We start from the raw sequence: 56,105 nt of genomic DNA on the forward strand, positions 1-56,105 counted from the left end.
TGCCACAAGTTCGACAACGCGCTCTGCGGCGTCCGCTTCGACAGCGGGACGACGGGGGTGGCGGTCAACATCGGCCAGTTCCTGTCCACGGGCACCTTCTGGGCCACCGAGAAGTGCGCGGGTCCCCAGCACGACAACCCGATCGGTCTCGCCGCCGCGCCCGCCGCGATGGCCGAGAAGCTGCCGGCCGGGGTGAGCGTCCCCTCGTACGCCTCGGACGCCAAGTGCAACACCCGCGGGCTCACGCGGCTCGGGGAGTACGCCCTGAAGGGAATGATCCAGCACGGCATGATGCTGGAGCTCGACCACATGAGCGTCAAGGCCGCCGGGCGCGCCCTCGACATCCTGGAGGCCGAGGAGTACCCCGGCGTCCTGTCCAGCCACAGCTGGATGGACCTGGACTGGACCGAGCGGCTCTACCGTCTCGGCGGTTTCGCCGCCTCGTACATGCACAGCGCCCAGGGCTTCGTCGGCGAGGCGGCGCAGAAGGCGGAGCTGCGGAGGAAGTACGGGGTCGGGTTCGGCTACGGCACGGACATGAACGGGGTCGGCGGCTGGCCGGGCCCGGTCGGGGCGGACGCGCCGAACGCGGTGAAGTACCCCTTCCGCAGCTTCGACGGGGGCTCGGTCCTGGACCGCCAGGTCACCGGCGAGCGCACCTGGGACCTGAACGTCGACGGCGCCGCGCACAACGGCCTCGTGCCGGACTGGATCGAGCAGATCCGGCTCACCCCCGGCGGTCAGGGCGTCGTGGACGAGCTGTCGCGGGGAGCGGAGTCGTACCTGACCACCTGGAAGCGGACCGAGGACCACGAGCCGGGCGTGAACCTCGCGGCCGGGCAGCCGGTGTCGGCCTCCACCACCCAGTGGTGGAACCCCTTCGTGAACTTCTCGCCGGGACTCGCGGTCGACGGCGACACGGGGACCCGCTGGGCCAGCGAGTGGTCGGACGACCAGTGGCTCCAGGTGGACCTGGGCTCGGCGCGCCGGGTCGGGCGGGTCACGCTCGACTGGGAACGGGCCTACGCGCGCGCGTACCGGATCGAGCTGTCGGACGACGGGACGACCTGGCGGAACGTGTGGTCGACGGACGCGGGTGACGGCGGCTACGACACGGCCGAGTTCGCCTCGCAGTCGGCCCGTTACGTGCGGGTCCACGGGGTGAAGCGGGCCACCGACTGGGGCTACTCGCTCTACGAGGTGGCCGTCAACAGGTCCTGAGCGTACGGAGAGGGGGCCTGCCGGAACGGATCCGGCAGGCCCCCTCCCGCTTGCCCGCGGCGCTGTCCGGCAGGCCCCCTCTCGCGCGTCCGGGGGCCTACAGGACGCGGCAGAGCAGGGCGTCCGGGGTCTTGCCCTTGGCCCAGGCGCCGGTGAAGGCGATCCCGGCCGCGTACTCCCCGGTCGCGCACTGGCCCTTGTAGTTCCCCTGGGCGAACTCGCCGCCGGGGTCCCCGGCGGGGCGGTCGTCGCCGCGGTCGAACCAGACCGTGCGGCCCGTCACCGGCAGGGCGCGGGAGGCGGCGGCGCACAGGACGGCGGAGACGGCCTGGCCGCGGACGCTGTAGCCGGTCATGAACCGGTCGCGGGGGCACTGGAGTTTGGTGTAGCCGCCCGCCCAGTCGCCTTCCTTGACGTACCGCTCGTCGGTCACGACGGTGGATCCGCCCGCCGGGTCGGCGAGCCGGGCGGCTCCCGCGTCCGTGCACAGACCGCGTCCGTCACGGTGGGCGAGGCCGACGAGCCGCTGCCCGTCGGGGCAGACGCCCTTGCGGGCGCCCGGGTCCCAGTCGCCCCGGGCACGGGTGCGCAGGGACTGCACCGCGTCGGCGTGGTCGAGGTTCAGCATGTCCCAGGTCTCGGCGGCCGGCACGGGGCCGGTGAGGGCGGGGGCGGTGACGAGCCGCCGCCAGTCGGCCGCGCGCCAGTCGTCGCCGTCGAGGATGCCGGAGCGGCGGCCCTCGGTGTCGTAGTCGAGGAGCTTCCACCGTCCGTGGCCGGTGAAGCCGACGAGCGGCCAGTAGGCGAAGTCGGTGTCGTTCGCGACGAGGTAGTCGACGAAGTTGCCGAACCAGGCGCGTGCCTGGGGGTTCGTCTCGTCGGCGCCGATGCCGAACTCACTGATCCACACGGGCGCGGTGTAGTGCTCGCCGGTGTCGGCGGCGACGAAGAAGGCCTGGCGGCGCAGGGTCGCGAAGAGTTCGTCGCGGGAGAGTTCCTGGTAGCGCCGGTCATGGGTCTCGCCGGTGCCGGTCGCGCCGGTGTGGTTCGGGCCCGTGTAGCCGTAGAAGTGGGCCGAGTAGACGAGTTTGTCCGAGGCGACGAGGGTGTGGGAGAGGGTACGGGCGGGTTCCAGGGTCGGCCGCCAGTGGGGCGTGATGTCCGTGGGGATGCCCTGCCAGTTGATGCCCTCGACGATGACGAGGAGGTCGGGGTTCGCCTCGGTGAGGATCCGGTCGCCGAGGCGCTGGGTGGCCGTCCACCAGTCGTGGGAGTCGCCCCAGCCCCAGTTGGCGTCGTCGGTGACCGTGCGCCGGACCTCGTTGTAGAGGTCGGCGCCGACGACCCGCTTGTTGGCGCGGTACCGCCCGGCCATGAAGAGCCAGTCGTCCTCCCACTGCGCGGTGGTCTGGCTGGTGTTCCAGCGCTCGTTGCCGTCGAGGCCGCAGCACCAGCGGGAGGTGTTGGTGTGGTTGTTCAGGACGACGGCGAAGCCCTCGGCGGTGGTGGCGTCGATCACCGCGTCGAAGACCTGGAGCGGGGTCTTGCCGCGCAGCTGCGGGTTGGCGGCGACGGCGGCGTCGGGGACGGGCCGCTGGTCGTGGAGCATCTCGTCGGAGAACGGCAGGCGGACGCTGTTGATGCCGAGGGCGTGGAAGTCGGCGAGGATCGTCGCGACCGGCGCGCGGTCGAGGCCGAGGGGCATCTGGTCGGACTTCTCGCCGTCGTGGTGGTTCGCGGGGTCGGCCCGGTCGCCCGCCCCGGTCCACGAGCCCTGTGCGCCGTGCCAGTTGGCGGACTTGAGTTTGAAGCGGTCGCCGTTCGCGTCGACGACGTAGCGGCCCTGGGTACGGAGCGGGGGCTGCCAGCTGTCGGCGAGGGCGGGTCCCGCCGGGGCGGGTCCGGTCGCGGAAGCGGGTGCGGCCGGCGTTCCGGCGGCCAGGAGGGCCGCGGCGAGCGCGACCCCCAGGAGCGTTCTCTTCACGGTGTCCTTCGGGGGTGGGAGGTCTCGGCGGGCGTTCAGCCGGCGGTGGGGCCGGTCCAGTCGGCGGGGACGCGGGCGAGGCGTACGCGCTGGGGGTGGTCGCCGACGTCCACGCTCGCCACCCGCTGCCCGGTGGCGAAGTCGATCGCGGTGACCCGGTCGGCGCCGCTCTCGGAGACGACACAGGACCGGCCGTCGCCGCTCACGGTCGCCCAGTAGGGCTTGGAGGCCGGGACGAGCGGGCCCTCCCGGAGGGTGTCGCGGTCGACCACGGTGGCGTAGTCGTCCATCGTCCCGGCGACGCAGAGCTTGCCGCCGTCCGGACTGATCGAGAGGCCGTGGTGGCGCGAGTCGTTGACCCAGGTGGTGCGGTCGGGGTCGGTCGCCGGGTTGCCGGGGAGGTTCTTGAGGCGGGTGATGCGGTCGGAGTCGACGTCGTACTCCAGGAAGCCGTTGAAGAAGGAGACCTGGAAGTAGATCTTCTTCTCGTCCGGCGTGAAGACGAGCGGGCGGACGGCGTCGGAGAGGTCGCCGCGCCCGAAGGCGTCCAGGCGGGTGCGCATGTCGATGGTGCGGACGGTCTCGAAGGTGTCGGCGTCGACGACGGTGATCTTCCGGTCGCCCTTGCTCCAGTCGAGCCAGGAGGCGTCGAGCGCGGTGGTGACCTCGCCGATGGACATGTTCCAGAGGAGGCCGTCGGAGGTGAAGACGTTCTCGTGGGGCTTGTCGCCGGTCTTGAACGAGCCCAGTCGGCGTCCCGTCGCGATGTCCAGGACGTGCACGGTGTTCGCGGTGGAGGCGGAGACCGCGACGCGGGTGCCGTCGGGCGAGACGGCCATGTGATCGGCGCGGTGACCGGCCACGGGGAAGCGCCAGTTGATCCGTCCGGTGCGCAGGTCGAGGGAGACGACGTCGGCGAAGCTGGGGCGGGAGACGACCATGGCGGAACCGTCGGGGGTCGCGTACATGTCGTCGACGAACTGGTCGTGCCCCTCGCCCGGCCCGCTGCGGACGCCGAGGAAGAAGGCGAGCGCGACGGGGTTCAGATAGATCTCGCGGAGGCGCTCCTCCTTGTCGGGGATCACGTTCACGCGGCCGACGCGGTGGAAGTCGCCGTGGGAGGCGATGACGTCGGCGGTGCCGTCCCAGTTGTTGCCGACGAACATCACCTCCTTGAGCCCGGCGGGGGCGGCCGGTCCCGGAACGGAGGCGGATCCGGCGCCCGCGGACGTGGCGACGAGGGCGAGGGAGGCCGCGAGGGCCCCGAGGAAACGGCGGGTCCCGGACGTGCGGGGAGAGGGCATGGGGGTCCTTCTTCCGTGGCGCGACGACGACTTACCGGAGGTAACCACGGTCGTGTCATGCTCACAAGCCCCTGTCGCACCCTGTTTCCCTCCGCTTTTCCGGCCCTCCCCCGGCCCCGTCGCGCCGCGGGGAGCCGCGGTGCGGGATCATGGAATCCGGAACGCCGAAGGGACGGAACGGACGATGAGGCACCGCAGTGTCGCGGACCTGATGACGCCCACCGCGGTCGCGGTGCAGCGCGGGACGTCGTTCAAGGAGATCGCGCGGCTCCTCGACGAGTACGGCATCACCGCGGTCCCGGTGGTCGACGAGGAGAACCGGCCGGTGGGCGTCGTCTCCGAGGCGGACCTGCTGCGACGGCACACCGCCAAGGACGGACCGAGCACGGCCGAGGCCATGATGTCGAGCCCGGCCGTGACGGCCCGGCCCTCCTGGACGGCGGTCGAGGCCGCCCGCCTGATGGAACGGCACCGGGTGAAGCGGCTCCCCGTCGTGGACCCGGACGGCCGGCTGATCGGGGTGCTCAGCCGCAGCGATCTGCTCCAGCTGTTCCTGCGGAGGGACCGCTCGATCCAGGAGGAGATCCGCGAGGACGTGATCGTCCGCATCCTGCGCCTCTCCCCCGCGGCCGTCCACATCGACGTCGAGGAGGGCCGGGTGACGCTCAGCGGCACCCTGGAGCGCCTCAGCCTCGGCCCGATCCTGGTCCGCCTGTGCGAGGCGGTCGACGGGGTGGTGGAGGTCGTGGACCGGATGACGTACGAGGAGGGCCGGAGCGCACCCTAGGAAGGCCGGGACTCGCCCCGGGAGCGGGCGGGGGCGGGCGCGCCGGGCGGGGCCGGCAGGAAGCCCGGCGAAGCCGCTCGGGCCCGCCGGGCTCCCGGCGCGGGTGGCGGTTCCGTCAGGAGACCGCCTCCGGCCAGCCGTACCCGGGGCCGGTGTGCTGCGGCACGGTCCCGGCGCCCACCGCCTCCATCTCCCGGTTGGCCTCCCGCATGAGTTTGCCCGCCAGGTCCTTCATCGCCCGGCTCGCGGCGAGTTCGTCGCCGATCGCCGGCACGTCCACGTCCGCCGGGTTGCAGCGCGCGGAGCCGTGGCCCGTGAGGGTCGAGGTGCCGGTGCTCAGCCTGGCCTCGGCCTTCGTCCTGCCGCTCTCCTCGGTCAGTTCCAGGCCGACCGTCCATTCCAGCGTGCGGCTCATGGTCCGCCTCCTCGCATCGCCGGGCCGCGTGCAATCGAGGTGCGGCCCCTTCCGATACCTCCAGGATCCATCGGCCCGGACGGGAACGCGCGGGGACGGGTCAGGGCGCGCGGAACAGGCGGGGGAAACGGGGCGCCAGCCACGGCTTGCGGCCCCGGCCGAGCGCCTTGCCGCGCGCGATCACCGGCCAGGGGTCGAGCCGCCCGAGACCGAGGAGCAGGAAGGCGACCGGCTCGGTGAGGATCGTGCAGTCGGGGCGGGCCGGTGGCCCGTGGCCGGCCCGGACCGTGCCGTCCGTGACGGTGACGCCGAAGCCCGGCCCGTTCCGGAGCCGTACGGCGAAGCTCGCGGTCAGGCCCGCCACGGCGTCCGGGTCGGCGACCCGGGGCATCGCCTCGATCATGAACGGCAGGGCGAGCTCGACCCGGCGCGCGTCGAGCATGGGGGGCCGGTCCAGGGCCAGGGCGAGGTCGTAGCCGTGGCCGAGCATGTGGGTCAGCAGGTACGAACCGAGGACGGCCGGGCGCATGGGGCCGAGCGGCGTGGAGAGCCGCTCGCCCGGGTCGCGCTCCTCGACGCCCGCGAGGAACGCGGCGGCCCGCGCCGTGATCATCTCGGCGAGCGGGCCGGGCGACCGCTCGCCGAATCCGGCGAGGGCGCGTTCGTCGGCCTCGGCCAGGCTGCCGGGGGTGCCGTCGCCGTGGGGGCGCTCGTGCCCGGCGGCCAGGTCGGCCATGAGGGCGTTGGCCTGTGCCAGGTGGGCGGCGGCCTCGCCGACCGTCCAGGTGGAGCGGGGGACGGGGAGCCGGGCGACGTCCCCGGCGCGGGCCGGCGCCCCGGTGCGCAGGACCGCCGCGATGTCGTCGGCGGTGCCCCGTATCGCCTCGCCCGGCCCTTCGGGAAGCACCCCGCCCGTCCGTCGCGTCATGGCTCCGCCCCTCCCCGGTTCCGGCGGCTCCCCGTGGAGCCCCGGTAGGCCGGGGACCGCACCAGCGAGTAGGCCTTTCGTCGCCGGCCGTGCCGGACGGGTCCCGGCCCTCGGCCGTGACGGCCACGGGGTCCTGGAACCGGGGGCGGCCGACGAGGTCGTCATGGGTGCGGCCGAGCGCGCACCCGACCAGGTCGGGGCGGGCCCGCGCCTCCGCGCGGCGATCGGCGTCTCCCGGCTCGCGTACCGCCGCACGCTCCGGGGAGGAACCGTCCTTCCACGGCCCGGCCGATAGGCTGGGGCGGTGAGACAGGGGGATTCCGATGGCGTGGCGCAGCCGGTGACCGACCTGAACCTGCTGCGGACGTTCCTCGCCGTCCACCGTTCCGGTTCGTTCACCGCGGCGGCGGGGCTGCTCGGCCTGTCGCAGCCGACGGTGACCACCCAGATCCGCGCCCTGGAGCGGCAGACGGGCCGCGAGCTCTTCGAGCGACTGCCGCGCGGTGTCGCCCCGACCGCCGTCGCCGACGACCTCGCCGCGCGGGTCGCCGGGCCCCTCGACGCGCTGGCGGCGGTGACCGGGCACGAGGCCGCGCCCCACGCGCGGGCCGCCCCCGTCCACCTGGCGGGCCCCGCCGAACTGCTCTGCGCGCGCGTGCTGCCCGCCCTCGCCCCGCTGGCGGCCGAAGGCGTACGGCTGAGGGTGAGCCCGGGGCTGACCGAGCCGCTCCTCGACGAGCTGCGCGCGGGCCGGCACGACCTGGTGATCGCCACCTTCCGGCCGCGCGGGCGGACCTTGACCGCCGTACCGCTCACCGACGAGGAGTTCGTCCTCGTCGCGGCCCCCGTGTGGGCCGACCGCCTCGAGGAGCGGCCGGCCCTGACGGGGCCGGCGGCGCTGCACCCCGTCCCCCTGGTCGCGTACGCCGAGGATCTGCCCATAGCCCGCCGCTACTGGCGCCACGTGTTCGGGGCGCGGCTGTCCCGCCCCGCCGCCGTGACCGTCCCGGATCTGCGCGGGGTGCTCGCCGCCGTCGTCGCCGGAGCGGGCTTCAGCGTCCTGCCGCGCTACCTCTGCCACGCCGAACTGGCCTCCGGCGCGCTGGTGGCCCTGCACGAACCGGAGGACCCGCCCTTCAACACCGGCTATCTCGTCCAGCGTCCGGGCCGGCCCGACAACCCCGACGTCACCCGGGTCCGGGACCTGCTGATCGAGGCCGGGCCCACCTGGTGACCGGCTCCCGAGGGGTGCCGGGCGCCCCTGCTATAACCGGAACATGATCTACCACGTGGTGACGCCCGCCGAATGGTCCGCCCGTCCGGAGGAGCCGTACGCCCCCGCCTCCCTCGCGGAGGAGGGTTTCGTCCACTGCTCCCCCGACGAGCCGACCACGCTCGCCGTCGTCGACGCCCACTTCGGCGGCGCCTCCGGGCCGCTCCTGGTGCTCCTCCTCGACGAGAACCGGCTCACCGCCAGGACGGAGTGGGAGGCCGCCGCGCCGACCCCGCCGCCCGGCGTCCCCGAAGGGACCCTCTTCCCGCACGTGTTCGGGCCGATCGACCGCGCCGCCGTGGACGAGGTCCTGGAGGTCGTCCGGGACGCGGACGGCCGGGCGGCGGGCCTGGCGAAGACCGGCTGACCCGGTCCGGGCGGGCCTCTCGGGACTCCTTGTCCAGGCGGACCGGGACGGCGGGACACGGCGGTCGCCGGTGCCGTCGTCGACGATGCCGAGCACCTCGAAAAGCCCCCGGCCACCCGCACGGGCCACGTCCGCGGCCCCGCCGTGTGCGGTTCCCCCCGCTCTCGGTTAGACCTGGATCACAAGGTGTCGGCCGGCCTGCCGGAAGCCACTCGTCCGGCGTCACGTGCCGCCCACCTCCGGGAGGAAGCCGATGATCACCCGTCGCAGCGTGCTCGGCGGGGCCCTCGCCGCCGCGGGCCTGCCGCTCCTCGCCCCCGGCGCCGCCGCCGGGGGCGAGGCGTGCGCGGCGGGGGCCCCGCGCCGCGCACCCGACCCCGTGCCGCCCGCCTTCACCACGGCCATGCCGGTCCCGCCCGTGCTGCGCCCCCTCTCCTCGACGGGGGGCGTGGACGTCTACGAGCTGACCATCCGCAAGGCCGAGGCCCGGATCCTCCCCGGCTTCGCCACCGACGTCCTGACCTACGACGGGCACTTCCCCGGCCCCGTCATCCGCGCCCGCTCCGGGCGGCGCGTCCTCGTGCGCCACCACAACGGCCTCCACATGCCCGTCTCCGTCCACCTGCACGGCGGGAACGTCGCGCCCCCCTCCGACGGCAACCCGATGGACGTCTTCGCCCCCGGCACCGCGCGGACGTACGCGTACACCAACCGGCAGCCCCACGCCTCGCTCTGGTTCCACGACCACGCCCACCACATGGAGGCCGAGCACGTCTACCGCGGCCTGTCCGGCGGCTATCTGCTCACGGACGACCTCGAACAGGGCCTTCCGCTGCCCAAGGGCCGGTACGACGTGCCCGTCACGATCCGCGACGCCCGCTTCGACGAGCGCGGGCAGCTGGCGTACACGATGGGCGACCGGAACCGCACCACCCTCCTCGCCAACGGCAGGCCCACCCCGTACTTCCAGGTCGCGGCCCGCAAGTACCGTTTCCGGCTGCTCAACGGCTCCAACCTGCGGCTCTTCTCGCTGAGCCTGTCCGACGGCACCCCGCTCACCCAGATCGGTTCGGACGGCGGCCTGCTCGAACGCCCCGTCGCCGTGCCCGTCCTCCCCCTGTCGCCCGGGGAACGCGCCGACGTGGTCATCGACTTCTCCCGTCATCCCGTCGGCACCCGGCTGGTCCTCGTCAACACCGGACCGGGCCGGCCCGAGCAGGTCGGCAAGGTGCTCCGCTTCGACGTCGTGCGCACCGCCGACGACCCCAGCCGCGTCCCCCGGGTCCTGCGGACGCTGCCGCCCGCCGCCGCCCTGCCCGAGGCCGCCGTCACCCGTCACATCGAGCTCAGCATGGACGAGGACGGGCGCCCCGACCCCCGGGGGTTCGTCAACGGGCGGATGTTCGACCCCGATCGCGTCGACACCACCGTGGCGTTCGGTTCCTCCGAGATCTGGAACGTCACCAACGCCAACAAGCGCGCCCCGCACAACTTCCACGTGCACCTGGTCCAGTTCCGGGTCCTCGAACGCGGCGGACGGCCCGCGGGCCCGACCGAGGCGGGCCTGAAGGACACGGTGCGGGTCATGCCTGGCGAGACGGTGAAACTGCACATGACGTTCGGCGGCTTCCGCGGCGACTACGTGTACCACTGCCACATGCTCGACCACTCGGCCATGGGCATGATGGCCACCTTCCGGGTCCGGTGAGCCGGCCGCCGCACACCCCTGTTCTCTCCCGGCGCCGGTGGCCGGGGCCGGTGCCTCAGTCGCCGTCCCGGGGGAACTCCATGGCCCGCACGGCCTCCCCGGCGCGCTTCTCCATCTCCTCCGGGGAGACGTCCTCGACGTGCGTGGAGAGGTTCCAGCGGTGTCCGAAGGGGTCCTCGAACTGCCCGGTGCGGTCGCCGTAGAACTCGTTCTTCACCGGTGACAGCTCCGTGGCACCCCGGGCGAGGGCCTCGGCGAAGACCGCGTCGACGTCCTCGACGTACACGTGCAGGGTGACGGGCGTGCCGCCCACCGTCGTCGGCGAGCGGAAGCCCATGCTCGGGAACTCGTCCGCCAGCATGATGAGCGCGTTCCCGAGTTCCAGCTCGGCATGGCCGATCGTGCCGTCGGGCGCCGGCATCCTCATCCGTTCGGTCGCTCCGAGCACGGAGACGTAGAAGTCGATCGCCGCCGCGGCCCCGTCGACGCAGAGGTAAGGCGTGACGCGCGGATATCCCTCGGGGATGGCCTTGACGGTCACGGAGTTCCCGCCTTTCCGGACAGGGCGGTCACCGCCGACCGCCGCCTGCGACCACTGATATCCCGAACCCGTCGGCCCGCTCCGGCGCCGCGCGGCGGCCCTGCGCCGAATGCCCTGAAGGAGCGACCGCCCCTCCGCACCGCCTCCCCCGCACCGCCCCTCCGGCCCGGCGGCCCGGCGGCCCGGCGGTCCGGCGGTCCGGCGGTCCGGCGGTCCGGCGTAGAGTGGGCGCGGGCGCGGCGTGATCACGAGGAGCACCCATGACCGTGGCCCGCCTTGAACACACCACCGTCCCCGCCGACACCGGCGAGGTGACCCTTCTGATAGCCCGCCGGGTGGAGCCCGGGTACGAAGCCGCCTTCGAGCGGTGGGCGAGGGGCATCCTCGACACGGCGGCCGGCTTCCCCGGCCACCTCGGACACGGACTCTTCCGCTCCTCCGGCGGCGACGCCCCCTGGTTCCTCGTCCACCGCTTCCGGGACGCGGAGGCCTGCCGGGCCTGGCAGGAGTCCCCCGAGCGGGCCGCCTGGTTCGCCGACTGCGAGGGCCACCACCACACCGAGGTCGCCCGACGCGAACTCACCGGCATGGAGACCTGGTTCGCCGAGCCGGGATCGACCCGGCCCGCGCCTCCCCGGTGGAAGATGGCGATCAGCGCGACCCTGGCGATCTACCCGATCTCCGTGTTCGGCAGCCTCTTCCTCGTCCCCCGCCTCGCCGCGCTCCCCCTCCTGGTCAGCAGCGCGGTCGTCGCCTGCGTCTTCAACGTGCTGATGACCTACGTGGCGATGCCCGCCGTGAGCAGGCTCCTGCGCGGCTGGCTGGCCCCGTAGGCCCGCTCCCCTCACCCCTTGCGGCCGACGCCCGCGTACATCGCGACGTCCGGCGCCGGCGTCCGCGGCCGCCACGCGGAGCAGGACACCACTCCGGGCTCCAGCAGTTCCAGGCCGTCGAAGTAGCGGGCGATCGCCCGGGGCGTGCGCTGGGTGAGCTTCGGGGTGCCGTGCTCGTTCCAGAACGCCACCGCCGCGTCGACGTCCGGCATGTCGGGGTGGGCGACCGTGTGGGACAGGACGAGGTGGCTGCCGGGGGCGAGCGCGTCCATCAGGCGACGGACGATCGCGTACGACTCCTCGTCGTCCTCGACGAAGATGACGACTCCGAGCAGCATCAGCGCGACCGGCCGCGAGAGGTCGAGGGTCTTCGCCGCGGCGGCCAGGATCGTGTCGACGTCCCGCAGGTCGGCGTCCAGGTAGTCGGTGCGGCCCTCGGGCGTGCCGACCAGCAGGGCGCGGGCGTGCGCGAGCACGAGCGGGTCGTTGTCGACGTACACGACCCGCGCGTCGGGGGCGACCCGCTGGGCGACCTCGTGCGTGTTGTCGGCGCTCGGCAGCCCCGTGCCGATGTCCAGGAACTGCCGGATGCCCTCCTGCTCGGCCAGGTGCCGCACCGCCCGCCCCAGGAACAGCCGGTCCGCCTTCGCGTACTCCCCGATCCCGGGGTGCAGCTCGCGGATCCGGTCACCGGCCTCCCGGTCGACCGGGTAGTTGTCCTTGCCGCCGGTCCAGTAGTTCCATATCCGGGCGGTGTGCGGCCGGGAGGCGTCGATGCGCGATTCGATGTCGGTCACGCCGTCAACGTATCGCAGCGCTCCGGCAACTCCCTTGTACCGATGCCCCTTTGACCGCTGTTGTTCACGTCCCCGGTGTCCGGCGGGGCCGGAAGGCCGCGCGGTGGGCGCTCGGCGGGTGACCCGTGTGGCGGGTGAAGAGGGCGGTGAAGGTGCCGGGGTCGCGGTAGCCGACGGAGGCGGCGATGGCGGCGACGGTGCGGTCGGTGGTCTCCAGGAGGTGGCGGGCGCGGCGGACGCGGGAGGACTGGAGGTGGGCGAGGGGGGTGCGGCCGGTCTCGGCGGCGAAGCGGCGCAGCAGGGTCCGGGTGCTGACGCCGAAGACGGCGGCGAGGCCCGCGAGGTCGTAGCGGGCGGCGAGGTGCTGGTCGAGGTGGCGCATGACCCGCTCGGAGAACCCGTGGCCGGGCCGCGGGAGGAGCCGGGCGTCCACGTAGGGGGTCTGTGAGGTGCGCGCGTCGTCGACGAGGGCGAGGCGGGCGGTGACGCGGGCCACGCGGGGCCCGCCGTGCCGGCGGATCAGGTCCAGGGCGAAGTCGTACATGGCGCTGAAGGCGGCCGTCGTCGTCACCCCCGTGTCGGTGACGACGAGTTCTTCGGGCCGGACGTCGGCGGCCGGGCGGCGACGGGCCAGCGCGTCCGCGTGGAGCCAGGAGGTCGTGGCGCGGCGCCCGTCGAGCAGCCCGGCGTCGGCCAGCAGGAAGGCGCCGACGCAGAGGGAGACGACGGCGGCGCCGGTGGAGAAGTGCGCGCGGATCGCCGCGGTCTCGGGGGCGAGGGCGCCGAGCCGCTCGTCGAGGTCCGCGTCGAGGAGCAGTTCGAAGCCCGGTACGACGAGGACGTCGACCTCGCGCAGCGGGCCGACGTCGAGGCGCGCGCCGCCGGAGGCGGCGACCCGGCGGCGCGGCGAGACGATCGACACCCGGTAGCCGGGCCCGTCCGGCCCCGCGACGTGCCCGGCCATCGTCAACAGGTCCGGCACGCCGAAGACCTCGGACGCGAAGCAGCCCGGATAGGCCAGGACACCGACACGCAGCGCGCTCATGGTGGCGAGATTACCGGTGGAGTCGGCGATCTCGCCCCTCACCCGGCGCCCGGTCGGCGGGGCACGCTGGGCCCATGACTCCTCCTCCCACGGCTCCTCCCGCCGACGATCCGATCGACGACTTCGACCACCGCCTCGTCGACGTGGACGGCGTGGTGAAGACGGTCCACACGGCCGGTTCCGGGCCCGCCGTCGTCGTCCTGCCCGAGATGCCCGGCATCAGCCCCGACGTGCTGCGCCTCGCCCGCTGGGTGCGGGACGCCGGCTTCACCGTCCACGTGCCCTCCCTCTTCGGGACCGACGGCGCCTTCCCCACCCTCGAAGGGGGCCGGGAGGTGGTCCGGCGGGCGTGCGTCAGCGCGGAGTTCCGGGCGTTCGCCGGAGGCGGCACGAGTCCGGTGACGGTCTGGCTGCGCGGTCTGGCGCGCCGGGCGCACGCCGAGTGCGGCGGCCCGGGCGTCGGCGCGATCGGCCTCTGCTTCACCGGCAACTTCGCCCTCACCATGACCCTGGAGCCGGCCGTGATCGCGCCCGTGGTCAACCACCCCTCCCTGCCCCTCGACGACCCCGGCGGCCTCGAACTCGACGAAGCGGACGCGCGCGCGATCCGGGAGCGGGTGACCCGCGACGGACTGACCGTCCTCTCCTACCGGTTCGAGGGCGACCGCTGGTGCACGGGCCGCCGCTTCGCCGCGTACCGCGCGCTGCTCGGGGACGCCTTCGACGGCCGTGTCCTGCCGGACGGCGCGGCGAACCCCGCTCCCCCGCCGTTCTTCGCCGAGCAGGTCGGCACGCCGCACAGCGTCGTCACCGCCCACCTGGTGGACGAGGCCGGCCACCCCACCGTCCGGGCCCGGGACGAGATCCTGGCCTTCCTGGGCGACCGCCTGCGCCCCGGGGACGCGGCTCGCCGCTGAGGGACCGGGCGGCCCTCAGCGCAGATCGAGCAGCATCACGTCGTGGAGGTCCGCGGCTCCGCCTCCCGGCCGCGCCTCGCCCACCTTGCGGTAGCCCCACGCCCGGTAGGCGGCCGTCGCCGCCCGGTTCGCCGGGTGGACGTTCAACAGCACCCGCTCGGCGCCGGTCCCGTCGAGCAGTGCCGTGTGCAGGCCCCGCGCGACGCCCCGTCCGCGCCACGGCCCGCGCACCGCGAGTTCCATGAGCCCGAAGGTGCGGCGCCCGTCCTCGCGCCGCATGTCGTCGGGCACGGGCTCGGTGAGTTCGTCCCACCACACCGCGTCGGGCGGCAGCGGTCCGCCGTACGCCATGCCGACCGGCTCGCCTTCCTCGGCACGGGCCAGGGCGGCGCGGAAGCCGCCGTCGCGCGCCTGTGCGGGGAAGCGGCGGAAGGCGGCGGCGACCCCCTCCTCGGTCTCGTGGTGGGGAGGTTCCGCGAAGGCCTCGGCGTAGACCAGCCGGAACGCGTCCTCGGCCCGCACCGCGGCCGGGCCGTCCATGGGCTCGATCGTGATGGCCCCTCGCCGCGTCATGCGGTCCCTCCTCCGACGGTCACGCCCCGAACCGGTCACGCGCGTGCGTCCGCCGCGCACCCGCGGCCGCCGGAGCCCCGGAATCGTACCCGGCCCCGTCCGCTCCGCCCCCCGTTCCGGCGCACGCGGGAGCACACTGGCAGAAGGGGCGGAAGGTCTGTCCCGGCCCGGGCCCGGCCGGTCCCGCCCCCTCGTGGAAGAGGGTGCGCGGATGTCCGGAAGCCGGTCCTCGTCCCGCTCGCGCTACGCCCCCGACCGGGGGCTCGCGACCCGCATGGCGACGACCATGTTCCTCATCGGCCTGTTGTACGTGGTCTTCGTCGGCGTCCTGCTGGTGCTGCTGCGCGGTTCCTGGCCCGTCATCCTGCTGATCACGGGCGCGCTGTTCGTCGGGCAGTTCTGGTTCAGCGACCGGATCGCCGCACTGGGCATGGGGGCCCGCGAGGTGACCCGCGAACAGGCGCCCGGCCTGCACGGCACCGTGGACCGGATCTGCGCGCTGGCCGACATGCCGAAGCCGAAGGTGGCGATCGCCGAGAGCGACGTGCCGAACGCCTTCGCCACCGGGCGGGGCGAGAGGACCGCGCTCGTCTGCGTCACGACCGGCCTGCTGCGGCGCCTGGAACCGGAGGAGCTGGAGGGGGTCCTCGCGCACGAGATGTCGCACGTGGCGCACCGGGACGTCGCGGTCATGACCGTCGCGTCCTTCCTCGGCGTCCTCGCCGGGATGATGACGCGGGTCGCGCTCTACAGCGGTCTCGGCCGCAGCCGGGACAGCACCGCGGGCATCGCCCTGATCCTCGTCCCCGTGGTCAGCGCCGCCGTCTACGTCGTCAGCTTCCTGCTGACCCGGGTGCTGTCCCGCTACCGTGAACTGGCCGCCGACCGTGCCGCCGCGCTGCTCACCGGCCGCCCCTCGGCACTGGCCTCCGCGCTGACCAAGGTGAGCGGCGAGATGGCCCGGATCCCGACGCAGGACCTGCGCAAGGCGGAGCCGTACAACGCCTTCTGGTTCGCGCCCGCCTTCTCCTCCCGGGAGAGCCTGAGCCGGCTGCTCTCCACCCACCCCACCCTGGAACAGCGGCTCGAACAGCTCGCGCGGATCTCGGCGCGGCTCGGTGAGGCGTGACGGCGGTGGGCTTCCTCGACGGCATCCTCGGACGCGACCGGCCGGTGCGACCGGACCTGGACCGCCTCTTCGGACTGCCGGCCGCCGCGCTCACCCTCCAGGCGGGCACGGGCTTCGTGCCCGCCGGCGTCGGATCGGTGTGCTTCGCGACGGTGGAGGGCGGCGCGTTCGCGCGCCTGAAGGAGGAGGTGCGGGACCTCCTCGACATCGGGGTGGCGGACGCGGCCGGTCGGGGCGGGGCGGAGGGCGCCGGGCCGGAGGCGTACCCCGTGACGTACGCCTCGGACGCGTACGGCTACACCTGGCTCACCGTCCGGCGTTCCGCCGAGGACCTGATCACGCTGGTCAACGACCTGCACGCGGTCAACGCGCTCCTGGAGGAGGCCGGCTTCGGCCCGAACCTGCTCTGCTCGCTGACCGCCTTCCGTCCTCCGGGCACGGAGGACGGGCGGGCGGGCGGGCAGGAGGAGGACGGGCGGGCGGAGGCCCCGGCGGACGGCCCGCGCCGGGTCCGGGACCTCGCCCTCGTGTACCTCTACAAGCGCGGCACCTTCTATCCCTTCGCGCCGCGCGCGGGGCGTGCCGAGACCCGCGACAACGCCCTCGAACTCCAGGTCGGAGGGCTGCTCGCGGGCGACCTCCTGATGGAGCCCGACAGGGAGCGGTGGTTCCCGGTCTGGGGCGCTCCGGGACTCGGCGGGGCCTGAGGGGGTGACGGGGGAGCCCGACCGCCCCGCGAGCCGGCCGGTCGGGCCGCCCGGTGGGCACGGGTTCAGTCGAGGCGGATGGCGAGCATGCAGGCGTCGTCCTCGTGGCCGGCCTGGTCGGGGTCGGCGAGGACGGCGTCGATCAGGTCCTGGGGTGCCGCGTCCGGCGAGCGGCCGACGAGGTCGGCGAGGCGGTCGATGCCCTTGGTGACGTCCTCTCCCCTGCGTTCGACCATGCCGTCGGTGTAGAGGAGCAGGAGGTCGCCCCGGCGCAGGGGGGTCGTGGCGGTCTCGTACGCGTAGCCGGGCAGCGCTCCGAGCAGGGGGCCGCGTTTGCCCGTGTGGAGGGGCTCGGCGTGGCCGTCGCGGAGGAGGAGGGGCGCGGGATGGCCGGCGTCGGCCCAGTGGAAGTTGCGGGCGTCGTCGATGTGACCGGTGACGGCGGTGGCGGTCTGTTCCGAGGGATCGCTGCAGACCAGTTCGTTGAGCCAGGTCATGATCTCGCCGGCGGACGCTCCGGTCTGGGCGAGACCGGCGAGGGCGTGGCGCTGCTGGGACATGCGGGCCACCGCGTCCAGGCCGTGGCCGGCGGCGTCGCCGATGGCGACCAGGACCCGGCCGTCGGGCAGGAGGCGGCACTTGTACCAGTCGCCCCCGACGGCCGCGTCCGGCTCGGCCGGCCCGTACGAGGCCGCCACGGTCAGACCGACCGCCGCCAGCGCCTCGGAGTGGGTCGGCAGCAGGGCCTCGCGCAGCGCGTCGGCCACCCGGCGCTCCGCCCGCGTCTGGCGCCGGAGCCGGTCGGACTCGCGTTCCGTCTCGGCGAGCCTGCGGCGGCTGCGGATCTGCGGGGTGAGGTCACGGGCCACGAGGTTCACCGCCCACGGCCGTCCGTCGGTGCCGACCACCGGCCGACCGAGCAGGTCGAGCGTCCGCACCTCCCCGAGGACCAGGAAGCGGATCCGGGTCCAGGCGGGTTCCTCGCCGGCCAGGACGGAGGTGAGGAACTCGGCGAAGGCGGTGAGGTCGTCGGGGAGCAGCGTGTCGCAGAGTTCCTCCAGCGACCAGGGCATCCCGACATCGGCGTGGAAGATCCGGCACAGCCCCTCCGACCAGGTCACCTTCCCCGACAGCAGGTCCCAGTTGCCCCAGCCGAGGGAGGCGAGGTACTGGGCGTCGATCGTCAGGAGTTCGGTCTGGCTCTGCAGGGGCCGCCAGGTCGCGAGGACCTGTTCGCCGCAGAGCGCCGCCGAGTAGAGGAGCGGGGCGCGGTGGAGCCGGCCCAGGCGCTGCTCGGTGTAGTCGACGACCCGGCCTTCGAGCGGGCCGCCGCCGGCGACGACGTCGGTGAGCGCCGCGAGGAAGCCGCTCGCGGCCGCTCCGGGCCGGGCCTCCAGGAACCGCTGTCCGACCTGGTGGTCGGGGGCCTCCAGCCATTCGGCGGAGCGGATGCGGTTGCCGGCGACGATGCGGAAGTCCCGTACCGCCCCGGTCTCGTCGTGGACCGGTTCGAGGAGGACGGCGGAGGCGGGGATGGCGCCGAGGACGGAGCAGGTGCCGGTGGCGCCGCGGTCGTGGGTGCTGCAGAGACAGTCGGTCCCGGTGTCGTTGTGCGCCGGCAGGGCGGGGCCGGGGACGAGCGTCTGGACGGGGGCGGTGACCTCGTCCCCGGGGGTGGGGGCGGAGGTCCGGTCCGCGGTGCGGCGGACGGCGGAACGCAGGGCGGAGACCTCGCCTCCGATGAGGTCCTTGAGCTCCTCGACGGTGTCGGGCAGCGGAAATCCCATGATCGCCTCCCGGGGCCGGTGGCACGTCGCGGGGCCGGCGGTTCCGGCCCTGCCCCCACCGGTCCGTCCTCCCGGCCCCCTGCCCGCTCGTCCCGGAAGCATGCCCGGAAACGGGCGGCGGCTGCGCAGGCCGGACGAGACCTCGCCGCGCCGGAGCCGCGCGCAGCCCGCGACGGGGGTCCGCCGTCGAGGGACGACGGGCGCCGGGCGGACGTCCGCCCCGTCCGCCGCGGCTCCGCGCGCCGTCAGAGGCCGTCCAGGGCGGAGACGAGGCTGGCCACCGTGACGGTGTTGAAGACGAAGGCGATGGCCGCGTTGGCCGTCACGGTCCGGCGCATCTCGCGGGACGTCACGTCGACGTCCGTCGTGCCGAACGTCGTCATGACCGAGAGGGCGAAGTAGACGTGGTCGGCCCAGACCGGAGGCTCCTCCCCCGGGAACTCGAGGGCCCGTCCGTCCTCCACGAGGTTGTCCGCCTGGAAGGCGACCGCGAAGGACACCGCCACGCAGGTCCAGGCGACGGCGACCAGAACGAGCGCCGTCGCCGCACGCGGAAGGGGTCCGAGTCCGGAGCCCATGTGCCCGGGGCGCCACACCACCGCCACCACGAGCGCGGCGACCGCGATGAAGATCGAGACCCCCGGCCCGGGCGCCGTGCCCCACACGTACCGCTGGAGCACCGTGCCCCGCGTCTCCCGGCGGGCCCAGGCGCGGACCCGTTCCGGAGACGCGGTCGAGAAGGCGATCACCGTGATCACGAGGTACGGGAAGAGCTGGGCGAGCAGCATCAGCACGCACACGTCCGCCGTCGAGACCCGTGTCCGGGTGCCGTCCGAACCGAGGAGGAACGCCGCCGTGACGACGGCGATGCACGTGCTCACCGCCGATCTCCGGCGCTCGGAGAGCCACTGGTTCCGGCGGCGTGGAGCACGCGGGCGGCTCACCGGGGAGCGGCCCGCTCGGCGCGGTGCGCGGTCGCGGCGGTCGCGGCGGTCGCGGCGGTCGCGGCGGTCGCGGCGGTCGCGAGGAGCGTCCCGGTCCCGGCGAGCACGGCGTGACGCGCGCACGGCCTCGTGGTTCCGCCGCCGGAGGCCGTCCCGTGCTTCCCGCCCATGGGTCCCCCTCTCCGTCTTCTCGGCCACGCGCCCGGTCGCGGGGCACCAGCCTGCCCACTCACGCACCGGGCGGCACCCCGACAGGGCCACGAGGATGAGGTCGCGGCTCCGGACGGTGTCCGGGCGGTCGGCCCTGATGCCGCCCGGGTCCCGCCGGACCGGCGGCGTGGTCCTGCTCGTCGGTCGAGGCGCCTTCGATCTCCCGTCGTTGACAGCCGTCGGCCGTGGTCGGTCTAATGCGGACGCGTAGCCATCGGGCCCGTCCGGTCCGGTCACGAGGGAGGGGCGCAGTCGTGGGCGTGCACATCGGCGTGCCGGATGACGCACCGGCCGGGATCGCTGAGCTGTACGAGCGGGACCGCACGTGCCGGACCCTGGGCATCGCCCTGGAGGAGGTCGCGCCGGGCCGGGCGTTGATGCGCATGCGGGTGGGCGAGGACATGGTGAACGGCCACGGCACGGCCCACGGGGGGTTCCTCTTCCTCTTCGCCGACGCGGCGTTCGCGTACGCCTGCAACGGCTACGGTCCGGTCACCGTGGCGCAGTCCGCCCAGGTCGCCTTCCTGCTGCCGGCGGCGGTGGACGACGAACTGCTCGCCGAGGCCGTGGAGCGGACGCGTTCGGGTCGCAACGGGATCTACGACGTGACGGTCCGCCGGACGGACGGAACGGTCGTGGCGGAGTTCCGCGGACAGAGCGTGATGCTCGCCGGCGGGGCACGGCCGCAGCCCGGGTGACGGGCGCCCGGCGCGGGGCCCGGCGGACGCCGTCGGGACGCGCGGCCCCGTCGACGGGACGCGCGGCCGACGGTGCCGCACGTCCCGACCGGCCGACGGTGCCGCACGTCCCGACGGCCGACCGGCACCTGCCCGCCTCGGCGCGGGTGCCGGGCGGCCGCCCGGATCAGTCGGCCGGGCGCTCGTCCACCACCTGCCTGAGCTTGCCCGTGCGCGGGTTGGTGGCCAGCTCGGAACGCGGCACCCACTCGATGCCCAGCTCGTGGATGGCGCCGTCCGCGACCTCCGCGGGGAAGAGCGGCCTGGCCGCGTAGACCGCCTCGACGAGGCGGGCGCTCAGGTCCGCCGGGGGCTCTTCGACGTACCCCAGGCGCAGGATCAGACCGTCCCGTCCGTCCCAGCGGCGCTGCACCATCTGCATGCCGGCGATGTACCGGTCCGGGTCCGCCTCCACGAGCACCGCGCGGACGTCCTCGATCGGCATCGCGACCGTGCCGACCCGTCCGCCCTCCATGGACCGGCCGAGGAGACGGAACCGCCGGCACTGCGGGTCGGCCCACTCGCCGCGGTCGCCCGTCGGGAACCTGATGACCGGCATGAGGGTGCGGAACAGGTTGGTGACCATGACGCGGCCCGGCACCCCGGGCGTGGTGATCGGTTCGCCGGTGGCGTCGTCCACGAGTTCCACCACCGTCCGGTGCGGGAACGCCTCGTGCACCCGTACGTCCTCCCCGGGTACGGGCCGCCCGACGAGTCCCGCGTCGATGGAGGCGTAGCCGACGGAGGCGACGGCCGCCTTGGGGAAGGCCCGCAGCAGGATGGGGCGCAGATCGGTGAAGAGGAGGTCGCCGCCGAAGAGCAGCAGTTCCACCGAGTCGGCGGTCCGGCCCCGGCGGACGAGGCATTCCGCCACGGCGGCCAGCTTCATCGGGACGCCGGCGAGGACGTTCACGCCGAAGTCGTCGATGAGGTCGGCGACGAACTCGTTGGGGGCGCCGGCACCGACGGGCAGGCGGACGTTCTCCACGGGGGCCGCGTGCAGGGCGTGTTCGATGTAGAGCATCCCGCCGTACAGTTCGCCGGCCCAGAAGAGGTTGGCCACCCGGTGCCCCGGTTTCAGCCCGGCCCGCACGATGCCGGCGCCGAACGCGGTGACCGAGTCGGCGTGCTCCGACCGCGACCAGACGGACAGCTTGGGCGTGCCGGTGGTGCCGCCGGTCCGGTAGACCCCGGCGTCGGTCAGCGGGCCGGTCAGCACTTGATTGTCCGGCCAGGTGTTCGCCGCCCAGAACTCCGTGTGGTCGACGAGGGGGAGCTGGGTGAGGTGCGAGACCGTCCGCGGCACGTCGCGGTACGCCTCCGCGTAGAAGGGCGAGTGGGCGCGGACGAAGTCGACCAGTTCCTGAAGGGATTTGGCGGGCACTACCTCTCCTGCTCTGTGTCGTCGGATTCCGGCCGGCGCCCGATCCACGTGCGTGCGAGTTCCTGCACGACGGAGCCGTCGCGGTCGGTCAGCTTGTTCTCCAGGTAGGCGGCCGCCCAGGGGGTGGTGGGGACGCGGAAGGCCGGCCGCTCCGCCCGCAGCGTCCGCACCACGACGTCCGCCACCTCGGACGCGTCCTGCCCGGCGCCCTCCCACCCGTGGTGGACGACCCAGTCGACGTAGTCGGCGAAGGTCGGGCCGTAGGGTCCGGAGGCGGCCTCGATGGTCTTGCGGTTGACGTCGGGGAAGATCCCGAACGAGGTGCCCCTGACGAAGCCGGGGACCACGACGGAGACCTTCACCCCGTGCGCCTCCGCCACCGGGGCCAGGCTCTCCATGAACCCCTCGACGGCGAACTTGGCGGCGCAGTAGGCCTCGTTGAAGGGCTGCCCGACGATTCCGTGGACGCTGCCGATGGTGACGAGACGCCCCCGGGCGGCCCGGAGCAGCGGCATCGCGGCCCGGCTGACCTCGACCACCCCGAAGAAGTTCACCTCCAGGTTGGTCCGCAGCGCTTCCGTGGTGGACATCTCCAGGGTCGGGTCGGAGTTGGAGACGCCGGCGTTGTTGACCACGGCGTCCAGTCGTCCGTACGCCTGTCGCACGCCGTCGACGCAGCGGGCCACGGAGTCGGCGTCGGTGACGTCGAGGACGCGGATGTCCAGGGGGACGCCGGCCCGGGCCGCCTCCTCCCGCAGCGCCCCGGCCCGGTCGGGCTCGCGCAGGGTGGCGACCGTGGCGAAGCCGGCCCGGGCCGCGGCGATCGCCGTGGCCTTGCCGATGCCCGAGGACGTTCCGGTGATCAGCACGACCCGGGGTTCCCGGCCCGCCGCGGTCACGAGGTGCCCTCGGCCAGGGCCGGTTCGGCGTTCCCGCCGTCCGCCTCCGGCGTCCGTCCCCGTTCGGCCGCGTCCAGCAGGCGCTGGATCCGCAGTGCGGGAAGGAAGGAGCAGGCCGCGAGCAGCGTGCCCCCGGCCATGGTGGCCCGGGCCGCGTCCAGGATGCCGAGCGGGCCGGTGAGCAGGCTGACCGCCAGGCCCCCGGCCAGGGCGGCCAGGGGGATCACGCCCCAGGTCGCGGTACGGAAGGCCGCGTGCATCACCCCTTGGTTCCGTGCGGACATCCGGGACTGCCGGATGGGCGCGCTGCTCACGTTGATGAAGGACATGAAGAAGCCGTAGCAGCCCATGGTCACGGCGATCACGACGCCGGCCGGGAGGGCGGGTGCCGCGAGCACGCCGAGGCCCACCAGACAGTGCAGGAGCAGCGCCCAGGCCAGCATCCGTCCCGTCCCCAGCCGTTCGCCGGCCTTCGGCGCGAGGGCCGCGCCGGCCAGGGCACCCACCGCCGCCACGGACATGGCGGCGCCGAAGACCCCGACGGAGACGCCGAGTCCCTGGTAGGCGAGGATCGGGAGCACGGTGACGAAGACGGGGCCGCCGCAGTTGAGCGTCACGGCCGCCACCACCACCCGGCGCAGCACCGGGTCGGACCAGTTCAGCCGGAAGCCCGCCGTCAGCCGCTGCCACACCGTTCCCTCGGCGGCGGTCCGCTCGCCCCAGGGCCGCATGGAGCGGATGCAGAGGGCGGAGGCCAGGTAGCTGGCGGCGTCGACGAGCAGGGCGGCCACGCCGAGGGCGCCGTAGAGGCCGGCGGCCAGGGAGGGGCCGGAGACCTCGGCGACCGAGCGGCTGCCCTCCAGCCGGGAGTAGGCGCGTACCAGGTGGTCCTTCGGCACCACGGCGGGGACGGCGACGAGGTAGCCGACGGTGAAGAAGATCGTGGCGCCGCTGATGACCGCCACGCAGGCGAACAGCAGGGGGGTGGAGAGCCGTCCCTGCCAGTACGCGAGGGGGATGACGGCCACCGCCGCCAGCCGGGCGAGGTCGCAGACGAGCAGGGTGCGGCGGTTGTCCCACCGGTCCACCAGGACTCCGGCCAGCGGACCGAGGAGGGGTATGCCCAGGTACTGCGCCATGGCGACGATGCCCACCTGGAGCGCGGAGGCGTCCAGGGCGAAGATCATCACGGTCGGCACCACGAAGACGGTGACGCGGTCGCCGACGGTGCTCACCGACTGGCCGATCCAGAAGCGGTTGAACTCGGCGCCCAGGGACACCGGCCGCGAGGGCCTCACCGCTCCTCCAGCACCACGAGGCCGGAGGTCTTGCCGGTCCGGTCGTTGCCGATCAGGTCCGCGACGGGCCGCACGCGGAAGTTCTCCGGATCGTGCTGGAAGGCGGTGCTCAGGGTGAAGGTCTCGGTCAGGAGTTCCTTGCGGAGCCGTTCGGCGTCCACGGTCGCTCCCGGGGCGGTGAGCAGCAGCACCTCCACGGACCCGGCACGTCCTCCGGTCTCGGAGATCACCACCTGGGCGCGCGAGACGCCCGTCTCCCGCTCCGCGCGCGCGATCACCTCGTCGACGTGCAGGCCCAGGCCCCGGACCTGGACCACGCTGTCGCGGCGGCCGAGCACCCGCAGGGCCCGTCCGGGGCGGCCGCACGGGCACTCCACCAGTCGTCCGGCGTCCCCGGTGCGGTAGCGCAGCACCGGGTTGAGCATCTCGGGGTCGAGGGCGGTGAAGTCCAGGAGCCGGTCCTCTCCCACGTGGACCAGTTGGTGGGGCAGGGTGTGGAACGTGTCGGCGGGGCAGTGGGGCGTGTTGGTGCCGACCACCCAGGTCTCGGTGCTCCCGAACATGCCCCAGCGCCGGGCCTCGGGCGCGACCGCGGCCATGTCCTCCTCCAGCTGCGGCTGCCACGCCTCGCCGAGCCAGAGCACCTTGCGCAGGTCCGGCAGTTCCAGGCCGGCGGCCCGGGCGCGGGCGAACCAGAGCCCCAGCACGCTCGGGGTGCCGCCGATCGCCGTGACCTCGCGCGCCGCGAAGAAGGCCAGCCACTCGGCGTACTCGTCCTTGGTGACCGAGCCCAGCGCGATCACCTGGCAGCCGGAGAGGTCGGCCAGGGCGGCGGCCAGGAAGTGCGCGCCCCACATGCGGCCGGCGCCCCAGGCGTTGACGAAGACGTCGTCGCGGTCCAGCGGCTGCCAGTGGGCGTGGACCCCTGCCATGTAGAAGCCGGTGGGCGCGTGGCCCAGTTTGGGCGCGCCGGTGCTGCCGCCGCTCTGGAAGAGCCAGGTGGCGCCGTTCTCGGCGCGTGGTCGCAGGTGGGCGAGGGCGGCGTTGAGGTCGTCCTTGAGCAGCGGCGGGAGCGCGGCGATGTCGTCGAGGGTGCGGATGTCCTGGGAGTCGCGGTAGCGCGGGGCCAGTTCCGGGACCTGCCGCAGGCGTTCCAGTGTCCTGCGGGCGACCGGCAGCCGCGATTCGGCCGCCTCCGGGGTGAGCGAGAACATCGTGGTCAACTCGTTTCCGTCGGTGGGGTGGACGGGGAAGCTCCGCCGTCGGCGGCGGCGAGGTGCCTGGCGTGGGCGGCCCGGTAGGCGGCGAAGCGGGCCCGGGTGATGTCCCGTTGGACCGTCCGGTCCGGGTCTCCGGGGACGCGGGGTATGACGCCGTCGGGTTCCAGCTCGGAGAACCAGAACCGCTGCCCGTCGTGGAGGAAGTCGAGACAGAAGAACGGGAGGGGCAGCCGTTCGGCGAAGTGGGCCGTGGCCTTGGCCAGTTCCTCGGGCACCGGGGTGTACTCCAGGATGCCGCCGTGGCTCGCGTTGGCGACCGGGGAGCCGGGTTGCGGGGTCCGCTTCAGGACCGTGTGGGGCTCGCCGTCGATCACGTACACCCGGTGGTCGACCGTGCCGTCGCCGAGGTAGGGCTGGACGACGAGCGTGGTGTCGCCTCCCTGGGCGAGACTGGCCAGGCCCCTGATGTCCCCCGCGCTCCGCGCCAGGTTGATGCCGCCGCCACCGCACCAGCCGGCCGGTTTGACGATGGCCGGGTACGTCATGTTCCCGAGGGCCACCTCGTACAGGTGCCTGCTCACGTCGCGCCCCGTGCCGATGCGGACGGTCGGGACCGGGGGGACCGGGGAGCCGGTGAGGTGGAGCAGGGTGGCCAGTTTGTCGTTGCCGATCAGCGAGGCCTCGGGAGGGAAGGGCAGGTAGAAGCCGGCCTGTTGCAGCACCGCGCACAGGGCGTACTGGTTGAAGACGTCCATCTGCTGGTACGGCAGCGAGTAGAGCGCGGTGATGAAGAGCGTGTCGCGGGGCGTGACGGGCTCGTCGTCCACGTAGACCCGGGGGCGTCCGGGTTCCGTGCAGTCCACCGTCACCGCGTCGGGGGAGTGCCGGGTCCAGCTCATGCCCAGGTCCTCGGCGGCCTCGGCGTAGAGGTCCCAGAACATGGCGTGCCACATCTCGGCCGTCCGGGTCGATTCCCGGTCGGGGAAGATCCAGCACAACCGGCGCAGCGGGCCGGTGGCGGTGCGGTCCGGGGAGGGTTTCACGGGGTGGCCTCCGGTGCGGTGGGTCGGGGGTGCGGGGCGCCGGTCCGTCCGTCCCGGGCGGAGGTCCGCTCCGCCCACCAGCGGCGGCCGGACTCGGGAAGGGTGTCCAGCGGGTCGTAGTACGGGTGGCGCCGGGCCAGCGCGTCGTCGAGGTCCCCGTCGGGCGACTCCCGGACCTCGAGGCCGGTCCGGTAGTTCTTCGTCCAGTACGAGATGCCGCGCTCGCGCTCGTAGGCGACGGCCTGGTGCACCCAGCGCTTGCCGACGTGCGGCACGTCGCACACGATCCGCGGGGTGGCGTAGCCGGGGAGGTACCCCATGATCGCCTCCTGGAGCCGCTGGGCCTGGTGGAGGGGGGTCCTCCAGTGTTCGGCGTGGGGTATCACGTCGCAGAGGTAGAAGTAGTACGGGAGGACGCCCGCCTCGCCCTGGAGCGCGAAGCAGAGGTCCAGCAGGTCCTCGGGGGTGGCGTTGACCCCGCGCATCAGCACCCCCTGGTTGCGGACGTCCCGGACGCCGGCGTCGAGGAGGGCCCGGGCGGCCTCGGCGACCAGAGGGGTGACGGACTGCGCGTGGTTGGCGTGGGTGTGCACCGCGAGGTTGACCGCCCGTCGGGCGGCGACCGAGGCCACCCGCCCCACGCCCTCGACGACCTCGGGCTGGAGCCAGTGCTGGGGCAGGCCGACCACGGCCTTGCTGGCCAGGCGGATGTCACGGACCGATCCCAGGTCGAGGAGTCGCATGAGGAACGCCTCCAGCTGGGGCCAGGGCACGTTGGCGACGTCCCCGCCGGACACCACCACGTCGCGCACGGTGGGGGTCCGCTTGAGGTAGTCCAGCATCTGCTCCTGCCGGTCCCGCGGACGGAGCGCGAGCCTGGCCTTGGTGACCTGGGGGGTGGAGGTGCCGACGAGGTCCATCCTGGTGCAGTGCCCGCAGTACTGCGGGCAGGTGGCGACCAGCTCGGCCAGGACCTTGTTCGGGTAGCGGTGGGTGAGGCCCTCCACCACCCACATGTCGGCCTCGTGCAGCGAGTCCCGCCCCGCCTTCGGGTGACTCGGCCACGACGGGTGCCGGTCCGAGCGCACCGGCAGCATGTACCGGCGGACCGGGTCGGCGAGGAACGCCTCGGTGAACGCCCCCGGCTCCACGGCGGCCCGGGGTGCCATGGTGTTGAGCATCTGCGGGGTGATCAGCATCGCCATCGTGGCGAACTCGGCCTGGTCGGCGGCGAGGTCGCCGCAGAAGTCGTCGGTGAGCAGGTCGCCGACGACTCCCTTGAGCTGGCGCAGGTTCTTCACGCAGTGGGCCCTCTGCCACTGGGCGTCGCGCCATTCGCGTTCCGTGACGCGGCGCCAGCCCGGCAGTCGTCGCCAGTCCGGCTCGGTCAGCGGGGTCCGCGCGTACGGGTACGGCTGCGGGATCATCCGGGGCCCGCCTAACGGCCGGTCAGGAAGGTGGCGAAACGGGTCCGGAGCTCTCGCTTGAGCACCTTTCCGGTGGGGCCGAGCGGGAAGTCCTCCGGTGTGCGCGCGATGCTCACCGCGGCCAACGGCGTCAGCCCCGCGGCGGTCAGGGCCTTGTTGGCCGCCTCCCGGACCTCCTCCACGGTGCTCGCGGCGGCTTCCGCCTGCAACCGGACGACGGCGAGGGGGAGTTGCCCTCGGCCCGGCCCGGCGGGAACGCCGATCACCGAGCAGTCCTGCACCAGCGCGTCGCAGTCGGCGAGCAGCACCTCCTCGATCGGCAGGCTGTACGCCGGACCGTCCGCGGTGTCGATGACGTCCACCGTACGGTCGAGGTGGTAGAAGCGCCCCTCGGCGTCGCGCCTGGCCACGTCACCGGTGAGCCAGTAGCCGTTCCGTTCGAACGTGCTGGTGAGCCGGTCGTCGTTCCAGTATCCGGGGGTGCGGGAAGGCGTGATCACACCGAGCAGACCCACCGTGCCGTCGGGGACCTCCCGGCCGTCCTCGTCGAGCACCGCGGCCTTCTCCACCACCTCCAGGGGCTTGCCGACACAGCGGTCGTCGCGCCCGCTCTCCGGCGTGGTCATCTGCCCGAACAGGGCCATGCCCATCTCGGACGAGCCCAGGCCGTCGATGAACTGCGAGCCGGGCAGGGGCGGCTGCTCCTCCTTCCCGCTGGGCAGCAGCCAGGGCCTGACGAGGCCGGCGGGCCGCTCGCCGAGCCTCACCAGCCGGCGGATGTGCCCGTAGTGGGCGCTGTCGCCGGTGTTGAACCAGGAGTGCACCTTCGCCGCGCCCTCGACCGGGAGTTCGCCGGTGGCCAGCTCCACGAAGGTGCGGGGGAAGGAGGCGACCATGGTGGGCCGGAAGGCCTCCATCACCGGCTCGACGACCGCGCGCCGCCAGTCGGACATGACCACGGTCGGCAGGCCGAGCAGGGTGGCGGTGAGGAAGTAGCTGAGCCCGCCCGCGTGGGTGTGCGGCATGAGCGACATCAGCCGGTCGCCGTCCTCGGCGGGGAAGCGCACCATGCGCGGCTGCTTGCCCTCCCAGAACTGCCGGTGTGCCAGCTTGGTGGACTTCGGCGTCCCGGTGGTCCCGGAGGAGTGGATGAGCGCGACCACGTCGTCGGCGGCGTGCCGGTACGGGTAGGCCTCGGGGAGCTCCGCGGATCCGGAGTCGAAGGCCTGGAGTTCGGCGGCCATGGCGATGAAGCGGGGACGGCGGTGGGGGGCCTCGCGGTAGGAGGCGGCCAGTCGTGTGGGGTCGTCCGCGACCACTCCCACGACGCCCACGTGGTTCAGGTAGCGCACCATCACCTCGTGCGGCATGGCGTCGTTGACGAGGGCGGGGACGGCTCCCAGTGCGGAGAGCGCGAGGAAGTGGAGCAGGGGCTCCAGGCCTTCGTGGACCACCACGCCGACCGGGTCGCCGGGGCGGACGCCGTTGGCCCGGTACCACGTGGCGTAGTGGTCGCGCAGGGCGGCGACGTCGAGCAGGCTGTGCCCCCGCAGTTCGACGGCGCCCCGGTGGTCGACGCGGTGGGTGTAGGCGTACGGGACCGCGCGGTTCGGGTTGACGGCGAGGGCGTGGTCGAGGAAGTTGCCGGCTCCGAGCGCGGGCTCGGTCATCAGCCCTTGTCTGACGGCGAGAGGCGCGATGGACGTGTGGTCGCTCATGAGGGTCTCCCGTTGGGCGTCGCCGGGGCGGATCCTGGTGGGGCCGGGCCCGGCGACTGTTCGAAGGCTTGCTGTTCTCGGCGGAACTCGTGGTTCGGCGGCCTTTCCCGTGCGGTCGTGAGGTGCGGTGCACGGCCTGGGACCGGGCCGGTCGTGACGCATCGCGATCGGCTCGGAGGAAGGGGGCTGCGGATCCGGGCGGCGACGACGCGACCACCGGCAGGGGTGCGGTCGGCGGCGGCTCGGAGCGCGCGGGCATGCGGGGCCGGGGGCCCGGCGGGGGCGACGGGCGTCGGCGGAACGGGTTCCCGGCAGGCGGTTGCCGGAGGGGGCGAGGATCGGTGGGCGGGCGGGCGGGGGCGGGGCGGATGGTTCATCGGTGGCGCGGACGGTCCGTGGCCGTGCCGTCGCCCGTACCGCGGCCCTACCGGCGGGCGAGGACCTCCGCCGCCACCCGGCGGCCGGAACGGACGGCCCCCTCCATCAGTCCGAAGAACTCGGTGCTGGTCTCCGTCCCGGCCCAGTGCACCCGCAGGTGGGGTGCCGTCAGCCCCGGGCCGTGCCGCACCCAGTCGCCGGGCCCGAAGAGGGCGGCGTAACAGCCCTGGCTGTACGTCTCGTTGACCCAGTCGGTCACGTGGAAGCCCACGGGTTCCGGAAGCATCGGGAACAGCCGGGCCGCCTGCCCGACCGCCGCCGAGCGCTGCTCCCCCGGATCGAGCGCCGCGAAGCGGTGGGCCTCGGCGCCCGTGACGAAGCCGGTGAGGACGCCGACTCCGGACCCGGCCGGCGAGTCGTCCACCGTGGACAGCAGCGGTCCCCGGGCGTTCACCGACCACCCCGACAGACCGTGGTCCCGCCAGACGGGTGCCGGGTACACCAGGTGCACCTTGACCGCGCAGCCCCGCGCGGTGCGGTCGCCCGTCCGGCGGGCCGGAGGTTCGGGCCGGTGGTCGACGGCGTCGGCCGGCAGGGGCGGCAGGGCCATGACCGCGACGTCGGCCCGGTACTCCCCCTTCGGGCCGCGGACGGTGACCCCGTCGTCGTCCTGGTGCACGGCGTGGACCGGTTCCCCGAGCCGCACCCCGTCCCCCAGCCGAGCGGCCAGCCGCTCGCACACCTGGTGGGCGCCCCCGTCGATCCGGTCCTGCTGGGCGCCGCCCTCGAAGGCGTTCAGGTAGCGCAGTCCACCGCCCGACCGCAGGTAGAAGGCCACGTGCAGCATGGAGACCCGGGCCGGGTCGGCCGCCATCATCTCGCCCAGGAAGAGCGGGAAGAAGAGCCGGGCGTCCGGGTGCGCGAGGTGCCGCTCGGCCCATGCTTCGGCGGTCAGGGCGTCCAGCTCCCCCGCTCCCGGGGTGAGCCACGGGGCGTCGGGACGGACGGTCGCGGTGAGTTCGTCGAGCCTCTCGAAGAGGTCGCCGAGTGCCACGGCGTTGAGCGGCGGGAACCGGCCGTCCCGGGTGGTCTCCTCGCTCCCGAGGGCGAAGCGGCTGGCTCCCCGCATGGCGGTGGGCGTCGCCTTGAGGTCCAGCCCGGCCATCAGGGAGTGGAGCTCCGTGTGCCGGTCCCCCAGGTAGGCGGCGCCCGCGTCCACCCACCCCCCGTCGGAGACCTGGAGTCCGCGGGCCCGGCCGCCCACCCGGTCGCGCGCTTCCAGCACGGTCACGTCGATCCCGGCGGCGGCGAGTTCGGTGGCGGCCGTCAGTCCGGCGAACCCGGCTCCGACCACCACGGCGCTGGTGACTCCTCCGGATCGTCCGGGAGCGCCGTCGGCCGGGGCCCCGTCGCTCGCGGTCACCGGGCGTCCGCGATCTTCTCGGCGAGCCGTCCGGGGGTCGGAGCACCGAGGAAGTCCTCGAAGGTCAGCTCCACCCCGTAGGAGCGGGCGACGGCGCTGAGCACCCGGGTCGCGACCAGCGAGTCGCCGCCGAGGAGGAAGAAGTCGGAGTCCGCCGAGACGTCCTCGCTCTCCAGGACGCGCCGGAACATCGCCACCACGCCCTCGGTGTCGGCACCGGCCCGGGGGCCGGCGGGGGCGCCCGGGCCGGCGGGCGGGTCCCCGGCGGCTGCGGCGGTGGTGTCAACGCTCATCAACGGTCTCCTTTGACCTGTTCACGGTTGCGTAACGCTGGTGCGAGGCTCTTCTGTCGACCTTTCCGCTGGTGGTCAGCACGAGGTGCGGGACGACGGTGATCCGGCTCGGCACGAGATGGGCGGGCACCCGCTCGCGCAGGTAGGCCCGCAGGTCGCCGTCGAGACACCGCGGCTCGGCGTCCGGCCTGGGCACCACATAGGCGACGAGTGCGGCGCGGCCGACGCTGACGGCTCCGGTGACGGCCACCGCGTTCACCGCGGGGTGGCCGGCGAGGTGCGCCTCCACCTCGGCCGGATCGACGCGGATGCCCCGGATCTTGATCTCGTCGTTCAGTCTGCCCTCGTGGGTGAGGAGGCCGTCCGGCGTCCTGCTGACCCTGTCTCCGGTGCGGAACCGGCGTTCGCCGCCCACGACCGCGTACCCCTCCTCGGTGGCCCGGGGCATGTCCAGGTAGCCGAGGGCCACCGCCGGGCCGCCGATCAGCAGTTCGTCCCGGTCCCCGATGTCCTCCACGACGTGGGGCAGGGGCCGCCCGATCGGCGCCCTGGTACCGCTCGCCCAGTCCCAGCCCGGGGCCGGGGCGCCGGGGCCGTGCAGGTCGACGGCGTGGGTGATCAGGGTGGTCTCGGTGCATCCGTAGGTGTTGACCAGGCGGACGCGGCCCGTGGCGAGGCGGCTCCAGTCGGCCAGTCGGGCGGGGCTGACGGCCTCCCCGCCGATGACCACCAGCCGGACGCGGTCGGGAAGCGCCGTCCCCTCCTCGGCGAGGTGGAGCACGAGTTCGTGCCAGAAGGCCGTGGGCAGGTCGAGGACGCTGACGCGTTCGCGCTCGACCGTCCGCAGGAACCGCGGGAAGGACCCCGAGTGCGCCTCCCGGTCGAACACCAGGGCGGCTCCGGCGGTCAGCGTCGGGAGGATCTCCTCCAGCGAGGTGTCCCAGTTGAGCGAGGCGAACTGGAGCACCCGGTCCTCCTCCGTGAGGGAGAAGAGGTCGCGGAGGGAGCGCACGGAGGCCGCAATGGCCCGGCGCGGCGTCACCACCGGCTTGGGCCGGCCGGTGGAGCCCGAGGTGAAGAGGATGTACGCCGGCGCTTCGGGACTCAGGTCCTGTCCGAGGCCGGTGGTGGTCGACGCCGTGGCCCGCCCCGGCTCCTCCTGGCCCGACCGGATGACCGGCAGGCCGAGTCGGGGGTCGAGAGCCGTGCCGGTGTCGATGACCGCGCGGCAGCCGGCCGCGGACGCCATGTCCTCCTGCCGTGCCGGCGGGAAGGCCGGATCGACGGGACAGTAGACGCCTCCGGCGGCGAGCACGGCGAGCAGCGCGACGACGGTTTCCGGGGTGTGCGTCGCCGGCACGGCGATGGCTCCGCGCCGCGGCCCGAGCCGCCCCGCGAGGCCGTTCACGAGCTCCTGCAGCCGGCGGTACGTCACGACCCGCCCTTCATGGACGAGTGCCGCGCGCTCCGGGTTGCGAAGTGCGGTCTCCGTGAAGGCCTGGATGAGGTCCGGGGTGGTTCCATGGGTCTCGCACTGCATCGACCTGATCGCCCCAAATAAGCTTGAAAGCGCCTGTCCGTGCCCGACGAACGGGGACTCTACCGGCGAACAGGTGTTGCCACAATGGGAGTTGGGAGAATCGAACGGCCTCTGCGAGCACGTCGTGACGGCATGTGCTCCAGCAGGTCAGAGCCCCTGCGAAGGTTCCGCTTCCGCTTCGACGCGGGGGGCGCCACCGGAGGCGCCCCCACCGCGGAAGCCGATTCCGGGTCTTCCCTCCGGGGGGCTGAAAGTGGGGGGTGGGCGGACGGGGTCGTTCAGGCGGATTCGAGGATCGGACGGATCTCGACGGTCTCCGGGGTGGGGAGGCTCCGGGCCGGTTCGACGGCTCCCTCGCGGTCGGCCACGTCGACGACGAACCAGCCGCCGAGGGTCTCCTCGCCGGTGTGCGCCGGTCCGTCGGTCACCGTCGGCGTCCCGTCGGCGGTGGTGCGCACCGTCGCGGGCGCGGTGCGCTCGGTCTCCAGGGCTTCGCCGCCGACCAGTTTCCCGGCCGCGGCGAGGCCGCCGATCCAGCCCTCGTACTCCTTGCGGTGGGCGGCCCGGCCGGTCTGGATCCGACGGCGCGACTCGTCCGTCTCGAAGATCACCCGTGCGAATTTCATGGAACTTCCTCTCCGGTCGCCCTACGGACGACCGCTGTTGACGGTGTGGGAGGAGGAGGGCCGGTTCAGGCGGTTCCGCCGACCGGGGCGACGCGGGCGAGCGCGCCGATCTCGAGCGCGGTCCACAGGGCGCCGTCGGGGCCCGCCGCGATGCCGAACGGCCCGCGGACGCCTGACGCGGTGGGGCCTCAGGCGTCCGCGGGGACGGACGGGGTGACCCACTCGACGAACTGGACGGTCACGCCGTCGGGGTCGGTGATCTGGAAGAGGCGTTCGCCCCAGGACTCCTCGCGCAGCGGCATGGTGATCTCGACGCCCTCGGCGCGCAGCCGCTCCTCCTCGATGCCGGTGCCGGTGCCGGTGAAGGCGAAGGCGAAGGCGAAGGCGAAGGCGAAGGCGAAGGCGAAGGCGAAGGCGACGATGAGGCCGGAGGCGCACTGGTCGCGCCGGCCGGCCGGCAGCACCTCGGTGCCGCGTACGAGCAGGACGACGTCGACCGCGGCGCCGCCCCGCGGCGACATCACCCCCGCACCGCCGCCGCCCTGCTCGGCGCGGTGCACCGCACGCTCTTCCAGCGCCTCCAGGAACTCACCCTCGCCGGCCAGGAGAACGCCCGGATCTCCGCCACCGTCGTCGCGGAGGCGGACAGCGCCTTCGGCCTGCTGGAACCCTCCCTCGCCGACTACGCCGCAGCCTGGGCCGGGCGTCACCCGCCCGGCCCTCCGCCGGTGCCCCGCCCGTGGCGGCAGGGGTGATCCACCGAAGCGGCCCCGGGGCGGGAGGCGACGGCGCGAACGCCCGCCGAGCAGTGGACGCAGCGGCCCGCCGCCCGGGCGGAGACCGAGGAGACCCGGGCCCGGGCCCGGGCCCGGCGCGTACAGCCGTGGCCGTGCGCGCGTCCGGGGCACCTGCCCGTACCGCGCTCCCGGCCGGGTGCGGCCGCGCCCCCTCGGAAAGCCGGTTCCGGTTGCCGCGGCCGGAGGGCGCGCGGGCCGCACCCGACGGGTCGACGGGCACGGCGGCCGTCCGGCCCCGGGTGGAGGCCGGCCGGCTGGTCACGGCCGGTCGCCCCCGCCCGTGACCGCCGGTCAGGCGCGCGGGGCGCGCGGCTCCAGGCGGAACTCGAAGCCGAGGGTGCCCGGGTCGAGCGCGGTCGCGCCGCCGTCGACGGTGAGCACCGCGCCGTTCACGAACGAGGCGGCGGGCGACAGCAGCCAGGCGACCGCCTCCGCCACCTCCTGCGGCTCACCGGGCCGCCCGGCGGGCAGGACCCGGGTCACCTCCTCGTACGCCGCCTCCAGACCGTCCCCGCCCAGGCCCGCCTCGTCGGCGAACCGGTTCATCCGGCGGTCCGCCATGTCGGTGCGCACCCAGCTCGGGCACACGGTGTTGGCGCGCAGCCCCGCGCCCCCGTAGTCGACGGCGAGCGAGCGGCACAGCTGGAGCAGCGCCGCCTTGGAGGTGGCGTAGGCGGCGTTCCCGACGCCGTTGCGCAGGGCGGACACCGAGGCCACCGCGACCACCGCGCCGCGGGCGTCGAGCAGGTGCGGGAGCGCGGCGCGCAACAGCAGGAACGGGCCGGTGAGGTTGGTCCGCATGACCTCGTCCCAGTCCTCCGGGGTCACCTCGCCGACCCCGCCGCCCCGCCCGATGCCGGCGTTGAGCACCAGCCCGTCGAGCCGCCCGTACGCGCCGACCACCGTCTCGACGAGCGAGGCCACCGCGGCGGGGTCCCCGATGTCCGACGGCACGGGCAGGGCGCCGGTCTCCTCGGCGACCAGCCGCAGCGGCTCGGTGCGGCGCCCGGACACCGCCACCTTGTGTCCCGCCCGGGCCAGCGACCGCGCGGTCGCGGCCCCGATCCCCGTCCCGCCTCCGGTCACCAGGTACACGCGCTCGTCCGCCATGTCCGCCGCCTCTCCCGCGTCTCGTCCGCCGTCCCGGTGATCTTAGGCACGCGCCGCCCCGGTGCCGGCCGGCGACGAACCGCACGGCGGGCGCGCCGGTCCGGGAGGCGGGGCCGGGAGCGGTCTGGCGCCGGGCGGGCCGTACGCCGGATCATGAGGGTGATCACGGACGGGTGGGGAGGGCGACATGGGCGACCGGACGGACGGCGGGCCACGGGTACGGGACGCCGTGGCCGACGACCGGCCGGCCCTCCGGCCCTTCCGCCCCATCCGGCCCTTCCGGCACGGGATCGTCGCCGCGGGCGAGACGTACGCCCGGGACCAGGACTCCGACGAACGGGCAGCCCGGGCCCTGTGGTCGGCCCCCGGCCCCCGGCCCCCGGCCCCCGGCTCCCCCGCCCTCGTCGTCGAGGCCGGGACGGCGACGGCACCGGGCCGCGGCGGAGGCCGGAGCGGCGGCCGAGGCCGGACCGGACGCGGCCGTTCCCGCTTCGGCTTCACGGCCCCGGGCACCGTGCCGGAGGCGTACGGCCACCCCCGGCGCGGCCCGGTCGGCCTGAACGTCCTGCACCGCCGGCTCCGGGCGTCGGCGAAGATGGGACGCCCCACCACCCCGTCCCGTGCCGTGCGGCACGACCAGAGGAGCGACGACAGATGTCCCCTTCCGGGTCCGGAGCGAGCCCGCGACCGCCGACGATCGCCGACGTCGCCCGTACGGCGGGGGTGTCGCGGACCACGGTCTCGCACGCCCTCAACGGGCTCGGCAAGGTCGACCCCCGGACCCGTGAGCGCATCAAACAGGTGGCGGCCGAGCTGGGTTACCGCCCCAACCTGCGGGCCCAGCGGCTGCGGCGCGGCGAGGCCCGGGCGATCGCGCTCGCCTCGTCGATGCCCTTCGCGGTGGCCGGCGGCCCGTCCCGGCTCGGCTTCTACATGGAGGTGGCCGCCGCGGCCGCCGAGAGCGCGCTCCTGCACGACTACGCGCTCGTGCTCGTGCCGCCCGTGCGGTCGGGCGCCGCACTGGACTCGGTCGACGTCGACGGCGCCATCGTCGTGGAGCCCGACGTGGGCGACGCCGCCGCGGCCCGGCTGCGGCGGCGCGGCCTGCCGTACGTGGCGCTCGGCCGGCCCGTCTCGCCGGACGAGGCCGTCCCGTACGTCGACCTGCACGGCGCGGCCGTCGCCGAGGCGCTCCTGAACCATCTGCGGGAGCAGGGCGCGAAGCGGCCCGCCCTGCTCGTCGGTTCCGGTGACCGGCACTCGTCGGTGGACGCGCGCGCGGCCTACGAACGGCTCGCCGCCGAGCACGGCTGGCAGCCGATCGTGGCGAGCGCCCCGGAGACCGGCGGCGAGCAGGCGGGCTACGAGCGGTGCGCCGCCCTGCTCGCCGAGCACCCCGGCCTCGACGCGGTGTGCGCCCTGGTCGACGCCTTCGCCGTGGGCGCGCTGCGGGCCGTCCGGGAGAGCGGGCGCGCCGTCCCCGACGACGTCATGGTCGTCACCCGTTACGACGGCCTGCGCGCCCGCACCGCGCAACCGCCGCTGACCGCCGTCGACCTGCACCTGGACCGGGCGGCGGCGGCCGCCGTGGACCTGTTGCTCGGCCGGCTGCGGGGGGACACCCCGGCCGAGGCCGTGGTGACGGTGCCGCCCCCGACGGTGATCCCGCGCGGTTCGTCGCTGCGGACGCCCCCGCCGACGACGGGCCCCTGAGCCGTTCCCGTCCCGCCCCGCATCTCCGTCGGCCGACGGGGGCGGGGCGGGGACGGAGGTACGGAGGCGGGGCGGCGGGGCCGGGGAGTGCGGCGGGCGGGGCGGGCCGGATCAGACGCCCGCCATGAGCACCGCGCCCGACACCAGCGCGAAGACCAGCACGAACAGGCGCATCCTGCGGGCGTCGATCCGGTGGTGCACCAGCCGGCTCAGCCACGCGCCCGCGCCGATCGCCGGCACCAGCGCCAGGGCGGGGCCGAGGTCCGCCGCGTCGCCCCGCCCGGTCGCGAACAGCAGCGCCAGCGAGGCGACTTCGCCGACGAGGAAGCAGGCCGCCACGGTCGAGCGCAGCTCGGCCGGCGGCCGGTGCTGGTAGACCAGCGCCAGCGGCGGGCCGCCGACGCCCGTCGCCGTCTCCGTCAGGCCGGTCACCGCGCCCGCGCCGAGGTAGGCGGCCCTGCCCGGCGTGAAGGCCGGTGCCGCCAGGCTCACCACGGCCGCCAGGACGGTCGCGAGGCCCACGTACAGCCCGAGCCGGCGGTCCGGGATCACCCACAGCAACGCCAGTCCGGCGGGCGTGGCCGCGAGCCGCGCGGCGGTGATCCAGCCCGCGCCGCGCAGATCGAGCGAGGCCCGTTCGCGCCAGGCGACGTACAGGTTGAGCGGCACCATCGACGCCAGGACGAACACCGGCAGCAGACCGGGGTCGAGGATCCCGGCCACCGGGGCGACGATCAGCGCGAAGCCCAGGCCGCTGCTGCCCTGGACGAAGGCGGCGGCGGTCACGGTCAACGCGAGCACCGTCAGGGTCTCACCGGTCATCGCGCCGTGCTCCGTTCCCGGCCGGCCGCGGCCGCACGGGCCCGGGTGGACGTCGGGTGCGCGCGGGTGATCGCCGCCCGGGACACGGTCGCCTCGGCCAGCGCGGCGGCGCGCCGGACCAGTGCGGCCCCGTCCCACCCGACCGGTCCGCCGCACCACATTCTGAGGCGTCCCGCGACGAACACGGCCGTGATCTGGTCCCTGTTGCCGCGCCGGACCAGCTCCCAGGGGAGGTCGTGGGAGAGCGCGAGTTCGGGGGTGGTGACGTCGACGAGGAGGAAGTCGGCCGCCAGGCCCGGGGCGATCGTGCCGGTGCGCGCGCCCAGGCCCACGGCGTCGGCGCCGCCACGGGTGGCGTGCTCCAGCCAGGTCCAGCCCGCGCCGCACGAGGAGTCCCCGCCGGCGAGGCCGTAGGCGATCCGCTGGGCGAACTCGGCCGCCTCGGCGAGCCGGAAGCCGTCCCCGCGGGTGCCGTCGGTGCCGAGGCCGAACCGGATGCCGCGCTCGGCCATGGCGGTGGCGGGCGCGACGGCGTTGCCCTTCCACGCGCTGGCCACGGGGTTGTAGCTCACGGCGGTACCGGTGGTGGCGAGCAGGGTGAGTTCGCGCGGGGTGAGCAGGGTGGCGTGCGCGGCGAGCAGTTGGGGTCCGAGCGCGCCGATCGCGTGCAGGTGCTCCAGCGGCCGCAGGCCGTGGGTCAGCAGGGACCGCTCGACGGCGGCCAGGTGCTCGTTGACGTGGATCTGGACGACGGCCCCGGCCGCCGCGGCGAGCGCGGCGGTCCGGCGCAGCGTCTCCTCGGTGGCCGCCTCGGGGATGGAGACGGCGAGGGAGGCGTGGACCAGGGGATCGCCCTCGTACCGTACGAGGTGCTTCTCGGCTCGCTCCAGGACGCCGGGGCCGGCGGGGGCCGCGCCGTCCTGGTCGTTGCAGACGAGGCCCAGGACGCAGCGGAGGCCGGCGTCACGGGTGGCGGCCGCGATCACGTCCACGTCCACGTCCGCGCGGGTCCCGGCGTCCGTGACGGTGGTGAAGCCGCCGCGCAGTGCTTCGAGCGCGGCCAGCTTGGCGGCCGCGTAGGCCGATTCCTCGTCCAGTGCGCCCTCCAGCGGCACCCACACCCGGCGGAAGATCTCCGACGGCTCGCCGAAGGCGAGGGCGGCGCCGAAGCTCTGGGTGAGGTGGTGGTGGGCGTCGACGAAGCCGGGCATGAGGAGATGGCCGGGAAGGCGTGCGGGGGCGGTGTCCGGGTGACGTCCGACCAGTTCCCCGACCGGTCCCACGGCGGTGAAGACGCCGTCGGTGACGACCACGGCGTGGTCGGTGGCGGGGCCTTCGGGCAGGAGGACGGCGTCCGGGACGAGGAGGAGCGGTCCCGGGGAGTCGAGCAGGTCTCGCAGGGGGGTGTGCTGGTTCATCGGTCGCTTTCCGCGCGGGGGCCGGCCAGCCGGGCGACGACGCCGGGCCGGACGTGGTGGAAGAGGATGTTGAGGACGACGGCGACGAACGCGCCGACGGCGACGCCGCTTTCGAGGAGGATGCGGAGGTTGGGCGGGAAGCCGCCGTACACGCCCGGGACGAGGATCGGGAGCAGGCCGAGGGCGAGGGCGACGGCACAGACGAAGGTGCTGGTGTGCCGGTCGAGGTCGGAGCGGCCGAGCATCTGGACCCCGAGGACGGTGATCACGGCGAACACGACCATCGCGGTGCCGCCGACGACGGCGGACGGGATGACGCTGATCGCCCGGGTGACCGGGGCGAGGAAGCCGATGGCGATGAGGGCGACGCCGGCGGTCGCGGTGACGAAGCGGCTGCGGACGCCGGTGACGCGGACGATGCCGATGTTCTCGCCGCTGGTCACCATGAGCGGCAGCCCGAAGAATCCGCCGAACAGGGAGGTGAGGGCGTCGCCGCGGACGGTCCTGGGCACGTGGACGCGCCGGTCGATCTCCTTGCCGACGGCCTGTGCGTTGATGACGGTCTGGCCGGTGGCCTCGGCCATCGAGGCGAGGCTGTAGAGCATCAGGGGCAGCGCGGCGAGCAGGTCGAAGCGCGGGGCGCCGAAGGGCATCAGGTGCGGCAGGCCGAGCAGCCCTCCGTCGGCGGCGTGGCCGAGGGGGACGCGGCCGAGCACGGCGGCGAGCGCGGTGCCGGCCAGCAGGCCGAGCATGACGGCGAGTTGGCGCACGACGCCGGAGAACAGCAGGTAGAACGCGACGGTGAAGCCGATCGTCGCGATGCCGAGCAGGAGGTTCTGCGGCTGGGCGAAGCCCGGTTCACCGGGACGGCCGGTGACCAGGACGGCGCCCACCTTCACCAGGTTCACGCCGACGATGACGATCATCGTGCCGATCACCAGGCCGGGGAAGAACGCGAGCAACCGCGAGAAGAGGGGCAGCACGACGAAGGTGAACAGCGCGGTGAGGATGACGGCGCCGCACGCCGTCGGCAGGCCGTGCTGTCCGGCGATGGCCAGGAACAGCACGAGCGGGGCGCCGCCCGGCAGCATCACGAACGGCAGCCGGGGGCCGAACTTCCAGGGTCCGAGCGACTGGACGAGCGAACCGACGCCGGACAGGACGAAGGCCGCGGACAGCAGATCGACGGTCAGCCGGGCGTCGAGCCGCAGGGTGGCGCTCATCAGGAAGATCGCGGAGATGGGCGTGGCGGCCATCACGAGCACGTGCTGGACCCCGAAGAGCAGGATCCGGCCGAGGGGACGGCGCTCGTCGACGGGGTGCACCGCGGGCGGCACCGGCGGTCCGTCGGCGAGGGGGGCGCCCGGCGCCTCGTCCGGCGGCGCGGCCGGGCTCGGGAGCGGGGCGGGGGACGCGGGGGACGTGGGCGGGGGCAGGGACGGGCGGGGGCGGGGACTGGACACGTTCGAGCTCCGTTCGGCGTTCGATACGTCGTGGTTCAGCCGCGATCCGGCCCCGGACGGGGAGCCAAATCGATTTGGCCAAATCGATTTGGCCGTCAGTATGTGAGGGTGCGACCGGGCCGTCAAGAGATCCGACGCGCAAGCGGGCACGAGGACGACCGCCGGCGCGGGCCCTGCGCGGCGAGGTCGCTCCGCAGGAGGCACCGGCCACGCCCCCGGTGACCGGCGGCGGTCTCGCGGGCGCACCCGCCGGTGGAAGTGCCTCTGCGGCCCCGCGGCGGACGGGCTTCGACCGCGCGGCCATACAGTCGGCGCGCGGCGGGTAGGCGCACCGCGTGAACGAAAGGGAATCACCGCGGAAGGAAGCCGAGGAGCTGCTGTCCGGGCTCAGCGTGGACGATCGCCGGCCGGAACAACCCGTACTGCTGGACTCCTCCGGCGCCCCGATCCGCACGTGGCAGGAGAACTATCCGTACGAGCACAAGATCCGCCGCGCGGAGTACGAGCGGAGCAAGCGGATCCTGCAGATCGAGCTGCTGAAGCTGCAGCGCTGGGTGAAGGAGACCGGCGCACGGCTGGTGGTGGTCTGCGAAGGGCGGGACGCGGCGGGCAAGGGCGGCACGATCCGGCGGTTCACCGAGCGGCTCAATCCCCGCGGGGCACGGATCGTGGCGCTGGACAAGCCGACCGAGCGGGAGGCGGGACAGTGGTACTTCCAGCGGTACGCCGCCCACCTGCCGGCCGCCGGTGAGATCGTCTTCTTCGACCGCTCCTGGTACAACCGCGCCGGTGTCGAGAAGGTGATGGGGTTCTGCACCCCCGAGCAGCACGAGCTGTTCCTGCGGCAGTGTCCCGCCTTCGAGGCCATGCTCGTGGAGGACGGGATCCTGCTGGTCAAGTTCTGGTTCTCGGTCTCCCGCGCCGAACAGCGCACCCGCTTCGCCATTCGCCAGGTCGATCCCGTACGGCAGTGGAAGCTGTCCCCCACCGACCTCGCCTCGCTGGACCTGTGGGACGCCTACACCACCGCGAAGGTCGAGATGTTCCGCGCGACCGACACCGACCACGCGCCATGGACGGTGGTCAAGAGCAACGACAAACGACGCGGACGCCTCGAAGCCATGCGCAGCCTGCTGTGGCGCATCGACTACGACCGCAAGGACGAGACGGCCGTCGGCCGCCCCGACACCCTCGTCGTCGGCGCCGCCGACACGCTCCTGGAGCCCGGCGAGGAACCCACCGACCTCTCCCCCACCCCTCTGGCCGGCCCTCCCCTCGGCCCCGGCCTGCACCCCAACCCCTGAGCGTGCTGCAGAAGGTGGCGTCCGGTCGGGCCAGGGCCGGTGTCCGTGCCGGCCCGGTACACGCCGACGAGGGCACGGCGGACACCGCAGAAGGCCCCCTACGACGTCACCGCGCCGAAGCGGAGCCCCCGTCCGACGGAACGAACGGCCCCCTCCGGAGCGGGCGCCCGCAGGCGGGCGGCCGCTCCGGAGGGGGCCGGGCGCGGTGACCGGACGCCGGGGCCGGGGTGGCCGGCGGCCCCGGCAGGCGGCCCCGGCGGCCGGCCCCGGCGGGCGGCCCCGGCGGGCGGCGTGGCGGTCGGGCGTGGAGCGGGGTCAGGCGACCGTCAGGACGATCTTGCCCGTCGTGCGGCCCAACTCGCCGATCGCGTGGGCCTCCGCGGCCTCGGCGAGCGGCAGCACGGTGTCGACCACCGGCCTCAGCGCACCGCGCTCCACCAGGGCGGTGATCTCGCGCAGGCCGAGGTGGTCGGGTTCGACCAGGACCCACGCGGCCCGCACACCGTCCTGGGCGGCGGGCACGTCGTCCGGGCCCGGCAGCGTGATGAGCCTGCCGCCGTCGCGGAGGACCTTCAGGGAGCGCTCGGCCGTCTCTCCTCCGAGGCCGTCCAGCACGACGTCGACGTCGGAGACGACGTCCTCGAAGCGGGCCGCACGGTAGTCGACCACCTCGTCGGCGCCCAGCTCCCGCACCAGGTCGTGCTTGGCCGCGCTCGCGGTGCCGATGACGTACGCGCCGCGGGCCTTGGCGATCTGCACGGCGAGGTGCCCGACCCCTCCGGCCGCGGCGTGCACCAGCACGCGCTCGCCGGGGCGGACGTCCGCCGCGTCGACGAGGGCCTGCCAGGCGGTGAGGGCGGCGAGCGGCAGCGCGGCCGCCTCCACGTGCGTGAGGGACGACGGCTTCGGCGCGAGATGGCGCGCCGGTGCCACCACGTACTCGGCGTACCCGCCCGCCTGGCGCGGGAACAGCGGCATTCCGAAGACCTCGTCGCCGGGGCGGAAGATCCCCACGCCGGGGCCGACGGCCTCGACCGTGCCGGACACGTCCCAGCCGAGGACGGGCACGTCGCCCCATCCGATGAGGGCGCCGCTCGCGCGGGTCTTCCAGTCCACCGGGTTCACCCCGGCCGCGCGCACCCGCACCAGGACCTCGTTCAGGCCCGGCTCGGGGCGCTCCACCTCGCGCTCGACCAGGTTCTCGGGTCCGCCCCACTGCTCCACGACCACCGCACGCATGCCGTCCGCCTCGCTTCCGTCTCTCATCGGAACGCCGCCGGATCCCTTCCGGCGACGACCGCTCCACGATCGGATGTTCCGCCCCGGCGCGGTGTTGGCCTCCTAGCCACTATGTGACAGGATCTGGCCATGAGTGAGATCCCGGGACCGGCCATGGGGGACGAGCGGACGGAAGAGCCGAGGGATCCGCACCGCATCGCCGTGCTCGCCCTCCCGGGCGTTCCCCCCTTCGAGCTGGGCATCCCCTCCCGGGTCTTCGGAAGCGTGGAGGACGCCGAGGGCAGGCCCCTCTACGTGGTCACCGTCTGTACGGCCGACGGCGCCCCCGTCCTCAGCGACGCCGGTTTCACCGTGCAGCCCGCAGCCGGCCCGGAGGCGCTCGCCGAAGCCGACACCGTGATCGTCCCGCCCACGCACGCCATGCCCGAGCTGAGCCGCGGGGGCCCGCTGCCGCCCGAGGTCGGCGCCGCCATCGCCGGGATCAGGCCAGGCACCCGGCTGGTGTCGATCTGCTCCGGGTCGTACGTGCTCGCCGCCGCCGGTCTCCTCGACGGCCGGCCGGCCACCACCCACTGGAACCTGGCCCCGGAGTTCCGCCGGGCGTTCCCCGAGGTCAAGCTCGACGAGGAGGTGCTGTTCGTCGACGACGGCGACGTGCTCACCTCCGCGGGCGTGGCCGCCGGTGTCGACCTGTGCCTGCACATGATCCGCCGCGACCACGGCGCCGCGGCCGCCAACCGCGCCGCCCGCATGTGCGTCGTGCCGCCCTGGCGGGACGGCGGGCAGGCCCAGTTCATCGACCGTCCGGTCCCCGAGCCCACCCTGGCCAGCACCACCGCCACCCGTGCCTGGGCCCTCGAACACCTCGCGGAACCGCTCACGCTGGCCCGGCTCGCCGCACACGCCCGGATGAGCCTGCGCTCCTTCACCCGCCGGTTCCGCGACGAGGTCGGCATGACGCCCGTGCAGTGGCTCACGGCGCAACGGCTCGAACTCGCCAAGCAGCTCCTGGAAACGACCGACCTTCCGATCGACCTGGTGGCGCACCGTGCCGGGGTCGGTTCCGGGAACTCCCTGCGCGTCCACATGAGGACCGCGTTCGGCATCTCCCCCACCGCCTACCGCCGCACCTTCGGCGGCGAGGGCACCGGCGACGGCGACCACGTCGACGCCGTCGGGGCGGGGGCCTCCCGCCCGTGACGCCGACGGCCCCTCCGGTGGGGCGGCCGGACCCGGGCGGGGCCGCGACGGGGCGGCCGTGCGTCCGGCCGCCCCTCGATGCCTGACCCGCTGCCGACCGCCGGGGGCCCGGCCGGTGTCCTCCCGGGTCAGGCGGCGGGGACCGCGCGCTGGAGGGCGGCGATGACGCGGTCCAGGGCGTCGGGGCTGTACGGGTCGGTGAGGTTGGCCCAGAGCTTGAACATGAAGCGCTGTGTGACGGGCCGCCTCAGACTGTGGGTGGCGACGAGCCGCATGACCCGGGGGTGGTTCAGGGCGCGCACGACGAGCCGTCCCACCGTGAAGTAGCGTCCGTAGGCCTCGCGGACGGCTTCGGGGTAACGCAGCAGGGCCTCTTCGCGGGCGTGTGCGGTGGGACGGGTGAGGGCGCGGGCCACCGTCTCCGCGGCCAGGCGGCCGGATTCCATCGCGTAGTCGATGCCCTCGCCGCTGAGCGGATTGATCATTCCGCCGGCGTCGCCGGTCAGGAGCAGACCGCGGGTGTACTGCGGACTCCGGTTGAGCCCGGCGGGAAGCGGTGCGCCGCGCAGCGGGCCGGCGGCGTGCTCCTCGTCGAAGTGCCAGGCGGCGGGGAGGCGGGCGGTCCACTGCCGGAAGAGCCGCCGGTGGTCGACGTCGGGCCGGCGCCCGACGTGGAAGGTGCCGAGACCGACGTTGAAGGCGCCGTCGCCGACGGGGAAGACCCATCCGTAGCCGAACGGCATGGAGGCCCGCCCGCGACCGTCCCGGGTCTCGAGGTCGATCCAGGCCTCGAGGTGATCCCTGTTCCGGTGCGGTGAGGTGTAGTAGCGGCGCACGGCGACGCCCATGGGCCGGTCGGTGCGCTGATGGATGCCGAGGGCGACGGCGAGCCGGCTCGACGCGCCGTCGGCGGCGACCAGCACCGGCGCCCGGAAGGTGCGGCGGACGCCGTCCCGCTCCGCGACGACGCCCTCGACCCGGCCGGTGGCCGGGTCGAGCACCGGCGCGGTGACCCTGGTGCCCTCCAGGAGACGCGCCCCGGCGGCCACGGCCTGCCGGGCGAGCAGCTGGTCGAGGTCCTGCCGGGTCCGTACGAGGCCGTAGTCGGGGCAGGACGCGACGACGGGCCACGGCATCTCCACCGTCGTGCCGGAGCCGTGGACCCGCAGGCCGCGCGTTCTCACCCAGCCGTCCCCCTCCACGTCGACGCCCATGCCGAGGAGTTCCCTGACGGCACGCGGTGTGAGGCCGTCCCCGCAGACCTTGTCGCGGGGGAAGACGGACTTCTCGAGCAGCAGGACGTCGTGTCCCGCCCGTGCCAGGTGGTGGCCGACGCTGCAGCCGGCGGGGCCCGCGCCGATGACGATGACGTCCGCCGTTTCGTCGCGGTGGGGGGACGGGTCCATGAGATCTTCCTCTGCTCAGCTCGTCGGAGGCGGGACGACTCCCATCCGTACCCACGCGCCGGGGGTTTCGCTCGCCCTTCTTCGGGTGACACCGCCCGTGGGTGTCGTCGATGCCGCCGGGGCCGGGGGAACCGGGGGGCCCGGTGCCCCTCGGGGGGCCCGGTGCCGTCGGCCTCGTCGCCCGGGGGCCCCGGGCGCGCGATCCCCGGACGTCCCGGACGACGACGACCGTCCGCCACGACGGCCACGACCGGGGCGTCGGCCGGAGTGCGGGGCGACAGGCCGACGACGAGCTCCGCGGCCGTCCGGCCGCCTCCCGGCGGCGCCGGCACGTTTCCGCCGAGCCGACCGCGTCCCCGCCCAGCCGACCGCGTCCGCGCCGCCCGTGGATCGACCGGCCGCCCGTCGGCCCGGCACGCGCTCCGCGACGGCGCGGACGGAATGCCGCTTCCCCCGTTCGGGTCACGGACCATACTGGTCGGGCCCTGATCGCCCACCGAACGGTTCCATGGACAAGAACAGCACCTCCTCGACCACCGTCCCCGACACCGCCTGGCTCGGGCGTGGGCGTCACCTCGGGCCCGAACCCGAGCGGGACGTCCGGCGCAACCTCCTGGCCCTCAAGGCGGCCCGGGTGATCGACGACTTCCTGGACCTCGACCCCGTCGAGGCGGCACGGTCCACCGACCTGTACCCCCGGGACGAGTCCGCCGACCCCGGCCCGTCCGCCCGCCGCCTCTTCGAGGCCCGCTGGCGCGTCGCCGACGACGTCACGGTGCGCGCGCAGCTGACCACGTACGAGCCCGAGTCCCGCCGCACGAAGGGCGAGGGCGTCACCTGGGTCCTCGCCGCCGAGGCCGAGCGGGCGTGGGAAGCGAGCTGGCCCTCACCGGCCACCGTGTTCTGGCCCGACAGCGACCAGGTCGCGTGGGACCACGAGACGGTGCCGGGCGTGCGCCTGCGGACGGCCAACCAGCTGCCGAAGGACGACGACGAGTTGCGCCGCCTGTTGCGGGCCTGCACCCGGCAGAGCTGGTCCCTCCATGTCGTGGTGCACGAGGCGATGACGCCGGACGCCCTGGGACGCCGGCCGATCACGGCCTTCCTGCCGCCGAGCCTGCGACACCGGGTGGTCGAACACCGGGCCACGCCGGAACAGGCACTGATCGCCGACTTCGTGGTGAAGCGCGAGCTGGGCGTGGGGGTACCGCGCGGCGGCGCCGTCATCCTGCCCCCGACACCGCGGGCCGCCGATGACGACGCCGAACGCTTCGCGGTGCGCAACGTCTTCCTGGACGGCACGGAACCCACCGAACTCCTCGACAAGATCAAGGAGTTCGCTTCCCTGCCCCGGCCGCTGCCGGCCGACGCCGAACGGGCCCTGACACGACTGCGCCAAGGCTGGCACCTGCTCACCCCCGACGAGGAACTGGCCCACGCACGGGCCATGGTCACCAGGTACGCCAAGGCACTCGAAGCCATGACGGCCTCCTGCGACCTGTACCGGGAAGCCGCCGAGTCCGCGCTCGAGGCCCTCGCCGAGGCGACCGGCGGCGACGGCGCGCCCCGGACGGCATCACCGACGACGGCCAAGGAGGACCCCTCCCCGTGGAAGACCCTCACGAAGACGCTCGCCCGCTTCCGCGGCCCGAACCCCCAGGCACCGGACGCGGAGGTCCAGCAGCATCCGCACGGCCGGTGAGAGGCCCGGGAGGACGGACCGACCACACGGACCGACCTCACGGCGCGGTGGGACGGGGCGCGAGGGCGGCCGCGCCTTCGCCCCGCCCCCGGTGACGTGCGGTGCGTCAGGAGTTGGCGGACGCCCAGGATCGCGCGGGATCGTCGCGGCCGCGCCGAGCGCGGCCGACACGTGGTCAGCGCACCGACCGGGCGAGCGCGGCGAGCACCGGCGCGACGCCGTCCTCCACGGCCAGGCGGTCGGCCAGGGCGCGGGCGCGCACACGGTGGGGGCCGTCCGCCGTCGCCCGGCGCAGGGCCCCGGCCAGGGCCTCGGAGGTGAGCCGGCGCAGCGGCACGACCCCGGGGGCGGTGCCCAACGCGGTCAGCCGGGACGCCCAGAACGCCGCGTCGAACTGGACCGGCACCGGAACGCTGGGCACTCCGGCCCGCAGGACGGCGCCGGTCGTGCCCGCTCCCGCGTGGTGGACGACGGCGGCCGTCCGGGGGAACAGCAGGGAATGCGGCACCTCGTCGACGGTCAGGATGTCGTCGCCCCCGGCGTCCAGCCCCGCCCAGCCCCGCTGGACGATCCCGCGCGCTTTCGCCGCGCGCAGCGCGGTGACGATCTCGCGGCTCACCCGCCCGGGGTCGGGGACGGTGGCGCTGCCCAGACCGACGAAGACCGGTGGGGGCCCGGCGGCGAGGAAGTCCTCCAGCTCCCGGGGCAACCGCCCGGTCTCGTGCGGCCACCAGTACCCGGCCACCTCCAGCCCGGCGGGCCAGTCCCGGGGCCGGGGGACGACGAGTTCGCTGTAGCCGTGCAGCACCGGCCGCGGCCGGTGCCGGGACCGGCCCGTCGTCACGAGCCCGTGCCGCCTCAGTGACCGTACGGCGTCGGAGAACAGCAGTTCCACCGCTGTCGTGACGACCCGTCCGCTCAGCCGGTTCCCCACCGTGCCCAGGGACCGGGTCCCCAGGACCGGGGCGGGAAACTCCCCGGTCGGATGCAGCGGCTGGAGGTGCAGCCCCAGGGCGGGCACCGAGAGGCCGTCGGCGATGGCGTACCCGAGCGGCCCCAGCGCCCCGCCGACCAGCAGGACCTCGCCCTCCCGCGCCGCCTCCACCAGGGCCGCCGTCATCTCGTCGACCGCTCCCCGGGCCATGGACGCCAGCCGTACGAGCTTTCCCGCACCGGTCCGCGCGTCGTGCAGCCGCCGGCCCCGCGCGGAGCGCAGCTCGGCACGGGGGTCCACCGGCAGCGGACGGAACCGCACCCCCGACCCCGCCACCAGCGGCTCGAACACCCCGTGCGCGGCCAGCGTCACCTCGTGCCCGGCCCGTACGAGACCGGCACCCAGACCCGTGTACGGCGCGACGTCGCCCCTCGATCCCGCCGTCATCATCACGATGCGCACGCCGCCAGTGTGCCCCACCCTGACCCGACGCACCGGAAGACCCGTTCCTGCCGCAGCGCGGGGACGCCCGCACGGGGCGACCCGCGGGGTGCCGCCGAAGCGGACGGCACGTGGCGCGGCACCGGCGCCCCGTTCGCCCGGTCCACATGGGCGGCTCGGCCAGGAGGCGTGCACCGCTTCACGGGTGTGCCGGGGAGGCCGACGCCGTCCGCCTCTCCACGGGCCCGTGCCCGTGACACCGACACCGGCGCCGTCACGGCGATCGTGGGCGTGGGCACCGCGCTCGCCGTCACCCCCGACCTCCCCGAGCGCCGGGCCGCGAGGCCGAGCGCCCCGTGCGGCCGGTGACCTGGTCGGACAAGGCCCTCGCCTCCGCCGCCGGCACGGCCCGGGTCCGCCACCGGATGTGCCCCCTCCCCCTCGCCCGCAGACGCACCACCAGGCCCGGCACGCACCCGGGGTACCAGGAGTCCCGGTCGTCCGGGCGGCGGATGGTACGACCGGCCGGCAGGAACGAGAGACCGTCTCCGTGAGACAGGTGTCCGGCAGTGATCCGTGCCGTGTCGACGAGAAGGTGGCCCGTGATCCTGAGAGGCTGATGGGGTGCGTGATCGGATGGGGCTGGCCGAGGTGCTGGCAGCGGCGGAGAAGGCCGCGCCGGTGGACTCCCTCAATGTCGTGGCACGCAATCTGCGCGACCGGTTCGGCGCCCGGTACGTGTCGTTCCTGTTCGTCGACGTCGCCGGCCGGCGCATGGTGCGGGTCAGTGAGGAGGCGACCGCACAGCAGGAACGCGGCCCTGATCTCATTCCCCTCGCCGGCAGTGCCTACGACGAAGTACTGCACGGACAAAAGCTGCTCCACATGCAAGGCGGGCAGGGGCACCGGGTGCTCGCCCCGGTCACCAACCGCGGTGACACCCTCGGGGTCCTGGAGCTGTTCCTTCCCCGAGTCACCCCGGACGTGCTGGAGCAGATCGAGGAGGCCGCGCACGCGCTGGCGTACATCGTCGTCACCGACCGCCGCTTCACCGACCTCTACCACTGGGGCCAGCGCACCACCCCGGTCAGCCTGGCCGCGGAGATCCAGCGTCAGCTCCTGCCCTCGTCCGCTTCCTGCGAGGCTCCCGAGTTCGCCCTCGCCTGCGCCCTGGCACCGGCCGACAACATCGCCGGGGACACCTACGACTACGCCCTGGACCGCGACACCCTGCACCTGTCCGTCACCGACGCCATGGGCCACGACGTCGACGCCTCCCTCATGGCCACGCTCGTCGTCAACGCCTCCCGAGGCGCTCGTCGCGCCGGCACCGACCTCGTCGAGCAGGCCCGCCAGACCCACCAGGCCCTCCTGGGTCACGGCCGGGGAACCTTCGCCACCGGCCAGTTGCTGCGCATCGCCCTGGACGGGACCGGCGCCCGGCTCGTCAACGCCGGCCACCCCTGGCCGCTGCGTCTGCGCGACGGTGCGGTCGGCGAGATCCCGCTGCACGCGGACCTCCCCTTCGGCATCACCACGCAAGGCCGCTACCGGGTACAAGACCTCGACCTTCGCCCCGGTGACCGCCTCGTGCTCTACACCGACGGCATGCAAGAAGGCCCGGCCGAAAACCTCGACCTCCGCGCGCTCATCGGCGACACCGCCACCGAGCACCCCCGCGAGGTCGTACGCACCCTGACCGGCGCGGTCACCGACGCCTGCAACGGTCACCTCCCGGACGACGCCACTGTGCTCTGCCTCGACTGGCGCGGCCCCGCCCCCCGGGCCGCCGCGTGAAGACCGGAGTCCGCATCCGACAGCGGTGCATCCGTGCTTCGCGTAGGGCCGCCTCCGCCGATCTGGCCGGCCGCGGTCAGCGTCCCACTGTGCTCGTGCACGGTCCGGGGCCGGCCGGCCCGACAGCCTCCTCGACAACCGCCCGGGAGGCCGCGGTGGGCGGCTCGCCCCTCGATGCGGACCGTCCCCCGCCCCGCCCGGGCGACCGGCGTCGAGAACGGCATGGACCACCACGCGGGCGCAGAGCCGGTGATCGGCGCCTCCCCCGACGAACCCGGCCTCGCCCCGCTGACCGGGCCCGCGTCCGGTCCGGGCCTCCCGTTCAGTGGCCACTCCGGAAGAGCTCGGTGGCTGCTGCCCCTCCTGTCCGTCAAGGCGTTCCTCCGGCCGGTCCGAGGCCGTGTCGTGGGGGGAGGAATCCGGCCTCCTTCACGGATCGGACGGCTGGACGAGTTGCCGAAGCCGGCCGCCTCGCAGCCGCTCGCGCGGCTCGAAGACCCGGCTCGATAGCATCGGCGCATGTCCGACAACGACCTGGCTTCTCCCTCTTCCCGCGCGCCGATACCGCCGGGCGTGCTGATCCGCGAGCTGGACCTGAGCGATGCCACCGTCGCGTCCGCCGTGCACGCGGTGGGCCTGCGTGCCTATGCCGTCGAGGCCGAACTCATCGGCTTCGACGGCATCCCCGCCCTGACTGAATCCCTCCCGGACATGACGGCCCAGCCCCTTCGCTGGCTGGGCGCGGTGACCGGCGAAGAAACGGTGGCCGCCTTCGTGGCCTGGCAGACCGACACCGACCGACACGTCACCCACATCGACCGGGTCTGTGTGGACCCGGTCTGGTTCCGCCGGGGCATCGCCTCCCGCCTGCTGGACCACCTGCTGACCGAGGTGCTCGACGGCGGCGAAGTGAGCGTCAGCACCGGAGCGGACAACCAGCCGGCCCTGAAGCTGTACGAACGGCTCGGTTTCAGGCGCGCCGCCGACTTCGAACCCGTACCGGGCCTGCGCATGGCGCAGTTCGTACTGCCGGGCTGACGGCGAGACCGCCTGTCACCGCACGTCCGGAAGACCGACGGCAAAGCCCGCGTCACCCACCCCGAGAACAATCGCGGGGCACGCCGCAACCGCCCTCCTGCCGACGGCCGCACGCCGTGCTCACCACCCCGGCCGGCCTGATCCGTGATCCCACAGGCACTCCTGCGGCCCAGGTCGCGGCGTGGGCACCGGCTCGCCGGGGCAGGGGAAGGGGACCGGAGGAGAGGTGGCGCGATGACGGAGCCTTCCAGGGCCGAAGAGCCGTTGAGCTGGTACCCGGCCACGCTGAAGGAGGAGGACTGGCTGCTTCCCGTACCGGACGCGTCTGCGGGAGGCGCCCTGGTGGGGAAGATCAACGCCGTGCTCCGGCAGGGAACGGGCTTCGTCGTGCTGCGCGGCCTGGACCTCGCCGGCCTGACCGAGGAGCAGTGCGTCGAACGGTGTGCGCAGGTCGTCGGCCAGGTGTCCGCCCCCGTCGGCCTTCGTCTCCAGCGGTCCGCCGGTGAGCTTCTGACAGCGGCCACCGCCCCCGCCGTCCCGCACTCGGCGGGCCCGGGGGGCCCGGCCGCCGTCCACGGCGACGACCAGGTGCTCCTCCCGCACATGGACCGCGGCGAGGGCCAGGAACCTCCCGGGCTCCTGGCCCTCCTCTGTATCCGGCCGGCGTCCCACGGCGGCGAGTCGCTCCTGGCCAGTGGCCTGGCCCTGCACGATCGGCTCGCCGTCGAACAGCCGGAAGCCCTGCGCGCGCTCCACCGGGACCATCACTTCGGTCGCGGACCGGACTTCGACCGCGTCCGTCCGGTGTTCCGCCATGAGGGCAGGACCTTACGGGTGCATTACAACCGCTACTGGATCAGACGTGGCCAGGAGGAGACCGGCACCCCCTTCGGCCCGGAGCAGCTCAGTGCCCTGCACGCGGTGGAAACGCTGCTCCAGGATCCGGCCGTGGTGATGAGCCTGCCCCTGCGCCGAGGGGACCTCCTCCTCGTAAACAACTCCGCGGTCCTGCACGGCCGGAAGCCCTTCAAGGACGCCGGCGCCCCGGGGACCCCGCGCTGTTACGCGCGGATCTGGGCGGGCCGGGAGCCGGCCCCGGTGTCCTGAGCCGGAAGTTCCCCGGCAGACCCACGCCTTGGCCGATCGATGACAGCGCCCGCTCCCGCCCGAGGCACGACTCGACCTGGCGTGCCGTCCGCAGCGCCGGGGGCCGAGAGGACCGGCTGAGGATCTCCGCCCCGGCACACCGGCCGGCCCCGACCAGCCGCTCGCCGGCCCGCGGACGCCCGTACGCCGTTTTCCGGTCTGCCTTCTGACGGTCCGTACGCGCCGTCACAGCGACCAGCGACGTCGCGGCGCCCTGGCCGCCGGTGCGTGCGGCAGGGGACGTGCCGTAGTACTTCTAGGGGGAGACAGAGTCGCCTTGGTTCTCGTTTGGAGTCGTCGATGGCCGTTCGCCGTGTCGTGCCCAACATCCAGTCGGAGGCCGCGCAGGAGAGCCGGGAGTTCTACGGTCTGCTGGGCTTCGAGGAGGTCATGAACCACGGCTGGATCATGACGCTCGCGTCCCCGTCCAGCCCGACAGCGCAGATCAGCGTCATGACCGGCGACAAGACCGCGCCCGTCGCCCCCGACATGAGTGTCGAGGTGGACGACGTGGACGCGGCTTACGCGGCCATGCGGGCGAGAGGTGCGGAGATCATCCACCCCCTGCAGGACGAGGAGTGGGGCGTGCGGCGGTTCTTCGTCCGTGACCCCGGCGGACGGGTGGTCAACGTGCTGGCCCACCGCTGACCGTCCTCCCGCGGGTGCGGGGAGCAGTTCAGACCGGGTTGCGCCTTTCGGTTCAGGCCGGGTCCGCCCGCTACCGCACCGCAGGCCGGGTCAGCCGGGGAAGGAGAAGTAGAGCGCGTCGCCGTAGAAGGACGCGAAGTGCCTCTGCCAGTCGGCCCGGACCGAAGCCAGCCAGTCGTCGTTCCGGCCGGCGATCGCCGCCTCGGCCCGGGCGACGGCATCGGGGATGTCCCCGGCCACCAGGTCCCGCACGCTCCGTGCCGGATCGTCGTCCGTCATCGAGACGATCTCCCCGGTCTCCAGGACGAAGTACTGCGCCTGCTGCTTCTCCAGGTGGGCATGGGTCCTGGCGACGCATTCGGCGAACTCGGCCTCGTTCTCCAGGCCCTTGCCGACCGCGCGCAGGAGGTCGCGGAGCAGGGCCGCCCCTCCGGCGTAGTCCGCTGCGATGCCGATCGGAGGGTTCCAGATCATGGACGGGACGATCGTCGTTCCACGCCCCACCATGAGTTTGTGCGCGAGCGGGATGTCCCAGTTGTGCTCGGATATGCACCGGATCCGCTGGGGGATCTCCGTCTCGTTCGGCATCGAGTCGGCGGAGTAGAGGTAGGAACGGTTTGCCATGGCGTGGACGCTAACACCGGGCACCGACAACGCCGGCGCCGCCCGACTCCTCCCCGCCGACGGGACGCGCGGGAGGAGTCGGGCCCGGGCGGAACACGGTCCCAGGGCCTGCCGCCACCCGACCGCCACCGCCCCGGCCGGGCAGTCTGCGGGTCGACCGCCCGGTGTTCCGTCGGGCGGCGTGAACGCCGGGCGCCGCGGCGGTGTCACCGCGCGTGCCTGCCCTTGGCCGGCTTCGGCTTCCCCTGCCGCGCCTCGCCCTTCCGGGGGCCCGGCCCGGCTGCTCCCGGACCGGTCGCACGGCCGCGCTGCCGCTCCGAGACGCCAGGAGCCGACGGCGTCCGGCTGTCGACCGCCGCGTCCTCGGAGCTCGCGGCCCGCCGGTCCCCGGTGTACGAGGGGGATCGGGGCGCGGAGACGGCTCCGGCCGGCGGAGCGGACGAGGCGGTCGGGGAGGCCGGCTCGGTCGTGGCGGGGCGCGGCGGAACGGGCACGGAGTTCTCCGCCTCGGCGGACGGCCCGCCCACCGAACCGGCCAGTCCGACGCCGAAGACGGCCAGCGCCGCACCGGCGGTCACCAGGATCCGACCGGCCCGGCGTGAGGCGGGCCGTTCGGAAGGGGATCGTGCGGGCACCGGCTCGCCGTGCGTGGGGTCGGCGGCCCCGACGCCGGCGACCCCCACTGCCGCGCCCGCCCCGTTCGACCTCAGCGTGTCCGGATTCCGCTCGCCGGCGCCGTCCTCGCCCCTCACGGGCGGAGCCGCGGGCACGGAGGATCCCGCGGGCACGTCGGCCGCTCTCGGGAGGTCCTCCGAGGCCAGGGCGGCCAGGGCGCGCCCACAGGCCCGGGCGTCCGGCCGGCGGCTCTCGTCCGCGTCGGTCATGGCTTGCAGTAGTCCGGCGACGGCCGCCGGTACGTCCGGCGGGATGACCGGGGGACGGTTCAGGCGGGCGATCGCGGCCTCCAGCGGCACCCCGCCGTACTCCAGTTCGCCCTTGATCGACTCGATGAGCACCAGTCCCAGGCTGTAGATGTCCGCTGCCGGCCCGGCGCCCCGGCCCAGCACCTGCTCCGGGGCCATGTACGCGGCGGTGCCCACCAGGGTGCCCGTCACGGTCTGGGCCGTGGTGCCGAGCAGCCGGGAGATGCCGAAGTCCGTCAGGCGGGGGGTGCCCGCCTCGTCCAGCAGGATGTTGGCGGGCTTGACGTCGCGGTGGACGACTCCGGCCTCGTGCACATGGGCCAGCGCCGAGGCCAGCGCGGCTCCGATGCGGCACGCCTCGGCGGGCGCCAGCGCGGCCGCCGCGATCCGCCGGCGCAGCGTCGTGCCCCTGACCAGTTCCATCACCAGGTAGGGCGTTCCGTCGTCCTGGCCGCAGTCGTACACGGTGATCAGGCCGGGGTGCTGCAGCCGGGCCAGCAGCCGGCCCTCGCCGTCGAACCGCTCCTCCGTGTCGGCGGTGCCGTCCGGGCGGAAGACCTTCACGGCGACCGGGCGCCGCAGGCGCAGGTCCATGCCCTCGTACACGTCGGCGGCGCCGCCGCGGCCCAGCAGGTCGTCGAGCCGGTAACGTCCGGCCACCACGTGGGCGGTGAGCCGGAGGTCCGGTCGGATCGGCCACGAGCGGACTTTCATCACTGCGCTCCCTGCATCCCGTTGTTGCCTGCCGTCGTCCGCCCGCCCACGTGTGCGCTGCCCATGGCACGCCCGGCCGCGTGGTGGCGAGCACCGTGTGCACGTGTGCCCCCTCAGCCGCCGGAAATCCCCCCGGTCCCGCACACGGCCCCGTGGAAGAGGGGTCGGGCACCGGGCGGTGGCGAAGATCCCGCTGCGCACGGGCCGGGG

The 56,105-nt window shown here is 74.3% G+C and carries 52 protein-coding genes (1 of these 52 only partly in view); 20 read left to right on the forward strand and 32 right to left on the reverse strand.

The annotated features are described in order from the left end of the window. Positions 1-1,221 carry the 3' portion of a galactose-binding domain-containing protein gene (locus tag IE180_RS17665; RefSeq protein ID WP_190157839.1) on the forward strand. 849 nt of this gene lie to the left of the window's left edge, so 1,221 of the gene's 2,070 nt are visible here — the last part of the coding sequence; its start codon lies off the left edge, out of view; the stop codon is at positions 1,219-1,221. Positions 1,222-1,318: 97 nt separating this feature from the next. Here the strand turns inward: IE180_RS17665 and IE180_RS17670 are convergent, their stop codons facing one another. Together IE180_RS17670 and IE180_RS17675 are read right to left on the reverse strand one after the other, a co-directional pair. After that, complete coding sequence (locus tag IE180_RS17670; protein ID WP_190157840.1) at positions 1,319-3,205, reverse strand: glycoside hydrolase family 5 protein; 1,887 nt, start codon at positions 3,203-3,205, stop codon at positions 1,319-1,321. 35 nt (positions 3,206-3,240) lie between these two features. Beyond that, entirely contained in the window at positions 3,241-4,509 is a 1,269-nt protein-coding gene (locus IE180_RS17675) for a YncE family protein (protein ID WP_190157841.1), read from the reverse strand. A 184-nt stretch (positions 4,510-4,693) separates the two neighbouring features. Between IE180_RS17675 and IE180_RS17680 the strand changes: the two genes are divergently transcribed. Beyond that, positions 4,694-5,296, forward strand: coding sequence for a CBS domain-containing protein (locus IE180_RS17680; RefSeq protein ID WP_190157842.1), 603 nt, complete (start codon positions 4,694-4,696; stop codon positions 5,294-5,296). A gap of 115 nt (positions 5,297-5,411) precedes the next feature. Here IE180_RS17680 and IE180_RS17685 read toward each other — a convergent pair whose 3' ends face one another. Beyond that, positions 5,412-5,711, reverse strand: coding sequence for a DUF1876 domain-containing protein (locus IE180_RS17685; RefSeq protein ID WP_190157843.1), 300 nt, complete (start codon positions 5,709-5,711; stop codon positions 5,412-5,414). A gap of 100 nt (positions 5,712-5,811) precedes the next feature. Then, a complete protein-coding gene (locus IE180_RS17690) occupies positions 5,812-6,639 on the reverse strand; it encodes a maleylpyruvate isomerase family mycothiol-dependent enzyme (RefSeq protein ID WP_190157844.1) in 828 nt (275 codons plus the stop codon). Between the two features lie 328 nt (positions 6,640-6,967). Between IE180_RS17690 and IE180_RS17695 the strand changes: the two genes are divergently transcribed. The 3 genes from IE180_RS17695 to IE180_RS17705 all read left to right on the forward strand — a co-directional run bounded on the left by IE180_RS17695 (position 6,968) and on the right by IE180_RS17705 (position 9,987). Then, positions 6,968-7,873: a LysR family transcriptional regulator gene (locus IE180_RS17695; protein ID WP_229860549.1), complete on the forward strand. Its 906-nt coding sequence runs from the start codon at positions 6,968-6,970 to the stop codon at positions 7,871-7,873. 43 nt (positions 7,874-7,916) lie between these two features. Beyond that, positions 7,917-8,279, forward strand: coding sequence for a DUF952 domain-containing protein (locus IE180_RS17700; RefSeq protein ID WP_190157846.1), 363 nt, complete (start codon positions 7,917-7,919; stop codon positions 8,277-8,279). A 253-nt stretch (positions 8,280-8,532) separates the two neighbouring features. Next, on the forward strand, positions 8,533-9,987 hold the full coding sequence (locus tag IE180_RS17705) for a multicopper oxidase family protein (RefSeq protein WP_190157847.1): 1,455 nt from the start codon (positions 8,533-8,535) through the stop codon (positions 9,985-9,987). 55 nt (positions 9,988-10,042) lie between these two features. Here the strand turns inward: IE180_RS17705 and IE180_RS17710 are convergent, their stop codons facing one another. After that, a complete protein-coding gene (locus tag IE180_RS17710) occupies positions 10,043-10,528 on the reverse strand; it encodes a VOC family protein (protein WP_190157848.1) in 486 nt (161 codons plus the stop codon). A gap of 260 nt (positions 10,529-10,788) precedes the next feature. On the opposite strand from IE180_RS17710, the gene IE180_RS17715 reads away from it, so the two are divergent. Next, positions 10,789-11,361 carry an antibiotic biosynthesis monooxygenase gene (locus IE180_RS17715; RefSeq protein WP_190157849.1) on the forward strand — a complete coding sequence of 191 codons (573 nt, stop codon included), beginning with the start codon at positions 10,789-10,791 and terminating at the stop codon, positions 11,359-11,361. Positions 11,362-11,372: 11 nt separating this feature from the next. Here the strand turns inward: IE180_RS17715 and IE180_RS17720 are convergent, their stop codons facing one another. Together IE180_RS17720 and IE180_RS17725 are read right to left on the reverse strand one after the other, a co-directional pair. Beyond that, a complete protein-coding gene (locus IE180_RS17720) occupies positions 11,373-12,158 on the reverse strand; it encodes an SAM-dependent methyltransferase (RefSeq protein WP_190157850.1) in 786 nt (261 codons plus the stop codon). A 64-nt stretch (positions 12,159-12,222) separates the two neighbouring features. Further along, on the reverse strand, positions 12,223-13,203 hold the full coding sequence (locus IE180_RS17725; protein ID WP_190157851.1) for a GlxA family transcriptional regulator: 981 nt from the start codon (positions 13,201-13,203) through the stop codon (positions 12,223-12,225). Between the two features lie 74 nt (positions 13,204-13,277). Between IE180_RS17725 and IE180_RS17730 the strand changes: the two genes are divergently transcribed. Then, positions 13,278-14,120, forward strand: coding sequence for a dienelactone hydrolase family protein (locus tag IE180_RS17730; RefSeq protein WP_190157852.1), 843 nt, complete (start codon positions 13,278-13,280; stop codon positions 14,118-14,120). Between the two features lie 15 nt (positions 14,121-14,135). Here IE180_RS17730 and IE180_RS17735 read toward each other — a convergent pair whose 3' ends face one another. Further along, positions 14,136-14,693: a GNAT family N-acetyltransferase gene (locus tag IE180_RS17735; RefSeq protein ID WP_190157853.1), complete on the reverse strand. Its 558-nt coding sequence runs from the start codon at positions 14,691-14,693 to the stop codon at positions 14,136-14,138. A gap of 211 nt (positions 14,694-14,904) precedes the next feature. Here IE180_RS17735 and htpX point away from each other — a divergent pair, with 211 nt between their 5' ends. Continuing rightward, positions 14,905-15,822 carry a zinc metalloprotease HtpX gene (htpX, locus tag IE180_RS17740; protein WP_190157854.1) on the forward strand — a complete coding sequence of 306 codons (918 nt, stop codon included), beginning with the start codon at positions 14,905-14,907 and terminating at the stop codon, positions 15,820-15,822. Between the two features lie 5 nt (positions 15,823-15,827). Next, positions 15,828-16,529: a PspA-associated protein PspAB gene (pspAB, locus tag IE180_RS17745; RefSeq protein WP_190157982.1), complete on the forward strand. Its 702-nt coding sequence runs from the start codon at positions 15,828-15,830 to the stop codon at positions 16,527-16,529. 65 nt (positions 16,530-16,594) lie between these two features. On the opposite strand, the gene IE180_RS37200 is transcribed toward pspAB, so the two are convergent. From IE180_RS37200 to IE180_RS17760, 3 genes are all read right to left on the reverse strand, one after another. Beyond that, on the reverse strand, positions 16,595-18,316 hold the full coding sequence (locus tag IE180_RS37200) for a PP2C family protein-serine/threonine phosphatase (RefSeq protein WP_190157855.1): 1,722 nt from the start codon (positions 18,314-18,316) through the stop codon (positions 16,595-16,597). A 245-nt stretch (positions 18,317-18,561) separates the two neighbouring features. Further along, on the reverse strand, positions 18,562-19,197 hold the full coding sequence (locus tag IE180_RS17755; protein WP_190157856.1) for a DUF1345 domain-containing protein: 636 nt from the start codon (positions 19,195-19,197) through the stop codon (positions 18,562-18,564). Between the two features lie 59 nt (positions 19,198-19,256). Further along, complete coding sequence (locus IE180_RS17760; RefSeq protein WP_190157857.1) at positions 19,257-19,430, reverse strand: hypothetical protein; 174 nt, start codon at positions 19,428-19,430, stop codon at positions 19,257-19,259. A gap of 294 nt (positions 19,431-19,724) precedes the next feature. Here IE180_RS17760 and paaI point away from each other — a divergent pair, with 294 nt between their 5' ends. Beyond that, a complete protein-coding gene (gene paaI, locus IE180_RS17765) occupies positions 19,725-20,168 on the forward strand; it encodes a hydroxyphenylacetyl-CoA thioesterase PaaI (RefSeq protein WP_373302792.1) in 444 nt (147 codons plus the stop codon). A gap of 166 nt (positions 20,169-20,334) precedes the next feature. Here paaI and IE180_RS17770 read toward each other — a convergent pair whose 3' ends face one another. The 12 genes from IE180_RS17770 to IE180_RS17825 all read right to left on the reverse strand — a co-directional run bounded on the left by IE180_RS17770 (position 20,335) and on the right by IE180_RS17825 (position 33,977). Continuing rightward, positions 20,335-21,591, reverse strand: a complete 1,257-nt coding sequence (locus tag IE180_RS17770) for an AMP-binding protein (RefSeq protein ID WP_190157859.1) — start codon at positions 21,589-21,591, stop codon at positions 20,335-20,337. Continuing rightward, on the reverse strand, positions 21,591-22,460 hold the full coding sequence (locus IE180_RS17775) for an SDR family NAD(P)-dependent oxidoreductase (RefSeq protein WP_229860552.1): 870 nt from the start codon (positions 22,458-22,460) through the stop codon (positions 21,591-21,593). The genes IE180_RS17770 and IE180_RS17775 overlap by 1 nt, the downstream gene beginning before the upstream one ends. A gap of 26 nt (positions 22,461-22,486) precedes the next feature. Next, positions 22,487-23,788 carry an MFS transporter gene (locus IE180_RS17780; RefSeq protein ID WP_190157861.1) on the reverse strand — a complete coding sequence of 434 codons (1,302 nt, stop codon included), beginning with the start codon at positions 23,786-23,788 and terminating at the stop codon, positions 22,487-22,489. Beyond that, complete coding sequence (locus tag IE180_RS17785; RefSeq protein ID WP_229860585.1) at positions 23,785-25,002, reverse strand: phenylacetate--CoA ligase family protein; 1,218 nt, start codon at positions 25,000-25,002, stop codon at positions 23,785-23,787. Before IE180_RS17785 ends, IE180_RS17780 begins: the two co-directional genes overlap by 4 nt. A gap of 5 nt (positions 25,003-25,007) precedes the next feature. Continuing rightward, the gene (locus tag IE180_RS17790; protein ID WP_190157863.1) at positions 25,008-26,051 is read right to left on the reverse strand and encodes an ATP-grasp domain-containing protein; all 1,044 of its coding nucleotides are present in this window, start codon (positions 26,049-26,051) and stop codon (positions 25,008-25,010) included. Next, a complete protein-coding gene (locus IE180_RS17795) occupies positions 26,048-27,478 on the reverse strand; it encodes a KamA family radical SAM protein (protein WP_190157864.1) in 1,431 nt (476 codons plus the stop codon). The genes IE180_RS17790 and IE180_RS17795 overlap by 4 nt, the downstream gene beginning before the upstream one ends. 11 nt (positions 27,479-27,489) lie before the next feature. Continuing rightward, positions 27,490-29,196 (reverse strand): class I adenylate-forming enzyme family protein, encoded by a 1,707-nt coding sequence (locus IE180_RS17800; RefSeq protein WP_190157865.1) that lies wholly within the window; start codon positions 29,194-29,196, stop codon positions 27,490-27,492. Between the two features lie 424 nt (positions 29,197-29,620). Continuing rightward, positions 29,621-30,931, reverse strand: a complete 1,311-nt coding sequence (locus IE180_RS17805) for a flavin monoamine oxidase family protein (RefSeq protein WP_190157866.1) — start codon at positions 30,929-30,931, stop codon at positions 29,621-29,623. 62 nt (positions 30,932-30,993) lie between these two features. Continuing rightward, on the reverse strand, positions 30,994-31,290 hold the full coding sequence (locus tag IE180_RS17810; protein WP_190157867.1) for an acyl carrier protein: 297 nt from the start codon (positions 31,288-31,290) through the stop codon (positions 30,994-30,996). Continuing rightward, a complete protein-coding gene (locus IE180_RS17815; RefSeq protein WP_190157868.1) occupies positions 31,280-32,830 on the reverse strand; it encodes an AMP-binding protein in 1,551 nt (516 codons plus the stop codon). Before IE180_RS17815 ends, IE180_RS17810 begins: the two co-directional genes overlap by 11 nt. 278 nt (positions 32,831-33,108) lie before the next feature. Continuing rightward, positions 33,109-33,456, reverse strand: a complete 348-nt coding sequence (locus IE180_RS17820) for a YciI family protein (protein ID WP_190157869.1) — start codon at positions 33,454-33,456, stop codon at positions 33,109-33,111. A 188-nt stretch (positions 33,457-33,644) separates the two neighbouring features. Beyond that, a complete protein-coding gene (locus tag IE180_RS17825) occupies positions 33,645-33,977 on the reverse strand; it encodes a VOC family protein (protein ID WP_229860554.1) in 333 nt (110 codons plus the stop codon). A 33-nt stretch (positions 33,978-34,010) separates the two neighbouring features. Here IE180_RS17825 and IE180_RS17830 point away from each other — a divergent pair, with 33 nt between their 5' ends. Next, positions 34,011-34,211 (forward strand): hypothetical protein, encoded by a 201-nt coding sequence (locus tag IE180_RS17830; RefSeq protein WP_190157870.1) that lies wholly within the window; start codon positions 34,011-34,013, stop codon positions 34,209-34,211. A 333-nt stretch (positions 34,212-34,544) separates the two neighbouring features. On the opposite strand, the gene IE180_RS17835 is transcribed toward IE180_RS17830, so the two are convergent. Beyond that, positions 34,545-35,363 carry an SDR family NAD(P)-dependent oxidoreductase gene (locus IE180_RS17835; RefSeq protein ID WP_190157871.1) on the reverse strand — a complete coding sequence of 273 codons (819 nt, stop codon included), beginning with the start codon at positions 35,361-35,363 and terminating at the stop codon, positions 34,545-34,547. 654 nt (positions 35,364-36,017) lie between these two features. Between IE180_RS17835 and IE180_RS17840 the strand changes: the two genes are divergently transcribed. Further along, on the forward strand, positions 36,018-37,076 hold the full coding sequence (locus tag IE180_RS17840) for a LacI family DNA-binding transcriptional regulator (RefSeq protein WP_190157872.1): 1,059 nt from the start codon (positions 36,018-36,020) through the stop codon (positions 37,074-37,076). A 111-nt stretch (positions 37,077-37,187) separates the two neighbouring features. On the opposite strand, the gene IE180_RS17845 is transcribed toward IE180_RS17840, so the two are convergent. The 3 genes from IE180_RS17845 to IE180_RS17855 are packed head-to-tail and all read right to left on the reverse strand — an operon-like array spanning position 37,188 to position 40,653. Next, positions 37,188-37,898, reverse strand: a complete 711-nt coding sequence (locus IE180_RS17845) for a sulfite exporter TauE/SafE family protein (RefSeq protein ID WP_190157873.1) — start codon at positions 37,896-37,898, stop codon at positions 37,188-37,190. Next, positions 37,895-39,316: an amidohydrolase family protein gene (locus IE180_RS17850; protein WP_190157874.1), complete on the reverse strand. Its 1,422-nt coding sequence runs from the start codon at positions 39,314-39,316 to the stop codon at positions 37,895-37,897. The genes IE180_RS17845 and IE180_RS17850 overlap by 4 nt, the downstream gene beginning before the upstream one ends. Beyond that, a complete protein-coding gene (locus tag IE180_RS17855) occupies positions 39,313-40,653 on the reverse strand; it encodes a uracil-xanthine permease family protein (protein ID WP_373302796.1) in 1,341 nt (446 codons plus the stop codon). The genes IE180_RS17850 and IE180_RS17855 overlap by 4 nt, the downstream gene beginning before the upstream one ends. 461 nt (positions 40,654-41,114) lie before the next feature. On the opposite strand from IE180_RS17855, the gene ppk2 reads away from it, so the two are divergent. Further along, positions 41,115-42,083, forward strand: a complete 969-nt coding sequence (gene ppk2 / locus IE180_RS17860; RefSeq protein WP_190157875.1) for a polyphosphate kinase 2 — start codon at positions 41,115-41,117, stop codon at positions 42,081-42,083. Positions 42,084-42,398: 315 nt separating this feature from the next. Here ppk2 and IE180_RS17865 read toward each other — a convergent pair whose 3' ends face one another. Next, positions 42,399-43,349: an NADP-dependent oxidoreductase gene (locus IE180_RS17865; RefSeq protein ID WP_444545782.1), complete on the reverse strand. Its 951-nt coding sequence runs from the start codon at positions 43,347-43,349 to the stop codon at positions 42,399-42,401. Between the two features lie 102 nt (positions 43,350-43,451). Here IE180_RS17865 and IE180_RS17870 point away from each other — a divergent pair, with 102 nt between their 5' ends. Next, positions 43,452-44,522 (forward strand): GlxA family transcriptional regulator, encoded by a 1,071-nt coding sequence (locus IE180_RS17870; RefSeq protein WP_229860558.1) that lies wholly within the window; start codon positions 43,452-43,454, stop codon positions 44,520-44,522. 128 nt (positions 44,523-44,650) lie between these two features. On the opposite strand, the gene IE180_RS17875 is transcribed toward IE180_RS17870, so the two are convergent. Next, positions 44,651-45,928 carry a geranylgeranyl reductase family protein gene (locus IE180_RS17875; protein ID WP_190157876.1) on the reverse strand — a complete coding sequence of 426 codons (1,278 nt, stop codon included), beginning with the start codon at positions 45,926-45,928 and terminating at the stop codon, positions 44,651-44,653. Positions 45,929-46,436: 508 nt separating this feature from the next. On the opposite strand from IE180_RS17875, the gene IE180_RS17880 reads away from it, so the two are divergent. Further along, positions 46,437-47,630, forward strand: a complete 1,194-nt coding sequence (locus tag IE180_RS17880) for a hypothetical protein (RefSeq protein WP_190157877.1) — start codon at positions 46,437-46,439, stop codon at positions 47,628-47,630. A gap of 175 nt (positions 47,631-47,805) precedes the next feature. Here the strand turns inward: IE180_RS17880 and IE180_RS17885 are convergent, their stop codons facing one another. Next, positions 47,806-49,011 (reverse strand): glycosyltransferase, encoded by a 1,206-nt coding sequence (locus IE180_RS17885; protein ID WP_190157986.1) that lies wholly within the window; start codon positions 49,009-49,011, stop codon positions 47,806-47,808. 183 nt (positions 49,012-49,194) lie between these two features. On the opposite strand from IE180_RS17885, the gene IE180_RS36470 reads away from it, so the two are divergent. From IE180_RS36470 to IE180_RS17910, 5 genes are all read left to right on the forward strand, one after another. Beyond that, positions 49,195-49,374, forward strand: a complete 180-nt coding sequence (locus IE180_RS36470) for a hypothetical protein (protein WP_229860560.1) — start codon at positions 49,195-49,197, stop codon at positions 49,372-49,374. Between the two features lie 267 nt (positions 49,375-49,641). Further along, complete coding sequence (locus IE180_RS17895) at positions 49,642-50,802, forward strand: PP2C family protein-serine/threonine phosphatase (protein ID WP_190157987.1); 1,161 nt, start codon at positions 49,642-49,644, stop codon at positions 50,800-50,802. 519 nt (positions 50,803-51,321) lie between these two features. Continuing rightward, complete coding sequence (locus tag IE180_RS17900) at positions 51,322-51,840, forward strand: GNAT family N-acetyltransferase (RefSeq protein ID WP_190157878.1); 519 nt, start codon at positions 51,322-51,324, stop codon at positions 51,838-51,840. A 234-nt stretch (positions 51,841-52,074) separates the two neighbouring features. Continuing rightward, positions 52,075-52,947 carry a TauD/TfdA family dioxygenase gene (locus IE180_RS17905; RefSeq protein WP_190157879.1) on the forward strand — a complete coding sequence of 291 codons (873 nt, stop codon included), beginning with the start codon at positions 52,075-52,077 and terminating at the stop codon, positions 52,945-52,947. A 339-nt stretch (positions 52,948-53,286) separates the two neighbouring features. Next, positions 53,287-53,634: a VOC family protein gene (locus IE180_RS17910; RefSeq protein WP_190157880.1), complete on the forward strand. Its 348-nt coding sequence runs from the start codon at positions 53,287-53,289 to the stop codon at positions 53,632-53,634. A gap of 90 nt (positions 53,635-53,724) precedes the next feature. Here IE180_RS17910 and IE180_RS17915 read toward each other — a convergent pair whose 3' ends face one another. Both IE180_RS17915 and IE180_RS17920 read right to left on the reverse strand, forming a co-directional pair. Continuing rightward, on the reverse strand, positions 53,725-54,258 hold the full coding sequence (locus IE180_RS17915; protein ID WP_190157881.1) for a DUF7822 domain-containing protein: 534 nt from the start codon (positions 54,256-54,258) through the stop codon (positions 53,725-53,727). A gap of 206 nt (positions 54,259-54,464) precedes the next feature. Further along, entirely contained in the window at positions 54,465-55,895 is a 1,431-nt protein-coding gene (locus IE180_RS17920) for a serine/threonine-protein kinase (protein WP_190157882.1), read from the reverse strand. Positions 55,896-56,105 lie beyond the last annotated feature (210 nt).

The sequence above is a fragment of the Streptomyces litmocidini genome, from assembly GCF_014649755.1.
Classification (GTDB): domain Bacteria; phylum Actinomycetota; class Actinomycetes; order Streptomycetales; family Streptomycetaceae; genus Streptomyces; species Streptomyces litmocidini.

What these genes read in the sequence shown, in the direction of transcription:
- IE180_RS17675 (WP_190157841.1), bottom strand. Translation starts at nt 4,509, where the DNA reads ATGCCCTCTCCCCGCACGTCCGGGACCCGCCGTTTCCTCGGGGCCCTC.
- IE180_RS17680 (WP_190157842.1), top strand. Translation starts at nt 4,694, where the DNA reads ATGAGGCACCGCAGTGTCGCGGACCTGATGACGCCCACCGCGGTCGCG.
- IE180_RS17685 (WP_190157843.1), bottom strand. Translation starts at nt 5,711, where the DNA reads ATGAGCCGCACGCTGGAATGGACGGTCGGCCTGGAACTGACCGAGGAG.
- IE180_RS17690 (WP_190157844.1), bottom strand. Translation starts at nt 6,639, where the DNA reads ATGACGCGACGGACGGGCGGGGTGCTTCCCGAAGGGCCGGGCGAGGCG.
- IE180_RS17700 (WP_190157846.1), top strand. Translation starts at nt 7,917, where the DNA reads ATGATCTACCACGTGGTGACGCCCGCCGAATGGTCCGCCCGTCCGGAG.
- IE180_RS17705 (WP_190157847.1), top strand. Translation starts at nt 8,533, where the DNA reads ATGATCACCCGTCGCAGCGTGCTCGGCGGGGCCCTCGCCGCCGCGGGC.
- IE180_RS17715 (WP_190157849.1), top strand. Translation starts at nt 10,789, where the DNA reads ATGACCGTGGCCCGCCTTGAACACACCACCGTCCCCGCCGACACCGGC.
- IE180_RS17725 (WP_190157851.1), bottom strand. Translation starts at nt 13,203, where the DNA reads ATGAGCGCGCTGCGTGTCGGTGTCCTGGCCTATCCGGGCTGCTTCGCG.
- IE180_RS17730 (WP_190157852.1), top strand. Translation starts at nt 13,278, where the DNA reads ATGACTCCTCCTCCCACGGCTCCTCCCGCCGACGATCCGATCGACGAC.
- IE180_RS17735 (WP_190157853.1), bottom strand. Translation starts at nt 14,693, where the DNA reads ATGACGCGGCGAGGGGCCATCACGATCGAGCCCATGGACGGCCCGGCC.
- htpX (WP_190157854.1), top strand. Translation starts at nt 14,905, where the DNA reads ATGTCCGGAAGCCGGTCCTCGTCCCGCTCGCGCTACGCCCCCGACCGG.
- IE180_RS37200 (WP_190157855.1), bottom strand. Translation starts at nt 18,316, where the DNA reads ATGGGATTTCCGCTGCCCGACACCGTCGAGGAGCTCAAGGACCTCATC.
- IE180_RS17760 (WP_190157857.1), bottom strand. Translation starts at nt 19,430, where the DNA reads ATGGGCGGGAAGCACGGGACGGCCTCCGGCGGCGGAACCACGAGGCCG.
- IE180_RS17785 (WP_229860585.1), bottom strand. Translation starts at nt 25,002, where the DNA reads ATGTTCTCGCTCACCCCGGAGGCGGCCGAATCGCGGCTGCCGGTCGCC.
- IE180_RS17795 (WP_190157864.1), bottom strand. Translation starts at nt 27,478, where the DNA reads ATGATCCCGCAGCCGTACCCGTACGCGCGGACCCCGCTGACCGAGCCG.
- IE180_RS17800 (WP_190157865.1), bottom strand. Translation starts at nt 29,196, where the DNA reads ATGAGCGACCACACGTCCATCGCGCCTCTCGCCGTCAGACAAGGGCTG.
- IE180_RS17810 (WP_190157867.1), bottom strand. Translation starts at nt 31,290, where the DNA reads ATGAGCGTTGACACCACCGCCGCAGCCGCCGGGGACCCGCCCGCCGGC.
- IE180_RS17815 (WP_190157868.1), bottom strand. Translation starts at nt 32,830, where the DNA reads ATGCAGTGCGAGACCCATGGAACCACCCCGGACCTCATCCAGGCCTTC.
- IE180_RS17820 (WP_190157869.1), bottom strand. Translation starts at nt 33,456, where the DNA reads ATGAAATTCGCACGGGTGATCTTCGAGACGGACGAGTCGCGCCGTCGG.
- IE180_RS17825 (WP_229860554.1), bottom strand. Translation starts at nt 33,977, where the DNA reads ATGTCGCCGCGGGGCGGCGCCGCGGTCGACGTCGTCCTGCTCGTACGC.
- IE180_RS17835 (WP_190157871.1), bottom strand. Translation starts at nt 35,363, where the DNA reads ATGGCGGACGAGCGCGTGTACCTGGTGACCGGAGGCGGGACGGGGATC.
- IE180_RS17840 (WP_190157872.1), top strand. Translation starts at nt 36,018, where the DNA reads ATGTCCCCTTCCGGGTCCGGAGCGAGCCCGCGACCGCCGACGATCGCC.
- IE180_RS17845 (WP_190157873.1), bottom strand. Translation starts at nt 37,898, where the DNA reads ATGACCGGTGAGACCCTGACGGTGCTCGCGTTGACCGTGACCGCCGCC.
- IE180_RS17850 (WP_190157874.1), bottom strand. Translation starts at nt 39,316, where the DNA reads ATGAACCAGCACACCCCCCTGCGAGACCTGCTCGACTCCCCGGGACCG.
- IE180_RS17865 (WP_444545782.1), bottom strand. Translation starts at nt 43,349, where the DNA reads ATGAGAGACGGAAGCGAGGCGGACGGCATGCGTGCGGTGGTCGTGGAG.
- IE180_RS17870 (WP_229860558.1), top strand. Translation starts at nt 43,452, where the DNA reads ATGAGTGAGATCCCGGGACCGGCCATGGGGGACGAGCGGACGGAAGAG.
- IE180_RS17875 (WP_190157876.1), bottom strand. Translation starts at nt 45,928, where the DNA reads ATGGACCCGTCCCCCCACCGCGACGAAACGGCGGACGTCATCGTCATC.
- IE180_RS17880 (WP_190157877.1), top strand. Translation starts at nt 46,437, where the DNA reads ATGGACAAGAACAGCACCTCCTCGACCACCGTCCCCGACACCGCCTGG.
- IE180_RS17885 (WP_190157986.1), bottom strand. Translation starts at nt 49,011, where the DNA reads ATGACGGCGGGATCGAGGGGCGACGTCGCGCCGTACACGGGTCTGGGT.
- IE180_RS17895 (WP_190157987.1), top strand. Translation starts at nt 49,642, where the DNA reads ATGGGGCTGGCCGAGGTGCTGGCAGCGGCGGAGAAGGCCGCGCCGGTG.
- IE180_RS17900 (WP_190157878.1), top strand. Translation starts at nt 51,322, where the DNA reads ATGTCCGACAACGACCTGGCTTCTCCCTCTTCCCGCGCGCCGATACCG.
- IE180_RS17905 (WP_190157879.1), top strand. Translation starts at nt 52,075, where the DNA reads ATGACGGAGCCTTCCAGGGCCGAAGAGCCGTTGAGCTGGTACCCGGCC.
- IE180_RS17910 (WP_190157880.1), top strand. Translation starts at nt 53,287, where the DNA reads ATGGCCGTTCGCCGTGTCGTGCCCAACATCCAGTCGGAGGCCGCGCAG.
- IE180_RS17915 (WP_190157881.1), bottom strand. Translation starts at nt 54,258, where the DNA reads ATGGCAAACCGTTCCTACCTCTACTCCGCCGACTCGATGCCGAACGAG.
- IE180_RS17920 (WP_190157882.1), bottom strand. Translation starts at nt 55,895, where the DNA reads ATGAAAGTCCGCTCGTGGCCGATCCGACCGGACCTCCGGCTCACCGCC.